The 55,777-nt window shown below is 66.5% G+C and carries 55 protein-coding genes (1 of these 55 running past the window's edge); 38 read left to right on the forward strand and 17 right to left on the reverse strand.

Translation table 11 applies throughout. The annotated features are described in order from the left end of the window. Positions 1-8 precede the first annotated feature (8 nt). Entirely contained in the window at positions 9-1,532 is a 1,524-nt protein-coding gene (locus QK287_RS04740; protein ID WP_226773507.1) for a SulP family inorganic anion transporter, read from the forward strand. A gap of 17 nt (positions 1,533-1,549) precedes the next feature. Here the strand turns inward: QK287_RS04740 and QK287_RS04745 are convergent, their stop codons facing one another. Further along, positions 1,550-1,843, reverse strand: a complete 294-nt coding sequence (locus QK287_RS04745; protein WP_226773508.1) for a DUF4287 domain-containing protein — start codon at positions 1,841-1,843, stop codon at positions 1,550-1,552. 202 nt (positions 1,844-2,045) lie between these two features. Here QK287_RS04745 and QK287_RS04750 point away from each other — a divergent pair, with 202 nt between their 5' ends. Beyond that, on the forward strand, positions 2,046-2,786 hold the full coding sequence (locus QK287_RS04750) for a peptidase E (RefSeq protein ID WP_282359473.1): 741 nt from the start codon (positions 2,046-2,048) through the stop codon (positions 2,784-2,786). Positions 2,787-2,792: 6 nt separating this feature from the next. Here QK287_RS04750 and QK287_RS04755 read toward each other — a convergent pair whose 3' ends face one another. Then, a complete protein-coding gene (locus tag QK287_RS04755; RefSeq protein ID WP_226773510.1) occupies positions 2,793-3,899 on the reverse strand; it encodes a RelA/SpoT domain-containing protein in 1,107 nt (368 codons plus the stop codon). 254 nt (positions 3,900-4,153) lie between these two features. Between QK287_RS04755 and QK287_RS04760 the strand changes: the two genes are divergently transcribed. From QK287_RS04760 to QK287_RS04785, 6 genes are all read left to right on the forward strand, one after another. After that, positions 4,154-4,948, forward strand: a complete 795-nt coding sequence (locus QK287_RS04760) for an alpha/beta hydrolase (RefSeq protein WP_226773517.1) — start codon at positions 4,154-4,156, stop codon at positions 4,946-4,948. A 42-nt stretch (positions 4,949-4,990) separates the two neighbouring features. Beyond that, the gene (locus tag QK287_RS04765) at positions 4,991-6,382 is read left to right on the forward strand and encodes a potassium transporter TrkG (RefSeq protein ID WP_226773511.1); all 1,392 of its coding nucleotides are present in this window, start codon (positions 4,991-4,993) and stop codon (positions 6,380-6,382) included. Then, complete coding sequence (locus tag QK287_RS04770) at positions 6,375-7,070, forward strand: TrkA family potassium uptake protein (RefSeq protein ID WP_226773512.1); 696 nt, start codon at positions 6,375-6,377, stop codon at positions 7,068-7,070. The genes QK287_RS04765 and QK287_RS04770 overlap by 8 nt, the downstream gene beginning before the upstream one ends. 77 nt (positions 7,071-7,147) lie before the next feature. Next, positions 7,148-8,497, forward strand: a complete 1,350-nt coding sequence (gene nhaA, locus QK287_RS04775) for a Na+/H+ antiporter NhaA (RefSeq protein ID WP_226773513.1) — start codon at positions 7,148-7,150, stop codon at positions 8,495-8,497. A gap of 50 nt (positions 8,498-8,547) precedes the next feature. Then, entirely contained in the window at positions 8,548-9,561 is a 1,014-nt protein-coding gene (locus tag QK287_RS04780) for a carbohydrate kinase (RefSeq protein ID WP_282359474.1), read from the forward strand. Next, positions 9,548-10,081, forward strand: a complete 534-nt coding sequence (locus QK287_RS04785; protein WP_282359475.1) for a YbhB/YbcL family Raf kinase inhibitor-like protein — start codon at positions 9,548-9,550, stop codon at positions 10,079-10,081. Before QK287_RS04780 ends, QK287_RS04785 begins: the two co-directional genes overlap by 14 nt. A 29-nt stretch (positions 10,082-10,110) precedes the next feature. On the opposite strand, the gene QK287_RS04790 is transcribed toward QK287_RS04785, so the two are convergent. Continuing rightward, complete coding sequence (locus tag QK287_RS04790; RefSeq protein ID WP_282359476.1) at positions 10,111-11,460, reverse strand: MFS transporter; 1,350 nt, start codon at positions 11,458-11,460, stop codon at positions 10,111-10,113. A 276-nt stretch (positions 11,461-11,736) separates the two neighbouring features. Between QK287_RS04790 and QK287_RS04795 the strand changes: the two genes are divergently transcribed. Then, complete coding sequence (locus tag QK287_RS04795; protein ID WP_226773112.1) at positions 11,737-12,318, forward strand: PadR family transcriptional regulator; 582 nt, start codon at positions 11,737-11,739, stop codon at positions 12,316-12,318. Positions 12,319-12,387: 69 nt separating this feature from the next. On the opposite strand, the gene QK287_RS04800 is transcribed toward QK287_RS04795, so the two are convergent. After that, a complete protein-coding gene (locus QK287_RS04800; RefSeq protein ID WP_348774697.1) occupies positions 12,388-13,842 on the reverse strand; it encodes an aldehyde dehydrogenase family protein in 1,455 nt (484 codons plus the stop codon). A gap of 159 nt (positions 13,843-14,001) precedes the next feature. Between QK287_RS04800 and QK287_RS04805 the strand changes: the two genes are divergently transcribed. From QK287_RS04805 to QK287_RS04830, 6 genes are all read left to right on the forward strand, one after another. After that, positions 14,002-15,105 carry an aromatic ring-hydroxylating dioxygenase subunit alpha gene (locus QK287_RS04805; RefSeq protein ID WP_253031520.1) on the forward strand — a complete coding sequence of 368 codons (1,104 nt, stop codon included), beginning with the start codon at positions 14,002-14,004 and terminating at the stop codon, positions 15,103-15,105. A 46-nt stretch (positions 15,106-15,151) separates the two neighbouring features. Next, a complete protein-coding gene (locus QK287_RS04810) occupies positions 15,152-16,156 on the forward strand; it encodes a PDR/VanB family oxidoreductase (RefSeq protein ID WP_282359478.1) in 1,005 nt (334 codons plus the stop codon). A gap of 51 nt (positions 16,157-16,207) precedes the next feature. Beyond that, positions 16,208-17,026 carry an HAD family hydrolase gene (locus tag QK287_RS04815; RefSeq protein WP_282359479.1) on the forward strand — a complete coding sequence of 273 codons (819 nt, stop codon included), beginning with the start codon at positions 16,208-16,210 and terminating at the stop codon, positions 17,024-17,026. A 101-nt stretch (positions 17,027-17,127) separates the two neighbouring features. Further along, positions 17,128-17,376, forward strand: coding sequence for a hypothetical protein (locus QK287_RS04820; protein ID WP_226773107.1), 249 nt, complete (start codon positions 17,128-17,130; stop codon positions 17,374-17,376). A 128-nt stretch (positions 17,377-17,504) separates the two neighbouring features. After that, the gene (locus QK287_RS04825) at positions 17,505-18,245 is read left to right on the forward strand and encodes a glycerophosphodiester phosphodiesterase (RefSeq protein ID WP_226773115.1); all 741 of its coding nucleotides are present in this window, start codon (positions 17,505-17,507) and stop codon (positions 18,243-18,245) included. 51 nt (positions 18,246-18,296) lie between these two features. Then, the gene (locus QK287_RS04830) at positions 18,297-19,421 is read left to right on the forward strand and encodes a glycerate kinase (protein WP_226773106.1); all 1,125 of its coding nucleotides are present in this window, start codon (positions 18,297-18,299) and stop codon (positions 19,419-19,421) included. A 64-nt stretch (positions 19,422-19,485) separates the two neighbouring features. Here QK287_RS04830 and QK287_RS04835 read toward each other — a convergent pair whose 3' ends face one another. Beyond that, positions 19,486-20,022, reverse strand: a complete 537-nt coding sequence (locus QK287_RS04835; protein WP_226773105.1) for a DUF6328 family protein — start codon at positions 20,020-20,022, stop codon at positions 19,486-19,488. A gap of 230 nt (positions 20,023-20,252) precedes the next feature. Between QK287_RS04835 and QK287_RS04840 the strand changes: the two genes are divergently transcribed. After that, positions 20,253-20,774 carry a hypothetical protein gene (locus tag QK287_RS04840; protein ID WP_226773104.1) on the forward strand — a complete coding sequence of 174 codons (522 nt, stop codon included), beginning with the start codon at positions 20,253-20,255 and terminating at the stop codon, positions 20,772-20,774. Between the two features lie 111 nt (positions 20,775-20,885). On the opposite strand, the gene QK287_RS04845 is transcribed toward QK287_RS04840, so the two are convergent. Then, complete coding sequence (locus QK287_RS04845; RefSeq protein ID WP_226773103.1) at positions 20,886-22,223, reverse strand: solute carrier family 23 protein; 1,338 nt, start codon at positions 22,221-22,223, stop codon at positions 20,886-20,888. A 216-nt stretch (positions 22,224-22,439) separates the two neighbouring features. Between QK287_RS04845 and QK287_RS04850 the strand changes: the two genes are divergently transcribed. Next, positions 22,440-23,045 (forward strand): malonic semialdehyde reductase, encoded by a 606-nt coding sequence (locus tag QK287_RS04850; RefSeq protein ID WP_226773102.1) that lies wholly within the window; start codon positions 22,440-22,442, stop codon positions 23,043-23,045. A 193-nt stretch (positions 23,046-23,238) separates the two neighbouring features. Here the strand turns inward: QK287_RS04850 and pgm are convergent, their stop codons facing one another. After that, positions 23,239-24,912: a phosphoglucomutase (alpha-D-glucose-1,6-bisphosphate-dependent) gene (gene pgm, locus QK287_RS04855; protein ID WP_226773101.1), complete on the reverse strand. Its 1,674-nt coding sequence runs from the start codon at positions 24,910-24,912 to the stop codon at positions 23,239-23,241. Between the two features lie 133 nt (positions 24,913-25,045). Between pgm and QK287_RS04860 the strand changes: the two genes are divergently transcribed. After that, entirely contained in the window at positions 25,046-25,609 is a 564-nt protein-coding gene (locus tag QK287_RS04860; protein WP_282359480.1) for a DUF4190 domain-containing protein, read from the forward strand. Positions 25,610-25,628: 19 nt separating this feature from the next. On the opposite strand, the gene QK287_RS04865 is transcribed toward QK287_RS04860, so the two are convergent. The 4 genes from QK287_RS04865 to QK287_RS04880 form a co-directional block, all read right to left on the reverse strand. Further along, positions 25,629-26,489 (reverse strand): phosphotransferase, encoded by an 861-nt coding sequence (locus QK287_RS04865; RefSeq protein ID WP_282359481.1) that lies wholly within the window; start codon positions 26,487-26,489, stop codon positions 25,629-25,631. A 4-nt stretch (positions 26,490-26,493) separates the two neighbouring features. Then, positions 26,494-27,963 (reverse strand): peptide MFS transporter, encoded by a 1,470-nt coding sequence (locus QK287_RS04870; protein ID WP_226773098.1) that lies wholly within the window; start codon positions 27,961-27,963, stop codon positions 26,494-26,496. Positions 27,964-28,114: 151 nt separating this feature from the next. After that, positions 28,115-29,227, reverse strand: a complete 1,113-nt coding sequence (locus QK287_RS04875) for an alcohol dehydrogenase catalytic domain-containing protein (protein WP_282359482.1) — start codon at positions 29,225-29,227, stop codon at positions 28,115-28,117. Between the two features lie 110 nt (positions 29,228-29,337). Next, positions 29,338-30,780 carry an amidase gene (locus QK287_RS04880; protein WP_282359483.1) on the reverse strand — a complete coding sequence of 481 codons (1,443 nt, stop codon included), beginning with the start codon at positions 30,778-30,780 and terminating at the stop codon, positions 29,338-29,340. Between the two features lie 273 nt (positions 30,781-31,053). On the opposite strand from QK287_RS04880, the gene QK287_RS04885 reads away from it, so the two are divergent. The 3 genes from QK287_RS04885 to QK287_RS04895 all read left to right on the forward strand — a co-directional run bounded on the left by QK287_RS04885 (position 31,054) and on the right by QK287_RS04895 (position 32,693). After that, on the forward strand, positions 31,054-31,380 hold the full coding sequence (locus QK287_RS04885; protein WP_226773821.1) for a rhodanese-like domain-containing protein: 327 nt from the start codon (positions 31,054-31,056) through the stop codon (positions 31,378-31,380). Positions 31,381-31,398: 18 nt separating this feature from the next. Then, positions 31,399-32,379 carry a prephenate dehydratase gene (pheA, locus tag QK287_RS04890; protein WP_282359484.1) on the forward strand — a complete coding sequence of 327 codons (981 nt, stop codon included), beginning with the start codon at positions 31,399-31,401 and terminating at the stop codon, positions 32,377-32,379. A gap of 92 nt (positions 32,380-32,471) precedes the next feature. Then, complete coding sequence (locus QK287_RS04895) at positions 32,472-32,693, forward strand: hypothetical protein (protein ID WP_226773823.1); 222 nt, start codon at positions 32,472-32,474, stop codon at positions 32,691-32,693. Here the strand turns inward: QK287_RS04895 and QK287_RS04900 are convergent. Then, positions 32,690-33,754, reverse strand: a complete 1,065-nt coding sequence (locus QK287_RS04900; RefSeq protein ID WP_226773824.1) for a diacylglycerol kinase family protein — start codon at positions 33,752-33,754, stop codon at positions 32,690-32,692. The two genes, QK287_RS04895 and QK287_RS04900, sit on opposite strands and share 4 nt — an antisense overlap. 78 nt (positions 33,755-33,832) lie before the next feature. On the opposite strand from QK287_RS04900, the gene serS reads away from it, so the two are divergent. Next, complete coding sequence (gene serS / locus QK287_RS04905) at positions 33,833-35,113, forward strand: serine--tRNA ligase (RefSeq protein WP_226773825.1); 1,281 nt, start codon at positions 33,833-33,835, stop codon at positions 35,111-35,113. A gap of 130 nt (positions 35,114-35,243) precedes the next feature. Further along, entirely contained in the window at positions 35,244-36,110 is an 867-nt protein-coding gene (locus QK287_RS04910) for an HAD family hydrolase (protein ID WP_226773826.1), read from the forward strand. Between the two features lie 17 nt (positions 36,111-36,127). On the opposite strand, the gene QK287_RS04915 is transcribed toward QK287_RS04910, so the two are convergent. From QK287_RS04915 to QK287_RS04925, 3 genes are all read right to left on the reverse strand, one after another. Next, positions 36,128-36,727: a helix-turn-helix domain-containing protein gene (locus QK287_RS04915; RefSeq protein ID WP_226773827.1), complete on the reverse strand. Its 600-nt coding sequence runs from the start codon at positions 36,725-36,727 to the stop codon at positions 36,128-36,130. A 195-nt stretch (positions 36,728-36,922) separates the two neighbouring features. After that, positions 36,923-38,248: a carboxylesterase family protein gene (locus QK287_RS04920; RefSeq protein ID WP_226773828.1), complete on the reverse strand. Its 1,326-nt coding sequence runs from the start codon at positions 38,246-38,248 to the stop codon at positions 36,923-36,925. Between the two features lie 158 nt (positions 38,249-38,406). Continuing rightward, positions 38,407-38,895: an inorganic diphosphatase gene (locus tag QK287_RS04925; protein ID WP_226773829.1), complete on the reverse strand. Its 489-nt coding sequence runs from the start codon at positions 38,893-38,895 to the stop codon at positions 38,407-38,409. 162 nt (positions 38,896-39,057) lie between these two features. Here QK287_RS04925 and dacB point away from each other — a divergent pair, with 162 nt between their 5' ends. The 15 genes from dacB to QK287_RS05000 all read left to right on the forward strand — a co-directional run bounded on the left by dacB (position 39,058) and on the right by QK287_RS05000 (position 54,249). Beyond that, positions 39,058-40,560: a D-alanyl-D-alanine carboxypeptidase/D-alanyl-D-alanine-endopeptidase gene (gene dacB, locus QK287_RS04930; protein ID WP_282359486.1), complete on the forward strand. Its 1,503-nt coding sequence runs from the start codon at positions 39,058-39,060 to the stop codon at positions 40,558-40,560. Between the two features lie 69 nt (positions 40,561-40,629). Continuing rightward, positions 40,630-41,748 carry a zinc-dependent metalloprotease gene (locus QK287_RS04935; protein WP_226773831.1) on the forward strand — a complete coding sequence of 373 codons (1,119 nt, stop codon included), beginning with the start codon at positions 40,630-40,632 and terminating at the stop codon, positions 41,746-41,748. 79 nt (positions 41,749-41,827) lie between these two features. Then, complete coding sequence (tilS, locus tag QK287_RS04940; RefSeq protein WP_226773897.1) at positions 41,828-42,865, forward strand: tRNA lysidine(34) synthetase TilS; 1,038 nt, start codon at positions 41,828-41,830, stop codon at positions 42,863-42,865. 29 nt (positions 42,866-42,894) lie between these two features. Then, positions 42,895-43,446, forward strand: a complete 552-nt coding sequence (gene hpt / locus QK287_RS04945) for a hypoxanthine phosphoribosyltransferase (RefSeq protein WP_226773832.1) — start codon at positions 42,895-42,897, stop codon at positions 43,444-43,446. A gap of 200 nt (positions 43,447-43,646) precedes the next feature. Next, positions 43,647-45,713: an ATP-dependent zinc metalloprotease FtsH gene (ftsH, locus tag QK287_RS04950; RefSeq protein ID WP_226773833.1), complete on the forward strand. Its 2,067-nt coding sequence runs from the start codon at positions 43,647-43,649 to the stop codon at positions 45,711-45,713. 90 nt (positions 45,714-45,803) lie between these two features. Continuing rightward, positions 45,804-46,364 (forward strand): GTP cyclohydrolase I FolE, encoded by a 561-nt coding sequence (gene folE, locus QK287_RS04955; RefSeq protein ID WP_309485676.1) that lies wholly within the window; start codon positions 45,804-45,806, stop codon positions 46,362-46,364. Positions 46,365-46,375: 11 nt separating this feature from the next. Continuing rightward, positions 46,376-47,317: a dihydropteroate synthase gene (folP, locus tag QK287_RS04960; RefSeq protein ID WP_226773834.1), complete on the forward strand. Its 942-nt coding sequence runs from the start codon at positions 46,376-46,378 to the stop codon at positions 47,315-47,317. Positions 47,318-47,331: 14 nt separating this feature from the next. Then, on the forward strand, positions 47,332-47,700 hold the full coding sequence (gene folB, locus QK287_RS04965) for a dihydroneopterin aldolase (RefSeq protein WP_226773835.1): 369 nt from the start codon (positions 47,332-47,334) through the stop codon (positions 47,698-47,700). Next, positions 47,697-48,224: a 2-amino-4-hydroxy-6-hydroxymethyldihydropteridine diphosphokinase gene (folK, locus tag QK287_RS04970; RefSeq protein ID WP_282359487.1), complete on the forward strand. Its 528-nt coding sequence runs from the start codon at positions 47,697-47,699 to the stop codon at positions 48,222-48,224. Before folB ends, folK begins: the two co-directional genes overlap by 4 nt. Beyond that, positions 48,224-48,745: a DUF3180 domain-containing protein gene (locus QK287_RS04975; RefSeq protein ID WP_226773899.1), complete on the forward strand. Its 522-nt coding sequence runs from the start codon at positions 48,224-48,226 to the stop codon at positions 48,743-48,745. Before folK ends, QK287_RS04975 begins: the two co-directional genes overlap by 1 nt. Next, positions 48,726-49,238, forward strand: a complete 513-nt coding sequence (locus tag QK287_RS04980; RefSeq protein WP_282359488.1) for a PH domain-containing protein — start codon at positions 48,726-48,728, stop codon at positions 49,236-49,238. The genes QK287_RS04975 and QK287_RS04980 overlap by 20 nt, the downstream gene beginning before the upstream one ends. A 22-nt stretch (positions 49,239-49,260) precedes the next feature. Beyond that, positions 49,261-50,811: a PH domain-containing protein gene (locus QK287_RS04985; protein WP_282359587.1), complete on the forward strand. Its 1,551-nt coding sequence runs from the start codon at positions 49,261-49,263 to the stop codon at positions 50,809-50,811. Then, positions 50,804-51,724, forward strand: a complete 921-nt coding sequence (locus QK287_RS04990) for a DUF2520 domain-containing protein (protein ID WP_226773838.1) — start codon at positions 50,804-50,806, stop codon at positions 51,722-51,724. Before QK287_RS04985 ends, QK287_RS04990 begins: the two co-directional genes overlap by 8 nt. A gap of 1 nt (position 51,725) precedes the next feature. After that, positions 51,726-52,625, forward strand: coding sequence for a pantoate--beta-alanine ligase (gene panC, locus QK287_RS04995; protein WP_282359588.1), 900 nt, complete (start codon positions 51,726-51,728; stop codon positions 52,623-52,625). A 151-nt stretch (positions 52,626-52,776) separates the two neighbouring features. Then, positions 52,777-54,249, forward strand: coding sequence for a DHA2 family efflux MFS transporter permease subunit (locus tag QK287_RS05000; protein ID WP_226773840.1), 1,473 nt, complete (start codon positions 52,777-52,779; stop codon positions 54,247-54,249). A gap of 34 nt (positions 54,250-54,283) precedes the next feature. On the opposite strand, the gene QK287_RS05005 is transcribed toward QK287_RS05000, so the two are convergent. Both QK287_RS05005 and QK287_RS05010 read right to left on the reverse strand, forming a co-directional pair. Then, a complete protein-coding gene (locus QK287_RS05005; RefSeq protein ID WP_226773841.1) occupies positions 54,284-55,117 on the reverse strand; it encodes an alpha/beta hydrolase in 834 nt (277 codons plus the stop codon). A gap of 25 nt (positions 55,118-55,142) precedes the next feature. Then, on the reverse strand, positions 55,143-55,777 hold the 3' portion of the coding sequence (locus tag QK287_RS05010) for a thymidine kinase (protein ID WP_282359489.1). It continues 40 nt past the right edge of the window; the window shows 635 of its 675 coding nt (coding positions 41-675); its start codon lies off the right edge, out of view; it ends in the stop codon at positions 55,143-55,145.

Raw genomic sequence — 55,777 nt, forward strand, 5'->3', positions numbered from 1 at the left:
AGCCAGAAATGGCCGTCAAACCAGCCATGAATGCCCCGGCATTCACGCCCGAGCAGTTGCAATCCGTCCGGGGGACCCTAATGTCCCCCCGCCGGCTCAAGACCGAGGTGCTCGCCGGACTCGTTGTCGCGCTGGCCCTGATTCCGGAAGCCATCGCCTTCTCGATCATCGCCGGCGTTGATCCGCGGATCGGCTTGTTCGCCTCCTTCACCATGGCCGTGACCATCGCTTTCGTCGGCGGCCGCCCCGCGATGATCTCCGCGGCCACCGGTGCGATCGCCCTGGTCATCGCCCCGCTGGTGAAATCCCACGGAGTGGACTACTTCGTCGCCGCCGTGATCCTCGCCGGCATCTTCCAGGTCATTCTCGGGCTCTCCGGGGTGGCGAAGCTCATGCGGTTCATCCCCCGCTCGGTTATGGTCGGGTTCGTCAACGCCTTGGCCATCTTGATCTTTATGTCCCAGGTTCCCGAACTCCTCGATGTCCCGTGGCTCGTTTACCCGCTCGTTGCTTTGGGCCTGGTCATTGTCTTCGGCCTGCCGAAGCTGACCAAAGCCGTTCCGGCACCACTGGTCGCCATAGTAGTTCTAACCCTCATCACCGTGTTCGCAGCCGTCGCGGTCCCCACCGTGGGCGACAAGGGGGAATTGCCCAGCTCGCTGCCGACACTGTTCATTCCCAACGTGCCGTTGAGCCTCGAGACCCTGCAGGTTATCTTCCCCTTCGCCCTCGCCATGGCCTTCGTCGGACTCCTCGAATCCCTGATGACCGCGAAGCTGGTCGACGACGTCACAGACACCCGCTCCCATAAGACCCGCGAAGCCTGGGGCCAGGGGGTGGCCAACATCGTCACCGGGTTCTTCGGCGGCATGGGCGGCTGCGCAATGATCGGCCAGACCATGATCAACGTGAAGGCCTCCGGCGCCCGGACAAGGATCTCGACCTTCCTCGCCGGTGTCTTCCTGCTGATCCTTGTTGTGGTCCTGGGCGGCATCGTCTCCATCATCCCGATGGCCGCGCTGGTCGCGGTGATGATCTTCGTTTCCGTCGCCACCTTCGACTGGCACAGCATTCGGCCCCGGACCGTGAAAATGATGCCCAAGAGCGAAACCGCAGTTATGGTCGCTACCGTCATCGTCACCGTCGCAACCCATAATCTGGCGATCGGCGTCGGCGTCGGCGTTCTTGTCGCCATGGTGATGTTCGCCCGCCGGGTTGCCCACTTTGTCACGGTTGAACGGTCCCTCGTGAACATCGACGGCCACGAAACCGCCAAATACGTTGTGGACGGCGAACTGTTCTTCGCGTCCTCCAACGACCTCTACACCCAGTTCGACTACGCCCTGGATCCCGGGCACGTCCTGATCGACATGCACGCCTCCCACCTTTGGGACGCCTCGACGATCGCCGCCCTGGACGCCATCACCGAGAAGTATCACCACCACGGTACGGACGTGAAGATCATCGGCCTCAACGACGCCAGCGCCCTCATGCGCGAACGCCTCGGCGGCAAGCTCGGCGCCGGTCACTAGGCTGGGCCCCTCCGCAGTCAGGGCTTTGGTTTGGTTGCTTTGCCGTCCAGCCAGAGCACGTCCGCCTCATCGCGGTGCACGCCGGAGGACCCGATGTGCCGGGCATCGATCCGCGGCCCGCTCTTGATGACGTGGACCAGGGCCATTCCATGACCCCGCCCGAGCCCGTAGTCCGCTTTGAGCCATTCAAGGATGGTCCCAGCCTGCACTGAAGGATCGGCGAATCCTTTTTCCTCGGCGATCTGAACGAGCCGGCGCGGGGTGAGGCCGGTTTTGTCTTCGATGGTGTCCAGATAGGCCTGGAACGACATGTCGGCGTCCTTTCATCGGGCTGCGGGTTCCTCCGTCACTCTAAGGACAGCCCGCCCGCCGCGCTAGAGCGTTTCATTCCGGACCGGGCGCGCTCCTGCCCAGTTGCCCCTGCCCGGAAAGGGAACGGTATCCGGCCGGTGCGTGCCGCCGGCTTCGGTAGGCTCAACTGCAATGATTGTCCCGTCCAAGGAGCAACCCGCTATGGCGTCCAAAAGTCCGACAATTCTTGCGACCTCCGGCGGCTACAAGCCGGGCGCACGGACCAGGCTGGAATTCAACAAACTCGTGCACTACGCGGTGGATTTGTCCGGTGTCACCGGGCGGGCACCCAGGATCGCCCACCTGGGCACCGCCAGCGGGGACCAGCGGTGGTTCAACTCCGAGATCAGCGAAGCGGGCAACGTCGCCGGATTCCAGCTCACGCACCTGAACCTGTTCAGCATGCCCAACGTCGGCAACATCGAGGAGTACCTGCTCGGCCAGGACGTTGTGTGGGTGAACGGCGGTTCAGTGGTTAACCTCCTGGCCGTCTGGCGCGCCCACGAACTGGACGCAATCTTCCGGCGCGTCTGGCAGGCCGGAGTGGTGTTGGCGGGCGTGTCGGCCGGATCGATCTGCTGGTTCCGCGGCGGGACAACCGACTCGTTTGGTCCTGAACTGCGCGCCGTGAGTAACGGCTTGGCCCTCCTCCCTTTCGACAACGGGGTCCATTATGATTCCGAAGCGGCACGCCGGCCCCTGGTGCACCGGCTGGTGGCGCAGGGAACATTGGGCGAGACCCACTGCACCGACGACGGTGTGGGCCTGCTCTACCGCGGGACCCAGCTGGTGGAGGCAGTGGCGGAAACACCAGGCAAGGCTGCCTACCGCGTGACGCTGGCCGCGTCAGGCGGCTCCACGGCCGAAGTAGTCGAGGAACGCCTCGATCCGACCGAGCTCTAGGAGTTCCTACCCCTGCGTCAGCCGATAGCGCTCGATCTGCTTGAGCCGCCGCTGGAGGCTGTCCCGCCGCGGGTGTGGGACGGCGTCGGCCGGTTCGGCGGTGAGGTCGACATGTTTGGTGCCGTACTGCCAGAGCAACAGGTCATCCAAGAGACGGTCCGGGCCGGGGGAGTAGCGGTGGTCCAGGGCCCTGCGGACCTCGGTGATCCGGTTGGCGCTCAGCAGCCCGGCCAGCTGCATGGTCTGGTTCAGGCCGTGGGCGGCCATCAGTTCGGCGGCCCAGCCCCAGTCGTCGTCGACCTTCCGGTCCACGTGCGGCAGCAGTGTACGCCAGACATCGCGGATCCGGTTAGGGGTGAGCTGGGCGGCTCCTTCGCCGTCGATGTCCCAGTAGCTGCGGACTTCCTCGTAGCGTTCGTGCAGGTCAGCGAACGCTCCCTCCACCGTTTCCAGCATCGCGGCCGTGGCGGTGAACTGGCGGTCGAAGTGCGGCGTCCACGCGCGCGGATCCTCGGCCTTGAACCGGATGTCGTGCTCGATCTCGCTCCAGGCGTGCGCGAACACGGTGCGGATCTGGCATTCGAAGAAGTAGCTGCCATTGGGCTGGGCTTCCGGGTTAAAGGCTTCCTGATACTCCTTGACGGCCTCGTTGTGGATCGTCCGCAGGATCAGGTGCCGGCTGGAATAGCCGTACGTCCCCGACTCGATCGAGCCGATGTCCTTCTCGCGGTCGCCGCGGCAGTCAAAGAGCTGACGCTGGCGCTTGATCAGGTTGGCCACGACGGCGTTTTCCGCGGGCAGCTTGGTGATCACCCGGATGCCCACCATGTCGTTCAGGGTCCGGAACGGGTCCGGGAACTTCAGCACCGGCGGACCGCCCGGCTCCAGCGGTTCCTCGGTCCGTGAAATCTTCTCCCGGAAGGATTCAACAGTCTTGGTCCGGCCGGTGACGAACAGCGGTGTCACCTCGGTGCCCTTGAGCATGGCCCGAAGTGTCAGCAGGACCTCGCGGGTGACCAGCTTCAGGGCAGGTCGCACCCGCTCGTAGAGTTCTACGTTTTCCTGCACGGATTCGCGCAGGTTCGGGTCCAGTCGATCCCAGTTGCTCGCCATGGTCCCAGCTTACGGCCGGGGTACGACGGCGGAGGGCTGACACCCCCGGGGTCGGCGGCGCGACCTGAAACTGCGGCTCGGCGGGAGTGCGGCCCTGCCACCGGCGCGGAGTCGCCTTGCGCCGTGCCGCGCGGCGGTCAGGGTAGGCTCGGCAGATGGCTGATGTGCGGCGTCGGGCTTTGATCGCGGCCGCAGCGACGGTGACTTTGGGGGCAGTCTTCGCCGACTGCTCGCCGGGCCCCAAGGAGGACAGTGTGAAGCGGCATAGGTACAGCTACGGCGATGACCCAAGCCAGTGGGGGGAGCTCTTCCTGCCGGAGACTGCCGCCGCCAAGGGTGTGGTGGTGGTCATCCACGGCGGCTACTGGCGCTCGCAGTACGGCGCGGAACTCGGTGAACCCCTGGCCAAGGACCTAGCGGCGCACGGCATGGCTGCGTGGAACCTGGAATACCGACGAGCCGGCAACGGCGGCGGCTGGCCACACACCTTCTCCGACGTACTCGCTGGAATCGACAAGCTCGGCGACATTGCCGGCGACCACCGACTCGAGTTGGGCAAGGTCGTGGCGCTGGGACACTCGGCCGGCGGTCATCTCGCGGTGTGGGCCGCCGGACGGTCCCGCCTCGCCCGGCTTGGGGCCCCGGACGCGGACCGCCAGCTGCTGCGCAGGGGCGACGACGGGGCGGTGCAGCTGACCGGTGTCGTCAGCCAATCGGGTGTGCTCAATCTCGCTGAGGCCGAGCGGTTGAACCTCAGTAACGGCGCCGTCAGCAACCTGTTGGGTGGTTCATCGGAGAAATACCCAAAGCGGCATAAATACGCTGATCCAATCAGCGCGGTCCCACTGACAGTACCCGTCTATGCCGTTCACGGCATGGACGACGACACCGTTCCCGTGAGCCAGTCCGACTCGTACGCTGCGGCGGCAAAGTCGGCCGCCGCCCCGGTTCAGCTGGTGAAAGTCCCGGGCGATCATTTCGCCCTGATAGACCCCAAGGCGGGCGCGTACCGGAAGTGCCGCGAACTGGTCCAGTTGCTGCTGGGCTGAGCCCTTCGGTGGCATGCGCCACCCGGTGATAGCGTGAGCCCTATGCACGTTGAAGCTCCCGCGGTCCTGCGCGCCCTGGCAGGGGGCTTCCCGAAGTTTATCCGTGCGTTCGCGCCCCGCCACCCGGCCCAGGTGATCGTGCTCGGCTTTGCCGCGGCCGTCGCCGCCGGTACCGGGCTGCTCCTGCTTCCCGTGGCCAAGGCAGGCGATGGCGGGGCGAGCGTGCTGGAAGCCTTGTTCACTGCGACCTCCGCCGTCTGTGTCACCGGCCTGATCACCGTGGACACGCCAGTTTTCTGGAGTGGATTCGGCCAGGTGGTCATCCTGGTCCTGATCCAGATCGGCGGCTTCGGGGTGATGTCCTTCGGCACGCTGCTCGGGGTCCTGACAGCCCGCCGGCTGGGCCTGCGGTCCCGGATTTCCGCAGCCGCTGAGACCAAGAGCAGCGGCTTCGGCGACGTGCGCCAAGTACTCGTCGGGGTCCTGGCCATCAGCCTGGCGGTGGAGGCGGTCCTGGCGCTGGTGCTGGCGATCCGCTTTATGGCCGGGTACGGCTATCCGCTTGGCGAAGCGCTTTGGCACGGAGTGTTCCACTCCATCTCCTCCTTCAACAACGCCGGATTTGCCCTGTATTCAGATAACCTCATGGGGTTTGTCGGCGATCCCTGGATCTGTCTGCCGATCGCTGCCGCAGTGATCATTGGTGGACTTGGCTTCCCGGTACTTTTTGAGCTCGGGCGCCAATACCGGCGGCCGATCCACTGGAGCATGAACACCAAACTCGTTCTCGTTGGCTCGGCCATCCTCCTGGTCGGCGGCGCCGCGTTCCTGACCGCCGTCGAATGGGCCAACCCGGCAACGCTGGGCGGGCTGCATCCGGCCGAGAAGGTGCTCGCAGGCTTTTTCCAGTCCGTCATTACCCGGACCGCCGGGTTCAACAGCATTGACATCGGGCAGATGAATCCAGTGTCCTGGCTGGGCATGGACATCCTGATGTTCATCGGCGGCGGCCCGGCCGGAACTGCGGGCGGCCTGAAAATCACCACGTTCGCTGTCCTATTCTTTATTCTCAGTACCGAACTCCAGGGCGGGACCGCCGTAAACATCTTCGGCAAACGCCTGTCCCGCGCAGTACACCGCCAAGCCATTACCGTCGTGCTGCTGGCAATCGCGCTAGTCACGGGCGCGACGATGTTTCTGATGCTGGTCACCGACTTCGGGCAGGAACGGATCCTGTTCGAGGTCATTTCGGCGTTCGCCACTGTAGGGCTCTCCACCGGCATCACAGCCGCTATTCCGCCGGTGGGTCAGCTCGTGCTGATCGTGCTGATGTTCGTCGGGAGGCTGGGCCCGGTGACGCTTGGCGCCGCCCTGGCCCTGCGCGAACGCCCCGTGCTCTACGAATTCCCCAAGGAAAGGCCACTCATTGGCTAGGAACATCTTCTCCTCCCATGCCGCTGCAGCCGTTGACAAGGCGTCGTCGGTGGTGGTTATTGGACTGGGCCGCTTCGGCGGCTCGCTGGCCCTGGAACTTGAGGCGCAGGGAACCGAAGTTCTCGGCATCGACTCCAGCGAAGAAATCGTCCAGTCCTTCAACGGCCGCCTGACCCATGTGGTCCGGGCGGACTCCACCAAGGAAGAGGTGCTTCGCCAGCTCTCGGTCCACGAATTCGACCGGGCGGTGGTCGGGATCGGCTCGGATATCGAAGCGAGCATCCTGACAACTTCCCGGATCCTCAAATTCCGCCGGCCCCAGATCTGGGCCAAGGCCATCAGCGAACCGCACGCCGAAATTCTTGGCCAGCTCGGCGTCGAACACGTCATCCGGCCCGAACATGACATGGGCAAGCGCGTCGCGCACCTGGTCCTCGGCTCGATTCTTGACTATGTCGAATTTGAGGACGACTTTGTTATGGTCCGGACCAGCCCGCCGTCGGGCATCCGAGACCGGCCGCTGGGTGTGCTCGGCCTCAGGGACAAGTACGGAGTCACGATCGTGGCGGTCAAACGGCCGGGCGGCAAATGGGGCCACACCACGGCGCAAACGGTGCTCTACGACGACGACCAGATCATCGTCCAGGGCAGCAAAGCCCAGGCCGAACGCTTCAGCACGATGTCCTGACCCCCTAGACTGGACTACAGGTGCGCCGGGAAGTCTGGTCGGCATAGTTCTGTCGACCCAACTTTTAGGACTCCCGCATGAGCCCCACACCATCCTCTCCCCGCCCTCGCCTGACGATCTTCGGCCGCGGCAGCTACGCCGAGTCCCTCCGGATCGGCGAGATCCTCCGGAAGGAAACAGTCGGCGGCGCCTTGCTGGTTGCCGCCGCCGTGATCGCGCTGATTTGGGCCAACTCCCCGGTGTCCGAGAGCTATTTTGCGCTACGGGACTTCAAGTTCGGCTACGAACCCTGGCACCTGGAGTTGAGCGTCGGGGCGTGGGCGGCCGACGGGCTGCTGGCGATCTTCTTTTTCCTGGTCGGTCTCGAACTCAAGCGTGAGTTCATCGCCGGGGACCTGCGGCAGCTGGACAAATCGATCGTTCCGGTGGCTGCGGCCGTCGGCGGCGTCGCCATCCCGGCGGTGATCTACGCCGTCGTAAACCTCGCGAGCCCGGAAACCCTGCGCGGCTGGGCAATCCCCACGGCCACCGACATCGCTTTTGCCGTTGCCGTGCTTGCCATCATCGGCTCGCATCTGCCCAGTGCACTGCGGATCTTTCTGCTGACCCTTGCCGTGGTGGACGACCTGATCGCCATCACCATCATCGCCGTCTTCTACACCAGCGATCTTATGCCGCTGCCGCTGCTGCTGGCGCTGATTCCACTGGCTCTTTATACCTTCCTGGCGCATAAATACCGGCGGTTCTTCGGGACCAAGCCCGCAGCCGCGTGGCTGATCCTCCTGCCGCTGGGCGCGGTAACTTGGGCGCTCGTCCATGCCTCCGGCATCCACGCGACCGTAGCCGGTGTCCTGCTTGGAGTCGCCATTCCGGTCATGCGCTCCCAAGCCAGCGGCGGCCCGCAGGCCGGACCGGGCCTGGCGGAGATCTTCGAACACCGGTTCCGGCCGATCTCGGCCGGCATCGCGGTCCCGATCTTCGCGTTCTTCTCCGCAGGCGTTGCCGTGGGTGGCTGGGACGGCCTGCTCTCGGCGCTGACCGACCCGGTGGCCGTCGGGATCATCACGGCGCTGGTTCTCGGCAAGCCGATCGGCATCATGGGCACAACCTGGCTGCTCACGAAGGTCACCAAGGCGCGGCTGGACAACAGCTTTAAGTGGGTTGACGTCTTTGGCGTGTCCCTGCTGGCCGGAATCGGCTTCACGGTATCGCTTCTGGTGGCCGAGCTGAGCTTCGGTCAGGGCAGCATTCACGATGACCATGCCAAGGTGGGGATCCTCGCGGCTTCCCTCCTGGCGGCCCTGCTGGCAACGGCGGTGCTCAAGACCCGGAACCGGCAATACCGGCAGGCCGAAGAGGCCGAGAAGGTCGACTCCGACCACGATGGCATTCCGGATGTTTACCAGCAGGACGGCCCCGCACGGTAGCCGCGGGGTACGGCAGCGCGCCGGCCCGCGTTCTCTGGCAGAGTATTGACATGCTCACTGTAATTGGCGAGGGCCTGGTAGATGTAGTCCAGCGTTCCTCCGGGATCCAGGCCCATGTCGGCGGAAGCCCCCTAAACGTCGCAGTCGGACTTGCGCGGCTGGATCATCCGGTGCAGTTCATTGGCCGCTACGGACGCGACGCGTACGGCGAGGCCGTGGCGGCACACCTGAAGTCCAGCTCGGTGATGCTCCCGGTGGGTCCCGACGAGCTGCCCACGTCCGTCGCCACCGCCCTGATCGACGACGACGGCGCCGCCAGCTACACGTTCGAGCTCGCCTGGGAGTTGCCCGGCCTCGCTGACCGCTTGCCGTTGATGCTGCAGTCAACGACGCTGCTGCATACCGGCTCGATAGCAACCATGCTGGCTCCAGGCGCCTCCGAGGTGCTTGCCGCCGTCGAACACGCCCACCCGCTGGCCACCGTCAGTTTCGACCCCAACTGCCGGCCCAGCATCATCACCGACGTGGACTATGCACGGGGGCAGGCGGAGAAATTCGTCCGCCTGGCGGATGTGGTGAAGGCCTCGGACGAGGACCTGGAGTGGCTCTACCCCGGCGAGGACCCGCTTGATTCCGCCCGCCGCTGGCTGGCACTTGGCGGCTCGGTGGGTCCGGCCATGGTGGTGGTGACCCGCGGCGCCCGGGGGCCCTGGGGTGTGAATGCCGCCGGCGAAGCCCACTTCGCCGCGCCGTCAGTGCAGGTCGCGGACACGGTTGGAGCCGGGGACTCGTTTATGGCGGCGCTGCTGTCGGGGGTTGTGGACCGGGGGCTGGACGGGGCGCAAAACCGCCAGGAGCTCCGCAGGCTTTCGGCCGAAAGCCTGCGGGATCTCCTCGCCCATGCCTCCCGGGCCGCCGCCGTCACCGTCTCCCGCGCCGGCGCCAACCCGCCCACCCGCGCGGAACTGGCCCGGCTGGAGGCTGGTAGCGTGGGTTCCGGCACCCCCTGGCAGGCCCTGCCGGACAGCAGGAAGAACGAGAAAGGCAGCCATGACGGCCCATAATCCTTACGCAGCACTTCCCAGCGTCGCCGCTTTCGAGGTCAGCAGCGAGTCCTTCGAGGACGGCGGAACCCTTCCCCCGGCACAGCGCAGCGGCCTTATGGGCGCCGGCGGCACGGACGAGTCCCCGCAGCTGAGCTGGAGTGGTGCACCGGCCGGGACGAAGAGCTTCGCGGTGACCGTCTATGACCCCGACGCCCCCACGGCGAGCGGGTTCTGGCACTGGGCCGTGCTGAACATTCGGGCTGATGTCAGCTCACTTCCGGCCGGTGCCGGTTCCCGCGACGGCGCGGCCCTTCCGGCCGGGGCCCTGCAGTTGAGGAACGACGCCGGATTCGCCGGCTACATCGGGGCGGCGCCGCCAAAGGGGCACGGGCCGCACCGCTACCTGATCGTGGTCCACGCCGTCGACGTCGACCAGCTAGGGGTCGACATCGACGGCAGTCCTGCCAGCCTGGGCTTTGCGCTCTTTAGCCACACGCTTGGCCGGGCGCAGCTGACGGGGCTCTTCGAACAGCACTAGGCTCTGGTGGCCGCCTGCCGCGGACGGCGTCAGGGCGCCGACGCCAGGCTTTCCTCGGCCGCGGCTTTAGCTGCTGTTGTGGTCTCGGCGGGGTCCGGGCGCATCGCGGCCACGGCGCCGCCGGCCACCAGCACCACAACGCCGACTCCCATGTAGAGCATGGACGCGGTCCAGTGTGCGTCCAGCAGGGCGCCGGTGATCAGCGGCGCGACGATCGCGCCCACCCGGCCGACTCCGATGGCCCAGCCGACGCCGGTGCTCCGGATGGAGGCACCGTACAAGGCGGGGGTGATGGTGTACATCCCGGCAATGCAGCCGTTGATCAGCATGCCCACGACTCCGCCGGCGACAAAGGCGAGGGCCAGGATTCCCGCAGTGGAAATGAACATCACCATGGTGGCCGCGGAGAGGACGGCGAAGACGACCATCACCTTGCGGCTGTTCCAGCGAATGGTCAGCAAACCGTAGAGCAGCGACCCGAAAGTACCGCCCAGGGTGAGCATAAGCCCGCCGATCACGCCTTGGCTCTCGGTCATTCCGGCCGTGACCAGAAGTCGCGGAGTCCAGCTGTTGACGAAGTAGAAGCCGAACATGGCGGCGAAGAAGGCCAGCCAGACAAGCCAGGTGGAGCGTCGGGTTCCGGCGGTGAAGAGCTCGGACACCTTATTCCTGCGCCCGGCAGCTGCGGCTGCGGGTGGCAGTTCAGTCACTGCCGGTTGCCCGATTCTGCGGGCGATCCGGTTCAGCCTGGCCACAACATTGCGGGGCCTTCTGGTGGCCAGGAAGTCCACCGACTCCGGCAGGAGCAAGGCGAGCAGTACAAAGACGGCGGCGGTGCAGATGCCGCCGAAGAGAAACACCGAGCGCCAGCCGAAACTGGCCTGCAGGGTAACGGCAGCTGCCCCGCCCAGTGTTGCCCCCACGCCGTATCCGGCGGTGTAGATGCTGATAGCCAGACCGCGCCAGCGCTTGGATGAGTACTCACTGGCGATCACGTTGGTGCAGGCGAGGATGCCGCCGATGCCCAGGCCGGTCACGATCCGCCAGATCCCGAGTTCGACGGCCGAATGGGAAAGGGAGGCGAGCAGCATTCCTGCGGCGGCAAGGGCGACGGAGACAAGGACCATTGGCCGGCGTCCGATGACGTCAGCGAAGGGAGCCAGGCCCAAGGAACCGATGGCCATGCCGACCAGCCCGGCACTGAGCAGGACACCAAGTTCTGCGCCGCTGAGGCCAAAATCGCGGGTGACGCTATTCGCGGTGAAGGCCATGGCCAGGACGTCGAAGCCGTCCAAGGCGTTCAGCACAATGCACAAACCGACAATGAGCCATTGGTACAACGACATGCGTGACGCGTCAATGCGTTCCTGCAATTGCATGGGTGACTACTTTCTGGAATCCGCGGACTGGCCGGCGGTGGCGGGTGGGCCCTGGCGTGAAACGAGCGGGTGCTCCGTGCCGGGCCGTCGGCGTCGAGGCCTGCCCTTCGTCGTCGAAGGAGGACCTACTGCCGCATATCTATAGTGATAGGTATGTGGCGTGACACACATCATAACTATCTCCATAGATAGTTGACAAGGGGTTTAATGGGATGAGCCCCGGCGGGCGGGCGAAAAACACCCGACCGGGTTCTTGACGAAGAAGATCGGCGGCAGATGAGCCTGCGGTACGCACTATTGGCATTGCTGACGTCCCAGCCCCTCACCGGGTATGACGTCTACAAGCACTTTGAGCGCTCGGTCGGCTACGTATGGCACGCTCCGGATTCGCAGATCTACCCGGAACTCCGGCGGATGGAAAAGGACGGCCTGCTCGGCGGGGTGGAAGAAGCCTGGGGCCAAAAGGGCAAGAAGAAGCGCTATCACATTACCCCCGACGGGGTGGAGGCATTCCGGGCCTGGATGAATACCACGCTCGACTATGCGCGGGAGCGCGACCCGATCCACCTCAAGGCCGCCTACCTCGAATGGGCTGAACCAGATGCGGCCAGGGCCCAGATGCGCGCCCATATTGACTACCACTCGTCACGGGCACAGCAATGGCGGGAGATGATCGCCAGCCTCGAGGACCGCAGCAATCCCACCTTGGCCCGGCGCCTGGAATCCGCGCCGGAAGAGGACCGGGCAAAAATCGCAGGCTACAAGATTTTCACCTATGAAGGCATGATCGACCGGGCCGAAGCTGAAGTCGCATGGGCCCGCCGCGGGCTGGAGTTGATTGACAAGCTCGAAGCCTGAGCCCGCGCGCCGGCGGACCCCGGGTCCGGGGCCCGCTGGCATGCTGATTCCAGTCGCGCGGGTTTCGGCTTAGAAGGGGTACCGGGCAGGCTTGGCCTGCATGGTGACCCACTGGTTTTCGGTGAACGATTCCAGGTTGGCCTCGGCGCCGCCGATCCGACCGCCGGTCCCGGAATTGCGGACACCGCCGAAGGGAATGTGGGCTTCATCGCCAACGGTCTGGTCGTTGATGTGGACCAGCCCGGACGGGATGTGCCGTGCGATGCTCCAAGCACTCATCGCGTCGGAAGTTATGATGCTGACCGAGAGCCCGTATTCGGAATCCTTGGCCAACTCCACGGCTTCCTCAACCGTGCTGAAGCGAATCACGGGCGCCACCGGTCCGAAGACTTCCGAGCAGAACGCGGGCGTATCCGGACGCACCCCGTCCAGCACGGTGGGCGCATAGAACAACCCGTCGAAGGTGCCGCCCGCAAGCAGCGTGGCGCCGCCGGCCACGCTGTCGGTGACCAGCCGATGGATGTTGTCCCGCTGTTTCACGTCAATGATCGGGCCCAGAGCCACCTGTTCGGTGAAGGGATCGCCTACAGTGAGTTGCCTGGCTTTCTCGGCAAGCAGCGCCACATACTCGTCCGCGATGGATTCGTGCACGATATGGCGTCCGGCCGTCATGCAGATCTGGCCTTGGTGGAGGAAAGAGCCCCAGGCGCCGTTGGAGGCCGCCAGTTCCACATCGGCATCGGCTAGGACGATCATCGCGTTGTTGCCGCCGAGTTCGAGGTGCGCCCGCTTGAGATGCTCGGCAGCCGAGGCCCCGACGCGGCGGCCCGCGGCCGTTGAACCGGTGAATGCGATGACGCGGGTTTCCCGATTGGCCACCAGCGAAGCGCCGGCCTCCGCTCCTCCCGGCAGCATCTGCAGGACTCCGGCCGGCAAGCCCGCCTCCTCGAAGACCCGGGCGATCGATACGCCGCCGGCCACGGCAGTCCGCATGTCCGGTTTTAGCACCACGGCGTTTCCGAGGGCCAGCGCGGGGGCCACGGCCCGGATGGCCAGGATCAGCGGAACGTTGAACGGTGCGATCACCCCGACGACGCCGACCGGAACCCGCCGGCTGAAGCTGAGCCGCTCGGGATCTGCGGCCGCAAGCAGCTCGCCCTGGCCCCTGGAGGGAAGGGCTGAGGCCTCAAAGCACTCCTGCGCCGCGGTATGGGTTTCCAGCTGGGCCTTCGGCAGGATCGAGCCTGCCTCACGGATAATCCACTCGTGGATCTCGTCGGCGTGTTGTTCGAACAACATGCCTGCACGCCGCAGGACCGCTGCGCGCTCTTCGAAGCTGGTTTCAGCCCATGCTGGCTGGGCGGCGGCAGCCGCCTTGCAGGCTGCGTCGACGTCGTCGGCCGACGCGGTGCCGATGCGCCCCAGCTCCTTGCCCGTGGCCGGTTCAACAACGGCAGTGTCGCCGCTGTCCGAAAGCGTCCAGCTTCCGGTAAAGATTTTGCCGTCCCAGATTGTGGGGTCCATCAGTTTCACGGGGCTGCCTCTCGGTGGATGGTCCGGCCCTCGCGTCGTCGCGGAGGTCAGGGTCAGGTGTTGGCGGCTCTTGTCACTATCTATCTTCATAGATATGCTGTGATTCAGAACACTACCTATGAAGGTAGATAGTAGCCGGAACCGGAAGGAATGACCATGACGGCAATGATGCAGTCTGTGAGCTCGACGACGAACAAGGTGCTGGGCTATCCGCTGAACGCCTGGTACGTGGCCGCGTGGGACCACGAGGTCACCAGGAAGCCAATGCCGCGCCGGATCGCCGACCGGCCGCTGGCCCTGTACCGCACCGAGGATGGCAAGGCGGTGGCCCTCGCGGACGCGTGCTGGCACCGTCTGGCCCCGCTGTCAATGGGCAAGACCCTGGCGAAGGACCAGATCCAGTGCCCCTACCACGGCATCATCTACGACTCCGCGGGCCGCTGCGTGTCGATGCCGGCCCAGGAAACCATTAACCCGAGTGCGACAGTGCCCTCGTTTCCGGTGATTGAACGGTACCGCTACGTCTGGGTTTGGCTGGGTGACCCCACCCGGGCCGATCCGGGTCTTATCCCCGACATGCACCAGATGAGTTCCGACGGCTGGGCCGGCGACGGCGAGACGATCTTCGCCCCCTGCAACTACCAGTTGGTGCTTGATAACCTGATGGACCTCACCCACGAGGAGTTCGTCCATTCCTCGTCCATCGGCCAGGACGAATTAAGCGAATCTGACTTCGTCGTCACGCAGGACGGCAACACGGTCACGGTCTCCCGCTGGATGCTCGATATTGACGCCCCGCCGTTTTGGCTCAAGAACATGCGGGACAAGTTCCCGGGCTTCGAAGGCCGGGTGGACCGCTGGCAGATCATTACCTTCCAGTCGCCGTCGACAATCAACATCGACGTGGGCGTCGCCAAGGCGGGTACCGGGGCGCCCGAAGGTGACCGCAGCCAGGGCGTAAACGGCTTCGTGATGAATACCATCTCGCCGGAAAGTGCCAAGACCTGCCACTACTTTTGGGCCTTTATGCGCAACTACCGGCTGGAAAGCCAGCTCATCACCACCCAGCTGCGCGACGGCGTCCACGGCGTCTTTGGCGAGGACGAAGCCATGCTCAAGGCACAGCAGGAAGCAATCGATGCAAATCCGGATTACGAGTTCTACAACCTGAACATCGACGCCGGCGGGATGTGGGTCCGTCGCCTGATCGAGCGCCAGCTGGCCGCCGAGGGCCGGCTCATCCCGACCACCTGATTGCCTTCCCGCTGTTCCGGATCCGCTGAAAAGTTAGAAGAACGACATGGCAGCAACAAACACAGAAGTCTGGCAGGCGGGCACCGTCGTCGAGGCGGAGTCCCTTACCGCGCAGACCAGGCGCCTGGTCATCGCGCCGGCCCTGCCCAGGAGGGCGGAGCCCGGCACGCACATTGACGTGATGGTGACAATAAACGGTGAACGCCAGAAGCGCTCATACTCCGTCGTGGATTCCAGCGAGGACGGGCAGCAGTTGGCCATCAGCGTCTTCCTGTCCCCGCAATCCCGGGGCGGGGCGGTCTTTATGCAGGAACTCCAGGTCGGGGACCGGCTGGAGATCACGCAGCCGCTGCAGAATTTTCCGCTCCGGGTCGGTGCGCCGCGGTATGTCCTGCTGGCCGGCGGCATCGGTATTACCGCGATGGTCAATATGGCCCGGGTCCTGAGGAACATCAAGGCCGAGTACGTCCTGGTCTATGCAGGACGCAGCCGCGCTGCCATGGCCTACCTGCCGCAGCTCGAGGAGCTCCACGGTGGGGCCCTTCGCGTGCACGTGGACGATGAGGGCACGGCGCTGAACGTCGATGAGCTGTTGGCCGGGGTGGACCCGGAGTCGGAGCTTTATATGTGCGGGCCGATTCGGCTGATGGATGCCGTGAAACGCGGCTGGCAAGCGCTCGGACTCAGCCTGCCGAACCTGCGGTACGAGACCTTCGGCAACAGCGGCTGGTTTGACCCGGAGGAATTTGTGGTCCGGGTCCCCCGCCTGGGGGTGGAGGCAACCGTCGGCGCCGGCAAGTCCATGCTGGAAGCCCTTGAGGATGCCGGCGTCGACGTGATGTTCGACTGCCGCAAAGGCGAATGCGGGCTCTGTGAAGTCCGGCTTCTTGGTGTCCAGGGCACCATCGACCACCGGGACGTCTTCTACAGTGAGCGCCAGCAGCACGCCGCGGCGCAGATGTGCTGCTGCGTCTCACGGGCAGTCAGCTCCGACACCGGAGCCCGTTCTGCGGCCGCCACCGAACGCGCCGTGATTTCCATCGACCTCTAGGCGGGGCTGTCCGGCCACATCCCGGTCCCGCGGCCCACGTAGACTGGCAGTATGCGGCTGGTAGCAAGTGACATTGACGGAACGATCCTTGGCCATGACGGGAAAATCAGTGACCGGACCGTCCGTGCGTTCCATGCCTGCCGGGAAGCAGGCATCGAACTGGTCTTCGTTACGGGACGTCCGCCGCGCTGGCTGCACCCCCTCGAGGAACAGCTGGGCCACACCGGCACGGTGATCTGTTCCAACGGAGCTGTGGTCTGGGATCTCGAAGCAAACCGGTTGCTCTCGGCCCGGGCCCTCCAGCTGGACGCCGTGTTCGAGACCCGCCGCATCATCCGGCGGCTGCGCCCTTCGGCATTTTTTGCCGCCGAAACCCTGACCGGTTTCCATCTGGAACCGGGATTCCTCGACGACGGCGCCAGCCGGCTGCTGGCCGAGGTCACCCCCGCACCGTTGCACAGCACGCTGACCGCCGGGGACTCCGTCGTGAAGTTCCTGGCCATTGTCCGGGAGGGCAGCGCCGATGATTTCCTGGCCGAGGTGACTCCCGCCGTCGCCCATCTCGCAGCCGCGACGCACTCCGCGCCGAACATGGCGTTGCTGGAACTATCGCTTCCCGGCGTCAACAAAGCCGTGACGCTCGCCGAATACGCGGCTTCCCTCGGCGTCGGCGCCGCCGACGTGGTGGCGTTCGGTGACATGCCCAATGACATCGAAATGCTTCGCTGGGCCGGGGACGGCTACGCGATGGCCAGCGGCCACCCCGAGGCCATCCGCGCCGCCGGACAGCAGGCGCCGCACTTCGACGACGACGGCGTCGCGCAGATTCTCGAGGGTAAGCTCGCCGGGCTCGGCCTCCTGCGCCCTTGACCGCACTGACACCGGACTCCCAGCCTCCGGACAACTGACGTTCACCTTGGCGTTTTACCGTGGAGTTTCACGACGGATCAGTTGAGTGACGGTGGGAAATCATGGCCAGATACCGCATGGACAACTCGGACGACACGCCCCTGCGCCGGGTGGTGCCGGACGAGCACTGGAACAGCCTGCAGCAGGGTGACCGTGTTAGTGTCCGGCTGGCGCCCGGCTACGAGACCGGAGGCCGGGTAGACGCCATCACGGCGGACCACACAGCTGTGTGGGTGCACCTCGACGGCGGCCGCGGGCGCACGCTGCTGCACTGCAGTGACGGCGTGCAGATCCTTCCGCCCGCCAACTGACCGGGCACCTGGCGGTTGCAGCCGTCCGGTGCGGTCCGGGGCTCCGATAGGCTTCAGGAGTGAGCACCCCGCACCCGTTTTTCGCCTCCGGACCTGCCTCCGGCGTCGGCCCGTGCCTTCCCGTGGCCATGGCGCACCGCGGTTTCTCCCGGGACGGCCTGGAAAACTCCATGGCCGCGTTCCGCGCCGCCGTCGACCTCGGGTTCCGCTATCTGGAGACGGATGTGCACACCACCGCCGACGGTGTCCTGCTGTTGTTCCACGACGAAACCCTGGACCGGGTCACGGATGGCCGCGGCCGGATCTCGGAACTCCCGGCGGCTACCGTCGCGCTCGCCAGAATCGGCGGCGCGGAGCCTATTCCGTTGTTTGAGGAGCTCGCCACCGCCTTCCCGGAGGTCCGGTTCAACCTGGACGTCAAAGACTGGACCTCGGTGGACCCCCTCGTGGCGGTGATCGAACGGTTCGGCCTGCACGAGCGTGTACTGATCGCCAGTTTCTCGGACCGCCGGCGCCGCGCCGTGCTCAGGCAGCTGAGCCGTCCTGCGGCTGGTTCGGCCGGCATGGTATCCAACGCCCTCTTTGTCCTGCTGGGACCTGTGCTCCCGGCCGCGGTCATGGCCGCTGTAACGCGCCGGACGCTGCAGGGGGTCCACGCGCTGCAGGTTCCGGCCAGTTACGGTGCCGTGACCGTCGTGACCCCTGGCTTCGTCCGGCGCGCCCACCGTCACGGCTTGCAGGTCCATGTCTGGACCATCAACGACCCCGCGGAAATGCACCGGCTGCTGGACCTGGGGGTGGACGGGATTGTCACCGACCGTGCTGACCTGCTCAAGGAAGTCCTGCAGGAACGTGGGTGCTGGGCTTAGACACTGCGTCGGGGCGACCGGCCCGGACCGCCGGACTGGCAGGATAGAGCCATGCGCATCCTGATCGCCCCGGACAAGTTCAAAGGCTCCCTGACGGCCGCCGAAGCCGCCTCTGCCATCGCCGAAGGTGCTTTGCGCGTCTATCCGGACGCCGAAGCCGTCCAGTTCCCGGTCGCTGACGGCGGCGAAGGAACCCTTGAGGCGGCCGTCGCCGCGGGGTACGAGGAACGGCTGAACGCCGTCGTCGGGCCGATCCTGGCACCCGTTGGAGCAGCCTGGGCACTCCGAAAGGACGCTTTCGGCGGTGCCGCAGCCGTGATCGAAACCGCGCAGGCCTCCGGCCTGGCACACATGGCGCCGACCCCGTCCAACGCGCTGCGCGCGCACAGCTACGGCTGCGGCCAGCTAATAGCCGCAGCCCTCGACGCCGGCGCCACCGAGATAGTGCTGGGCCTGGGCGGTTCGGCGATGACCGACGGCGGCAGCGGTGCGCTGCGCGCGCTGGGCCTCAAACCGCTGGACGACGCCGGAAATGTGGTGCCGCTCGGCGGCGGCTCGCTCGCGGACGTGACAGTGCTCGATGTCAGCGGCCTGGATCCCAGGCTGGCCGCTGTGACGTTCCGGATCGCCGTCGACGTGCAGAATCCGCTGTTCGGCAACGACGGGGCAGCCCACGTGTTCGGTCCGCAGAAGGGCGCGGATGCCGACGCCGTGGAGTTGCTCGACGCCGGGCTGCGCAATTGGGCCTCGATCCTGCGCCAGGCCACCGGACGGGACGTCAATGTTCCCGGGGCCGGGGCCGCGGGGGGCTTCCCCGCGTCATTCCTGGCCTTTGGCAACGCCGCATTGGAAGGCGGGTTCGCCCTGGTCGCCGGGCTCACCGGACTCGCCGGAAAGCTCGCCGACGCGGACCTGGTGATCACCGGCGAGGGCTCACTCGATTCGCAGTCGCTGACCGGCAAGGCGCCGATTGCGCTCGCCGACGCCGCACAGCGCCTCGGCATCCCGGTGATTGTGGTCGCGGGGCGGATCCTGGTCACACCCGAGGACCTGGCCCGGCACGGTGTTGTGGCGGCTGCTCAGCTGCTCGATATCGCCGCCAGCCCGGAGGACGCCGTCGCAAACGCCGCGAAGTACCTTGCCTGGGCCACCAGCCAGGTGCTTGAAGGGGCCTAAAGCGCCGGGGGATTGTCCGAAAGTGCGTTCCGCGAGCTGTTTGATGACGGGTTCTCCTCGCGGGCTATCTCATTCTGCCTTCTTCGGCGTGCCGGCGGAGCCTCCTGGGCACGATGACCAAGAGGATAAACAACACTGCAAGCAGCACCGCCCCGGCAGTGAGCCCCGCCGCCCGGCCCGCCGTGACATCGAAAATCAGGGCGGTGGTGCCGACGCTGAGCAGTCCGATGCCGGAGAGGGCAACTTTGGCGATCTTGTCCGCATTGGACACGAGGGCGGCCCGGAGATGCTGCCGAAACAGGCGCCGGTGCACGCTCACGGGCAAGAGGATCAGGGCTGTGGTGAGGGCGGCCAGCGACACGTTGGCAAGATAGAGGGACGTCTGGAACCTGTCCAATGTCTCAAACCTGGCCTGAAATGGCAGGGTCAGCAGAAAACCGGCGAGGAGCTGCACGCCGGTCTGCAGCACCCGCAATTCCTGGAGCAACTCCAACCAGTTGCGGTCGAGCTTCTCGATGGCGGATTCGGTCCGGTGCACCTGCGCGGCCAGGCCTGACGACGGCTCCGGCCCCGGCGCACGCATGGACGGTCGATCGGTCACGGCTGGGCCTCCGGGGGTATGCGAATCCGGCTGCGGCGGCAGCCATCACTCAACTTAGGCTTGAAGTGAAAGAAGTTCAAGCGAATGCTAAGGCTACTGATGAATTCCGGGTAGGGTGGAATTGGTGACTTCACGGTGCGATCCTCGCGGGTCCGGCGCCACGTCCTGGCCACGTGCCGTTGTCGAATAAGAATCCACGCAGTTCACATTTCCAGCACGGGAGGAACAGCATGACTCAGGAGAAACAGCAGGAACCGATTGAGGAAGCAGGCGGCTACGGCACGCCGACCGCGGAACAGGAACTGCCCGGCGGCGACACCACCAAGTTCGCCCAGCCGCGTGATGAAGAAGCGTTCGACGCCGCAGGACTCAGCCAGGACAGCCCGGACGGGGAGACCTACCCGGCCGGGGCCCCGAACCTGAGCCAGTTAGGTGCCGCAGACCAAGACAGTGCAGGAGAACCCGGGGCAGGACGCTTCGGAGGAACGGAGGAACAAATGAGTGCAGAAAACGCCAGCACCACACCTGGCTACGACGCCGACGCCGACGAGAATTCCGAGGCGGCGATGCCGTCCTCGGAGGCGGAAATGGACGAGACCAATACCGAACGGCCCGACGCCGGCCGGCCGTTCTCCTCGGAGCCCGGGCAGGACGCGGCGGGTCTGCCCGACGGATCGGGAACGGACCTGCCCGAGGACAAGGCACCGAAGGACCGCGACGGGGACAGCACGGAAGCGTTCGACGCCGGCTAAAGCCGCCGCCCGCAGACAGCGGGACCCTGGACAGCGAAGGCCGGGATCCGCGCACCTTGGGTGGTGTTCGGCTCCCGGCCTTTCGGCTGCAGGCGGCGGGCGAAGCGGCCGTTAGCGGCGCTTCTTCGGCGCGCGCCTGCCCGGCGTCGCCGCGGCGGGGGCCACAGTCTCGGTTTCGGGCTCGGCAACGGTACCCCGGGCCGTTGCGATGGCCTTCATGCCGTGGTAGATCACGAGGGCCGCGGCGGAGCCGAGGGCGATGCCGGTGAATTTCAGGTCGCCAATGGTCCAGGTGTAGTCGGCGATCCCGACGATGAGCGCGACGGCGGCCGTGGTCAGGTTTACCGGGTTGGCGAAGTTAACCTTGTTCTGCACCCAGATCTTGACCCCGAGGACGCCGATCATGCCATAGAGCATCGTCGCCGCCCCGCCCAGCACGCCCGCCGGGACGGTGGCGATGAGTTCGCCGAACTTCGGTGAGAAGCTCAACACGACTGCGAAAAGGCCCGCCACCCAGTAGGCCGCCGTCGAATAGACCTTGGTGGCGGCCATCACGCCGATGTTTTCCGCGTAGGTGGTGGTTCCGGAGCCGCCGCCGAAGCCAGCAAGCACAGTGGCAGCGCCGTCGGCCATCAGCGCACGCCCGGAGACGCCGTCGAGGTTCTGGCCGGTCATCGCGGACACGGACTTCACGTGGCCGATGTTCTCCGCTACGAGCACCAGGACCACCGGCACGAACAAGCCCACCACACCGAGGTGGAATTCCGGGGTCTGGAAGTACGGCAGCCCCACCCAGGCAGCGGAGTCCATCTTGGCGAAGTCCACTTCGCCGCGGATCATCGCCACGAAGTAGCCGAGCACTACGCCGACCAGGATGCTCAGCCGGCCCAGGATGCCGCGGAAAAAGACGCTGACGACGATGATCGTGGCCAGCGTGATGAGGGCGGTGATGGGGGCCGCATCGAAGTTGTTCTTCGCTGCGGGCGCGAGGTTGAGGCCGATCAGACCCACGATGGCGCCCGTCACGATGGGCGGCATCAGCCGGTTGATCCAGCCGGCACCGAACTTCTGCACCACGGCGCCGATGATGGCCAGCCCGGCTCCGGCCAGCACCACGCCGCCGAGGGCGCCGGCAACGCCGTACTGCTGCTGGGAGGCCATGATCGGCGCGATAAAGGCGAAACTGGACCCGAGGTAGCTCGGCACCTGGCCCCTGGTAATAACCAGGAACAGCAGGGTGCCGATACCGGAGAAGAACAGGGTGGTGGCCGGCGGCATGCCCGTGATGATCGGGACGAGGAAGGTGGCACCGAACATGGCGACGACGTGCTGCATCCCGATCCCGATGGTCAGCGGCCAGGCCAGGCGCTCATCGGGCTTCACAACCTCACCGGGGCGGACCGACCTGCCGTTGCCGTGGAGCTTCCATTTGGTACCGAGCATGCTCATTGCCGGGCCTTTCAGAGAATATGTGGCGTGGGGCGGGAAGGAATCTTCCGGAGCAACTTTACCGCGCCCCTGATTCCGGCCCGTGTCACCGCCGGCAGGTCCGTGCCGGAGGTCACAGGGCATTGCGGGAAGGAACGGCAAGAAGTTGAAGTTGCAACTAAAGACAGCACTCAGTGGCCGCCGACCCGGCGGGTACGCCAAGCGAAAAGGATGCCCATGACCATCGCCCATGACGAAGCAGTAATCGGCGCCGCAGCAGTGGACGCCATCTTTGCCGAGGCCCGCACCGCGAGCACGTTTACCGGTGAGGTCACTGACGAACAGGCCCGGGCCATCTACGAGCTGACCAAGTTTGGTCCCACCGCGTTCAACTCGCAGCCGCTCCGGGTGACGTACATCCGGTCTGAGCAAGCACGCGCGGCACTTGTCGAAACCCTTGCCCACGGCAACCGCGCCAAAACAGCCTCCGCGCCCCTTGTCGCCGTTCTGGGCTACGACACGTCTTGGCAGGAACAGTGGGAAAACTTCCTTCCCGGCTACAACGCGCCCAAAGCCATGTACGACGCCGCCCCGGACCTCGCCGCGGCCACCGGGAACAACAACGCCCACCTGCAGGCCGGCTACTTTATCCTCGCCGTCCGGTCCCTTGGCTTCTCCGCCGGACCCATGACAGGTGCAGACTTCACCGCTATCGATGCGGCGTTTTTCCCCGACGGCAGCCAAAGGAGCTTCCTGGTGGTTAATATCGGGCAGCCGGCCGCGGATGCCTGGGGTGCCCCGAAGCCGAAGTTCGCCTACGAGGACGTTGTCCGCACGCTCTGACGGGAAGCCGCCGGCGAGGGGGTGGTCCCGGCGGTGTCCAGGCGCGGAGGTGCCTCCGGCACCATGGGGGACAGGCCGGAGGCACTCGGGACGCAATTCTGCGGTTGAGCGCACGGCCGCATCCGGGGCCGCACCTGAGTTTATCCCTCCTGGGGGCCCTAAAACAGGGCCCAACGGCCGCAGGTGTGCCCGGTCAGGAAATGACGCCGTCCACCAGCGCCTTTGCCTCGGCTTGGACCTGCTTGAGGTGCTCCGCGCCCTTGAAGGACTCGGCATAGATTTTGTAAACGTCCTCGGTACCGGACGGACGGGCCGCGAACCAGGCGTTCTCCGTGACGACCTTAAGCCCGCCGATCGCCGCCCCGTTGCCCGGCGCCTCGGTCAGCTTGGCCGTGATTGTTTCACCTGCCAGTTCCGTGGCGGTAACGTCCGACGGCGACAGCTTGCCGAGTGCGGCCTTCTGCTCCCGGGTGGCCGCTGCGTCGATCCGTGCGTAGACCGGGTCGCCGAATTGTTCGGTGAGGCCCTGGTAGAGCTGCGACGGCGACTTGCCTGTCACCGCTGTGATCTCCGAGGCCAGCAGGGCCAGCAGGATGCCGTCCTTGTCCGTGGTCCACACGCTGCCGTCTTTTTTGTTGAACGATGCGCCGGCAGATTCCTCGCCGCCGAAGGCCCCCTCCCCGGACAGGAGCCCGGGGACGAACCATTTGAAACCGACCGGCACCTCAACCAGCTTGCGTCCCAGGCTTTCAGCCACCCGGTCGATGATGGATGAGGACACCAGCGTCTTGCCGATCACGGACTGCGGGTTCCAGCCGGTCCGGTGCCGGTACAGGTAGTCAATCGCAACGGCGAGATAGTGGTTCGGGTTCATCAGCCCGCCCTGTCCATCAACAGAGGGCGTCACGATGCCGTGCCGGTCGGCGTCGGCGTCATTTCCGGTGGCGACGTCGAAGGCGGCGGACCCGTCCGCACCAGCAGCCATCCTGTTGATCAGTGAGGCCATCGCCGACGGCGAGGAGCAGTCCATCCGGATCTTTTCATCCCAGTCGAGTGTCATAAAGGCCCACTGCGGGTCGACGGTGGGATTGACCACTGTGAGGTTCAGGTGGTGGCGTTCGCCGATCTCGCCCCAGTAGTCCACCGATGCGCCGCCCATCGGGTCGGCGCCGATCCGGACGCCCGCCTCCCGGATTGCATTGAGGTCCAGGACGGAGGGGAGATCGTCCACATAGCTGGACAGGAAGTCGAACTTGCCCGTGGTGCCGGCGCTCAGCGCCTCGGCGAGGGGAATCCGTTTAACGCCGCGCAGCCCGTTTTCCAGCAGTTCGTTGGCGCGGTTGGCGATCCAGCCGGTCGCGTCGGTGTCGGCAGGCCCGCCGTGCGGGGGGTTGTACTTAAACCCGCCGTCGCCGGGCGGGTTGTGGCTGGGGGTCACCACGATGCCATCAGCCTGGGGGGCGCCGGCGGCAGAGTTGTTGTTGTGCGTGAGGATCGCGTGGCTCAGCGCCGGGGTGGGTGTGTAGCCGTGCCGGGCGTCGATCAGCACGTGCACGCCGTTAGCCGCGAGCACCTCGAGGGCCGAATTCTGGGCTGGTTCGCTGAGCGCGTGGGTGTCCTTGGCCAGGTACAGGGGTCCGGTGATGCCCTGGCCTGCCCGGTACTCCACGATTGCCTGGGTGATGGCAAGGATGTGGGGTTCGTTGAAGGAGGCCTTCAGACTGGAGCCACGATGGCCGGAGGTGCCGAAGGCCACCCGTTGGCCCGGGTCCGTCAGATCGGGGGATACGTCGTAGTACGCATCCAGTAGCGCAGTGATGTCAACAAGGTCTTGGGGTTGGGCAACAGTGCCCGCGCGGCTAGCCATGGCACCAGCATGCCAGACCGAAGGGGCAGTCAACACGATTTCGGCGGATTGCGGCTCCTATGACGAAGAAATGGCCTGCCCGCGGAACAGCCCGGCGGTACTCTGGGTCTAGAGGCTTTAAGAGGGGAAATCCATGACCGAGCAGCCAAAACACGGCAACGGCGACACACCGGAGGGCTACGGTCCGGCGGCCACAGGGCAGGGACCGGGAGGGGGGCAGCACGGCTGGCCCGCCCCGGGCTACGGCCAGCCCGCCGCACCCTACGGCGCGCCCTATACTGCGGCACCGCAACAGCCGGACGGGCAGCCTCCCTACGGGCAGCCTCCCTACGGTCCGCCCGCCCCGTACGGTCCGCCCGCCCCGTATGGGCAGGCCGGCCCGTATGGGCAGGCCCGCGGCACGTTTAACGCCTACGGCCAGCCGGCATATTACGGGCTCCCCGCCGAACCCAAGGGCCTGAGCATTGCCAGCTTATGCTGCGGCATCGCCGCCCTTGTTGGGTTGGGATTTTTTATCCTGCCCCAGATTGCGGCCGTCATCCTGGGGCATCTGGCGCTGAGGCGCGAGCCCGGCGGAAAAGGCATGGCCATCGCCGGGCTTGTCCTGGGCTATGTGGGCATCGCCCTGACAGTCCTGGTGATCGTGATCATCTCGATCGTGGCCGGTAGTGTCCGCTACACCGGCGTTGCGGTCTGAAGTCCGGGCCAGCGGCCAACTAGGCCGTCAGCGCCGCCACCAGCGCGTCGGCGTTGGCTTCGAGCCACGCCGCGCGGCGGCCGATCAGCTCACCCACGCCGTCGTTCCACATCCGGGCCCAGCCGCCGCCGAGTGCCGCGGCGTTGTGCCGCATCCGTTCACGGCTCAGTGCCATGGCCTCGATGCCGACGGCCGGCAACCGCCGTCGTTCGCCGTCATCCCAGCCGTAGGCGTCGGCGAAGAGCCGGAGTCGACGGAACGGGTCTGTGCACTCCCAACCTGGCCAGAGGTCGGCCGGGTCGTGGAGCGGTGTCCAGTGCATCGCCGTATTAAAGGAATCCTTAAAGGCCGTTGAGGGCCCGGCAAGGTCGAAGTCCACCAGGCCCACCGCCACCCCGCCGCGGACCACAACATTTTGCGGCGTCACATCCAGGTGGCACACCAATGTGCGCCCGGCGCTGTCCGGACTGTCCGGCCGGACGGCTTTGGGCGGGAACGGGTGTTCCCTCGGGATGTAGCCGGACGAGGCCGTATGCAGTCGGCGCAGCATCCGGGCCACGGACACCAGCAGTTCCTCGGACTGCACCCATAACTCCGGAACGGACCCCGCGCACTGCCCGGGCACAAAGGTCAGGACGTCCCTGCCGGCCGCATCCCGGCCCAGGAACCGCGGCGAGGCGTCGAATTCCGCGTCTTCGAGCCAATCGAGGTATGCCGCGACGGCCAGTGACTGCGGCTGGTGCGGGCGGCGGATGGTTCCGCCCACCCGCACCACGCCGTCGGTGACATCGCCCGCCGGCATCAGTTCGACGTCGGACGCCTCGCCGGGGGCGGGGATGTAGACGCGGGACTCAATTGGCGGGCGATGCCTGGAGCTCATCGGCTCAGCGTACGCCGCCCATTAGCTTCTTGATCGCCGGCGAGGCAGCTGCCATGCCAACGGCCAGCAGCATGGCGGTCCCGCCGATGCCGATGAAGTACGGAAGTTCATCCTCCGGGTTGTACAAGCCGGCCAAAATGCCCGCCAGGGTGGTGCCCAGGGACACCGAGAGGAAGAACAGCGCCACCATCTGCGTGTGGAAGGCCTTGGGCGCCAGTTTTGTGGTTACCGACAGGCCGATGGGCGAAAGGAACAGTTCCGCGAGGGTAAAGAGGAACAGGATTCCCACAAGTGCCAGGAGCGGAGTTTTGCCTTCCCCAGCCAACGGAATAAAGGCCAGGAAGGCCAGCCCCATCACAAAGAGGCCGATCGAGAACTTCAGTGCCGAGCCGGGCTGCCTGCGGCCCAGCCGAGTCCAGAGTGCGGCCATAATACCGGCGAAGATGATGATAAACACCGGGTTGATGGACTGCACCCAGGCGGCCGGCATTTCCCAGCCGAACAGGTTGCGGTCCAGCTTCTCCTCCGAGTACACGGCGATGAAGGTGAACTGCTGCTGGAAGAGGGCCCAGAACGCGGCCGAGGCGATGTACAGCGGGATGAATGCCGCCACGCGCCGGCGTTCGGTGCCGTCCACCTTTTTGCTGCTGAAGATCAGGATGAAGTACAGCACCGAGGCGCCGATTGCGGCGTAGGCCATGGACATGGCAAGGTTTTGCGCGTTCACAGCGCCGGTGGCGAGCAGCGCAGCTATGACGGCGGCAATGCCGGCGAAGACTATGCCGTACTTGGTGCGCTCCGCAGCGGGCAGCGGGTTGGCCACACGCTGGGATTCCTCGGGCAGCTTCTTGCGGCCCAGGGCGTAGACGCCGAGGCCCAATGCCATCCCGACGGCGGCGGCGCCGAAGCCCCAATGGAATCCCTGGCTTTCCTGCAGCCAGCCTGTGACCAGCGGGCCGATCAGGGCGCCGGCGTTGATGCCCATGTAGAAGATAGAGAAGCCGGCGTCGCGGCGTTCGTCCTTCTCCCGGTAGAGACTGCCAACCAGCGCGGTGGCATTGGCCTTCAGGCCGCCGGAACCGACACCCACCAGCACGAGGCCGGCGATGAGGCCGGGAATGCCGGGGACCAGGGCCAGGGCGATGTGCCCGGCCATAATCATCACGGCGGAGCCGAACAGTACCCGCTCCGAACCGAAGAGCCGGTCCGCGAGCCAGGCGCCGAGGATGGTGGAGAGGTACACCCCGCCGCCGTAGGCGCCGACGAGGCTGGCGGCGAGGCCCTGTTCAATCTCCAGGCCGCCCTGGGCAGCCGTGAAGTACATGTAGTAGAGGAGGATGCCTTGCATTCCGTAGAAGGAGAAGCGCTCCCACATTTCTACGGAGAAGAGGCTGGCCAGCATCTTTGGGTGGCCAAAAAAGGAGGTATCGCCCGGCGTTGTAGCGGGGGGATCAGTTAAATGAGTTGTGCTCATTTACTTAATGCTGACAGTGTGTCGCGGGATTGTCACATTCGCGGCGCCCCGGGGCAAGTCATTTCGGGGTGCGCTGTCACTGGATGACGTTTCCGATGCGGCGTTTGGGACCCGGTAGCCTCACCCGGTGGGAACGGCGGGTGGGGGCAGGCTACCCGGCGTCGAACATGATGACTTGGCGGACCGCTTTTCCGTCGGCCAGCTGGTCCATGGCCTGGTTGATGTCCGCCAGTGCGATGCGGGACGAAATCAGCTCCTCGACCGGCAGTTTTCCTTCCCGCCAGAGCTGGGCGTACTTCGGAATATCCCGGGACGGCACTGCTGAGCCAAGGTAGCTGCCGACGATGGTCCGGGCCTCCGCCGTGATGGTCAGGGGCGAGATCTGGGCGCGCGCGTCCGGGTGCGGCAGGCCCGCGGTGATGGTGGTGCCGCCCACAGCGGTGGCGGCGAAGGCGGTCTCGAAGGCGCGCGGGTTACCGGCGCATTCGATCACGTACCGGGCCTTGATGCCCTCCGCCAGGACCTGCTGCGGGGTGTAGGTCTCGTGGGCGCCCAGACGGCGGGCGTGTTCGAGCTTTTCCTCGAGCGTGTCCACGGCGACGATCCGCGAGACCCCCTGCGAAACCGCGGTGATCAGCGCGGCCATACCAACGCCTCCGAGCCCCACGATCATCACACTGTCCTGCGGCCGGGGCCGGGCCGCGTTCAGCACCGCACCGCCGCCGGTCAGCACGGCGCAGCCGAGGACGGCGGCGACGTCCGCCGGGATGTCATCATCGACCGGGACGGCCGAGGCGCGGTCCACAACGGCGTGGGTGGCGAAGCCGGAGACGCCCAGGTGGTGGTAGATCTTTTCGCCGCCGCGGCCCAACCGCATCGATCCGTGCAGGAGGGTACCTTCGCCGTTGCTCCTGGAACCAGCGGTGCAGGGGAGCCGCCCATCTTCCCCGCAATTCGGGCACCGTTCGCAGCGGGGCAGGAAGGACATCACAACACGCTGGCCGGGCGCCAGGTCCTTGACCTCCGAGCCGACCTCGACGACGCGTCCCGCAGCCTCATGCCCCAGCAGCATCGGCACCGGGCGCACCCGGTTCCCGTCCACAACGCTCAGATCCGAGTGGCAGATGCCGGCGGCTTCGATCTTCACCAGGACCTCGGTGGGCCCCGGACCGTCCAGCTCCAGCTCGGAGATGGTGATGGGCTTGGAGTCAGCGAAAGGGCGGGGGCGCCCGATTTCCTCGAGTACAGCACCGGTGATCTTCATTGTTCCCTTTCAGTTGGGAGCCTTCAGAGAGTGGACATGTCCTGGCGTTGACCAGCTCCACCGTATCGGCCGCGTCCGCGGAAATCATCCCGGCTCATCCCGGCGGGAGGCTAGAAGCCCAGCTGTGTGGCAAGTTGCAGCAGCAGGGCCTCGGAGCCCATCGGCCCGATCAGCTGGATTCCCATCGGCAGCCCCGAGCCGGCCGCGCCGCCGGTCCAGTGCACCGGAAGGGTGATCGCGGGCAGCCCGCATACGTTTACCATCGAGGACCACGGTGCATACTCGCACTGCTTGCGGTAGTCGCCGTCAGCGTCTCCGGCCCATTCGGCCGCTGGCCAGTAGCCGTTGCCGTGGGCAGTTCCGGTGAACCAGCCAACCGGACGGGGGGTCTGGGCCAACGCCGGCGTCAGGATAAGGTCCCAGCCGGTGTATTGGGCGATCGTGTCCCGCTGGAACCGGCGCAGGAACGCGAGGGATTCGGCGAGTTTCGCGGGACTCCGCTGCTGGGCCCGGCGCCGGAAGGTCCGGGTGAGGGGCGTCAGGAGCGCCTCGCGCTGGGGCAGGATCCGGGCGCTGCCGACGGCGGCGGTCCAGGCCGTGGTGAACGCATCCGGGTAGCGGTTGTCGTAGCGGATGGAGGCATCGGAGGTCTCGTGGCCCGCTGCTTCGAGCAACCGGACGCCTTCAGCAAGTGCGTCGAGGGCCTCGGGGTCCGGGGTGAAGGGGAAAAACGTCTGCCACGGACTGTCCAGGCTGACGCCAACGCGCAGTGTCCGTGGTTTTCGCGCTGAGTCTTCCAGGTAGCCCGGTGCGCCCTCCCATCGGACCCGCTGCGGACCGGCGGGCTTGAGCGCGTCCAGCAGCAGGGCAGCGTCGGCGGCCGAGCGGGCCAGCGGACCGGAGACGACGAGCCCCGCGGCGTCCCCCGTGCTTTCCCCCGCGGGAACCAGCCCCCGCCCCGGTTTGAGTCCCACGAGTCCGCAGGCGGCAGCCGGAATGCGGACCGAGCCGCCGCCGTCGGATCCCGGCGCGAACGGCACCAGGCCGGCGGCCACCGCAGCTGCACTTCCACCGGAGGATCCGCCCGAGCTGCGGCTGAACGCATGCGGGTTGCGGGAGGGCGGCGCGATCCGGTTCTCGCTGTAGGCCGTCAGCCCGAACTCCGGCACCTGCGTTTTCCCCAGCGAGACCACGCCCGTGCCTTTGAGCTTGGCAGCTAGGGCGCCGTCGAGCAGGGCGGGTTTATGCTCCAGCGCTGCGCTGCCGTGGGTGGTGATAACTCCGGCGACGTCTGTCAGGTCCTTAAACGCCACCGGCACCCCGTGCAGCAGCGGCAGCCCGGCACCGTCCCGGGCGGACCGGGCGTAGCGGTCATCGGCCGCCGCCGCGTCGACCATCCCCTGCTCGGCCGTGACGGTGATAAACGCGCCAAGGTGAGGGTTTATCGCCGAAATGCGGTCCAGGAAGTGGCCGGCGGCCTGCCGCGCCGACAGTTCGCCCCCGCGAAGGGCATCGCGCAGCTCGACGGCGGTCAGTTCATGGATTTCAGCCAAGGAAACGCGGCTCCAGCGCTCGCCCGGCCGCCCTGGCCCTCGGCTTCGGTGCACCTGCCCACTCCCCGGGCCCACGGGCGGACACGTTGGGCGTATGCCCAGGCCCCGCATCCGGGGGAGGACATGCGCGCGGGTGGGAACTGGACATGTCCCCTGTGCCAGTGGGTCTCCGGTGCGCCATCCCAGAAGCGTAACCTGCCGCCGGGTAGGGGTGCGGCGCTGGCCGGTGGCGATACGCTGAAGGTTGACCATTCATTCTGCGGAAGGACGACCATGAGCGACTTTGACACAGTGACCGTGTCCGACATCCCGGAAGGGGCCCGGATCCTCGACGTCCGCGAAGACTACGAGTGGGTGGCGGGCCACGCGGCCGGCGCCCTCCACATCCCGCTGGACCAGCTCCCGGCGCGGCTTGAGGACCTCGACCCGGACGAGGACGTTTTTGTTATCTGCCGCACCGGTGGCCGTTCCTTGCGCGCCGCCCAGTGGCTATCCGGACAGGGGTATTCCGCCCTGAATGTGGCCGGCGGCATGGACCAGTGGCTGGAAACCGGAATGCCGCTGGTGTCCGACAACGGACTCAAGCCCGTCATCCTGTAGCTGAAGAAAGAAGCGCCGATGCCCGCATCACCTGTGACGTATACCTTCCTCGGACCCGCGGGCACCTTCACCGAGGCTGCCCTGATGCAGGTTCCCGATGCTGCGGAAGCAATCCGTATTCCGTCCTCGAACGTCAACTCGGCGCTGGATAAGGTCCGCGACGGCTCTGCCGACGCCGCCATGGTGCCGATCGAGAACTCCGTGGAAGGCGGCGTCACGGCAACCCTGGACGCAATCGCCACCGGACAGGAACTCCGGATCCTGCGCGAAGCCCTGGTATCGATCAGCTTTGTGCTGGTGGCCCGGCCCGGCACCCGGATTGAAGATATCCGCCGGATCTCCACCCACGGCCACGCCTGGGCGCAGTGCCGGCTGTGGGCAGAAAAATATATTCCTAATGCTGAATATATCCCGGGTTCCTCCACCGCTGCAGCGGCGATGGGCTTGCTCGAAGGCGATATCCACTACGACGCCGCCATCTGCGCCCCGATTGTGGCCGCGAAGCAGCCACGACTCCACGTCCTGGCGGAGAATATCGGGGACAACCCGGGTGCGGTGACACGCTTTGTGCTGGTCGGCCGGCCCGGCCGGCTGACCGAACCCACCGGCGCGGACAAGACCACGGTCGTGGTTCCGCTGCCCGAAGACCGCCCCGGTGCATTGATGGAAATCCTTGACCAGTTCGCGACCCGCGGCGTGAACCTGAGCCGGATCGAATCACGGCCTACCGGCCAATACCTTGGCCACTACTTCTTCAGCATTGACGCCGACGGACACGTGGCGGATGCCCGGGTTGCAGATGCCCTCGCCGGCCTGCACCGGATCAGCCCGGCAACCCGTTTCCTCGGGTCTTACGGACGCGCGGACGGCCAGCGCACCACAGTGGAGCCACACACCTCGGACCAGGCCTTCCGTGCCGCCCATGCCTGGGTAAAAGACATACTCTCGGGAGCATCAGTGGTGCCGGTATATACGTCGGGCGCTTCGCCCACAGCGTAGACAAATGCCGCATGCCGCACTTCCGCCCCTCTGCAACTGTGCGTATGCTTGCCTGATCCATATTGGGGAAGTCCTCTACGAGGGAGCAGGTTATGGCAGATACCAGCCTTGAAAATGACGGCCAGGGAATGATCGTGAACCCGAAGCCGACCGCTGACAATCAGGACTGGGACGGCGACGACGCCGACCGTGCAGACCGGCTGCGCTTCGAAGAGGAGCAGGCAATGATCCGGGAGCAGTCCGAGGCGCGCGCGGCCAAGGCTGCCGCGGAGGCGAAAAAGTCCGCAGCGGCGGCGACGGAAACCAGCGCCTAGCCTTGCTCGGTGCCGTTCTTGACGCGGACGAGCAGCGAGCCCGGGGCAACCTGTACGGTGACCTTCGTGGCCTCTCCGGACGGATCGCCGTCGACCTGTGTGGGCATTGGTTCCGGACAGCGGATGATGATCTTTCCGGAGCGGTAAAACGCCATCACCGGCAGGTTTCTCTTGTGTTTGAGCACAATCTTCCAGTACATCGCCAGCCAGCCGATCGCACTGCGCGGGCTCATCACCACCACGTCGAGCATCCCGTCATCAATCATCGCCTGCGGGATGAAATCAATCCCGCCGGGGATCAACCCGCAGTTCGCGAACAGTACGCTGCGGATCTTCCGGCTCTGCTCCGGCTGGTCGTCCAGTGAGATGGTCACCTTCTTGCGGCGGCCCGGGAGATGCCGGACCCCCGCTTCGGTGTAAGCCAGCCAGCCCACAGCCTTCTTGAGCCCGTCATTGGTGTCGCCGATGACCTCTGCGTCCATGCCGATGCCGGCGATGACCAGGAAGGTGTGTTCCGCCGATTCGTTGGTGCGGGCGTTCTCCACCGTCATCCGCGCCGTATCAATAAAGCGTTGCTGACCGAACAGGGCAGTCTGGACGCTCGCGCGCAGGTCGCCCACGTCCAGGTGGATGTTGCGGGCCAGCAGGTTGCCGGTGCCGAGCGGGATCAGGCCCATGGCGGTTTCCGTGCCGGCCAGAATGTCCGCCACCACCCGGACCGTGCCGTCGCCGCCGCCCACCAGTACGACGTCGGCGCCGGACTGGACAGCGGCCCGCGCCTGCGAGAAGCCCGGGTCCGCGGCAGTAGTTTCGTAAAACTGCGGCGGCGCCCAGCCCGCTGCTGCGCACGCATTCGCTATCAGTGTCCGGGCTTCGCCTGATCGGGCCTTGATCGGGTTCATCACCACTGCGACCTTCTGCTGGCCCAGGCCTGGGCTGTGCGTTTCCTCCGACACGGTGCTGCGGCTGTGCCTGGCTTTGAGCTTGCGCACTCCCCACCAGCTGGAGGCGGCAAACGCCAGAACTCCAGCGATGACGAGATAGAGCAGCCAGTCACGCATTGTGCTCCAACACTATCCCGCCGGTGGGCGGTGATTTGGTTGCCCGGTGCAGGCGCCCGGATTGGATACTCTTATCAGGTGATCGACGTAAAAGACCTCAGCGAAAATCCGGACACGTTCCGGGCCAGCCAGCGCGCCCGCGGTGCCGATGAATCCGTGGTGGACGCGATCATCGCAGCGGACTCGACCCGGCGTGCGGCCCTGATCCGCTTCGAGAACCTCAGGGCCGAGCAGAATGTCTTCGGAAAGAGGGTGGCGCAGGCCAAGGGCGAGGAGAAGCAGGCCCTGCTGGCCGAGGTCAAGGTCCTCGCCGGTGAGGTCAAAGCAGCATCGGTTGAGGCCGACGTCGCACAGTCCGCTCACGAGGAACTGCTGCGCGGCATTCCCAACCTCATCGAGGACGGTGTCCCAGCGGGCGGGGAAGACGACTACATCGTCCTCAAGGCCGTCGGCACCCCCCGCGAATTTAACGACTTCGAGCCGAAGGACCACCTGGAAATCGGTGAGCTGATCGGCGCCATTGACATGGAGCGCGGTGCCAAAGTATCCGGTTCGCGCTTCTACTTCCTGCGCGGGGCCGGGGCGCGGCTGGAAATGGCGCTGCTGCAGATGGCCATGGAGCAGGCCATCGACGCAGGCTTTGTGCCGATGATCACCCCGACGCTGGTGCGCCCGGAGACCATGCAGGGCACCGGATTCGACGTTAAGCACGACGCCGAGATTTACCGGCTCGCGGAGGACGATCTGTACCTCGTGGGCACCTCCGAAGTGGCCCTTGCCGGCTACCACGCCGATGAAATCCTGGACCTCTCCAAGGGTCCGATCCGCTTCGCCGGGCAGAGTTCGTGCTACCGGCGTGAGGCTGGCTCGCACGGCAAAGACACCCGCGGCATCATCCGGGTCCACCAGTTCAACAAGGTGGAGATGTTCGTCTACACCACGGTCGAGGAAGCTGCGGCCGAGCACGCCCGGCTCCTAGCTTGGGAAGAGGAGATGCTGGCCAAGTGCGAGCTGCCCTACCGGGTGATTGACACCGCAGCCGGTGACCTCGGCAACTCCGCGGCGCGCAAGTTCGACTGCGAGGCCTGGGTTCCGACGCAGGGGGCGTACCGCGAGCTGACCTCGACTTCCAATTGCACCACGTACCAGGCGCGCCGGCTCAACATCCGCGAACGTGTGCTGAACGGGGACGGCGCCCCCAAGGGCACCCGTGCGGTCGCCACGCTCAACGGCACCCTGGCCACCACCCGCTGGATCGTGGCCATCCTGGAGCACCACCAGAACCCGGACGGCTCCGTTAACATCCCGCAGGCACTGCAGAAGTATCTCGGCGGCATGACGGTCTTCCCGGTCATCTGAGCCGACTGCGCCCGGCCCGGGTTCCGCCGCGTGCGGCGGAACCCGGGGTCAACAGCTGTTCACCCCGGGTTTACCACCCGTTGTGGCCTGCGTCCTAGCGGGTGTCAGGGGTGTCTGCTCTACTTGTTAGATGACAACAATGACTGAAACTTCAGTCGCCGGCAACGATGACCGGCGAGACACTAACCAGAACAACACCGCAGGCCACAAGCTGATGGTTGCGCTCGACGTCGACGGCACCCTCGTGGACCACGACGGCCATATGTCCGTTCCCGTCCGCGAAGCCGCCCGGGACGTTGTGGCGGCGGGCCACCACGTGACCATCGCGACGGGGCGGTCGCTGAATGCGACCCTGCCCATCATTGAACATATCGGCATTGAAAACGGCTATGCGGTCTGCTCCAACGGCGGCGTCACGTTGCGTCTGGATTCCGGCCTGTCCGAGGGCTACGAGATCATGCACAAGGCAACCTTCGACCCCGGGCCCGCGCTCAGAGCACTGCGCAAGCGGCTGCCCTCGGCAAAGTATGCGCTGGAGGATGCGGACGGCAACTTCCTCTCCACCGAGCGCTTCCAGGACGCCAGTTTCGGCGTTGAGGCCATTGGCGTGGACTTCCAGACCTTGCTGGAAGCCACTGCCGTGCGCGTTGTTGTCTTCAGCACCGAAAACACGCCCGAAGAGTTCAACACCGCCATCCGCCACATCGGCCTCGCCGGGGTGACCTACTCGGTGGGCTGGACGGCGTGGCTGGACATCGCCGCCGCCGGAGTCACCAAGGCGAGTGCGCTCGAGCAGCTCCGCGGACGGTTGAGCGTCGAGCCGCACCACACCGTTGCCGTCGGCGACGGCCGCAATGACATCGAGATGCTCGGCTGGGCCGCGCGCGGCGTCGCCATGGGCCAGGCGCCCGAGGAGGTCATCGCCGCCGCAAACGAGGTCACCCACTCCGTGTATAACGACGGTGCCGCCCACGTGCTGCGCAGCCTGCTGCCCTAGCCGGGCCGGGCGGGGTGTCAGCGCGCTTCGAGGATGAGGCCCAGGAGCCTGGCCGCGGCGGGACGCGCCGCGTGTTCCTCATTCCACTGCGCGCGCGCCACTGCCTTGCTGACAGCCTGGGTGGTAATCCCGAGTTCCTCAGCCACCGCCTTTTGCTGTCCGCGAACCCCGGGGGTCAGCAGGTCCAGCACCCGCCACTCGGCCAGGCTGCGGTCGTGCACGATCTGACCGAGCAGCCGCAGGACGGCTTCCGACTCCGCGGCGAGGTCTGCAAGCGGGCCTTCGACGGCCACCGGGATCCGGTCCTTGCCGTTGCGCAGCCGGTCCACGGCCCGGCGGGCATAAATGAGGCCGTGACCGGAGGCGTCCTTGATCTGGTTCGGCAGGGGTTCATTGACCGGGCCGACACCGATGCCGACGTACCAGCTGCCTGTCCGCAGGGAGATCATCGCCGCTTCGACGGCCTGCAGGGGACAGTCCACAATGCCCTGGACCTCATCCTCGACCGAGCGGTCGAAGTCCAGGCGCGCCGGGATGTGCCGCAGGTCCTTGAGGAGCTGGGGCACGCAATCGCCGTCGCGCCGGCTGTCGGTTTGGTTGATCGTCAGCGTGAACATTCTGGATCCACACTACCCGGTGGAATGCGTCAGGCAAGAGCGCCAAAGCGGTGCCGGCGGGACGGCGCGCCGGCACAAAAGGAGACTGGTTCCAGTGCCGGCTGCGGCGGCTGCGGCGGCCCGGAAAGCAGCTGATCCTGACCGTTGGTTTCGGCCGGATCAGCTTTAGGACCCCGGCCGCAGTTCTCCGGCGTCTCAGACGGCGCGGTAGCGCAGGGCGCCAGGAATCCCGCCGCGGCGCCCGAGGCCCTCCCCGGCGGCAAAACGGGCCCACACGGCGCGGAGCTCCCTGCCCTGGGCGTTAATTTCCGCCCAGTCGGCACCTGCGAGCAGCCCCGCCCCTTCCCAGGTCTTTTGGTCTCCGAACAGCAGGGGCAGGTCTACTGTGTGCGCGGCACCATAGACGTTTCCGGGCGCGGCCCAGGACAGCACATAACTGTAGGCCGTGCCGCCGGCCCGGGCGTGCCGCCTGGCGAACTTCCTGGCGGACCGGCCATACACGGCCTCGGTGACGGCCCAGTTGATGCCCCGCACGATAGCGGCCCCGAGCAGCGGGACCTTGGCCACGGCGCTGACGGTGCGGTTGCGCGGCAGGAACATCCGGGCTTCCTCGGAGGTGTGTCCGATCAAAACCTCAATCCCGGCAGCAGTGTTGTTCCATGCGTCCTCGATCGCGGATTCCCGCGGCAGCGGGGCGTGCCCGTACTGGGTGCCGAACGGCATGGCCGCTTTCAGCCCGAACTTCCGGGCCACCTGCGAAACGTGCCCCTCGATCTCGACAACTTCCATCGCCGGTGTGTCCTTGGTGACGGTTTGCGCCGCGATGCCCATCGCGTGGCTCATCTTTTCCCGACCCCGGGTAATGCCGAGGGGTGCGCTCTGAATAATGGCCCGCCGGAACAGGGCGGGGGCTTCCGCCGTTGCCATCAGATGGGCGACGGCGTCCCCGCCGGCGGACTGTCCGAAGGCCGTGACATTTGCCGGGTCGCCGCCGAAGGCGCTGATGTTGCGCTGGACCCAGCGGAACGCCTCAAGCTGGTCCAGGAGGCCCAGGTTCGCGGGCCGTCCGGTGCCGCTTGCCAGGTAACCAAACAGGCCCAGCCGGTAGGTCACGGACACCACGATCACGCGGTTTTCGGCCACAAGGGACTTGGGGTCGAAGATCGCCAAGTCCCCGGAGCCGGACGTGTAGGACCCGCCATGGAGCCACACCATCACCGGCACACGCTCGTGCGCAGTGAGCCCGGCCGGCATGGTGATAGAGAGCCGCTGGCAGTCCTCGCTGCCGGGAAGCTCCCCGTAGCGGGTGCCGAGGATCTCATCCAGGAAAGGGACCGGAGCCTGCGGGCACGCCGGCGAAAGGGACGTCGCCGCGAGGACAGCGGTCCGGTCAGGTACAGGCACCGGCGGCTGGAACCGTCCGGCGCTGGCATAGGGAATTCCGCTGGCACGCAGCACCTCGCCGTCCCGCCATCCGGTGACCGGACCGCTGGGTGGGCTAAAGGCAGGATCGTCGTTCATGAGCCAACAATTTCACACATTCCTGACCCGCCACTGACAGGCCAACGTAGTTTGCGCTGCGCTTGGCTCTGCGCTGAAACGGCAAACGCGGGGCCGGTGACAGCCACATCCGGAAGCCGGATGGGCGGTCAACGACCCCGCGTTGGAGTTCCGGAACGTTAGTGCGTGTGGGGAACGTAACGCTTGATCGACGCCTCAAGCTCGGCTTCGGCGGCAGCACGGTCGCCCCAGCCCTCAGCCTTGACCCACTTGCCCGGCTCCAGGTCCTTGTAGCGGGTGAAGAAGTGCTCGATTTCCCGGATCAGGAATTCACTGACGTCGGTGATCTCGTTGATGTGATCGAAGCGGGCGTCGGTGGGCACGCAGAGCACCTTCGCGTCGCCGCCGCCGTCGTCGGTCATGTTGAACACGCCGATGGGGCGTGACTCGACGATAACGCCGGGGTGCAGGTCGAAGTCCTGCAGCAGCACAAGGGCGTCCAGCGGGTCGCCGTCTTCGCCCAGGGTGTTCTCGAAAAACCCGTAGTGCGTGGGGTACTGCATGGAGGTGAACAGGACGCGGTCCAGGCGGACGCGGCCGGTCTTATGGTCGACTTCGTACTTGACGCGTGATCCCTTGGGGATCTCGATTGTCACGTCATGCTTCATGGAATACTCCTTGACGAATTCAGGGGTGCGCGGTTTTCAGGGGTGCGCGGCACACACTCACAGGAGGTTGCCGGTGCCGCCGACTACTATTGAGGATATAGCGAGAGGCGCTGGTTTCAGGAACTAGTGGGGACATTTCGGGACTAAAGGACCAGTAGCAGGATGAAACGCAGAACGAGCCGCCCGGGCGCGCGGCCGGCGACCGGGCCGCTTCGGCGGAACCTTCCGCTGCTGCTCCAGACCCTATTGGTGGCGGCGCTCGCCCTCCCTGCCGGCGTCGCGCTGGCACCGGCGTTCCGCGGCCCCGCGTCTTCCGCGGCCACGGGCGAAAATACCCCGACCTGGCAGCAGGTCCCCGGTACGCTGGCCCCCCGCGGCGGCACCGCCGCCGGCAGCGGCGGCATCGAACCGCTCACTGCCGCCGCCCCTCGCCCGGCACCGGGTGACCTCGCTGCGCAACTGAACGAAACCCTCAAGACCGACGGTGCCGGGGACTTTACCGGTATGGTGCAGGATGCCCTCACCGGGGACGTATTATTCGACCGTTCCGGCGACGCGGTCCGCGTTCCCGCCTCCAACATGAAGCTGCTCACGGCCGCCGCTGCCCTGCGCACCCTCGGACCGGAGCGCCGCTTCAGCACCAGGGCAGTGGCGGGCAATGCCCCCGGAACTGTGGTGCTCACCGGCGGCGGGGACGTGCTGCTCGGCGCCGGGGAATCGGTGCCCGACGCCGTGCTGGGCCACGCCGGACTCGCTACCTTGGCACAGTCCACGGTCCGGGCGCTGGAGGCCGGGAACGTCACCGGTCCCTTGACGGTGCAACTTGACGACTCCCTGTTCACCGGCCCCGCTCTGAACCCGGCCTGGAGCCCGGAGGATGTTGCCGCGGGTGAGGTAGCGCCGCTGTTTCCGCTGGCACTGAACTCCGCCCGGTTCGACCCGGCCAGCACCACCGGGCCCCGCCCGCAGGACGCCGCGATGACCGCCGCCGAAGCCTTTTACGCCCAGCTTTCGACGGCGGCTGCAGCGGCCGGGCTCTCGGTGGCGCCCGGCGTTGGACGGGTCCCCGCGGGAACTGCCGAAGGCGATGCTGAAGCCCGGGTCCTGGCCGAGGTCCAGTCAGCGACTGTCGGCCAGCAGGTGGACCTGCTGCTGCGCACCTCGGACAACTACCTCGCCGAGACGATGGGCCGGATGGCGGCAACCGCGGCCGGTAAACCCGGCAGTAACGACGGCGCCGTCGCGGCCGTTCTGGAGCAGCTCGACGACCTGGAGATCCCTGCCGGCACACTGCGCGCAGCTGACGTCTCCGGCCTGGCCCTGGACAACCAGGTGTCCGCCCGCCAGCTTGCCGGGGTGGTTCGGGCCATCACGTCGGGCACTGACACCCGGCTGCGGTCCGCTCTGGCCGGATTTCCGGTCGCCGGGCTCACCGGAACGCTGGGGGACCGGTACATGGATGCGGCCACGGCGCGCGGCGCGGGCCTGGTCCGGGCCAAAACCGGCACGCTGAACACCGTCCTTGCGCTAAGCGGCTACGTGGTGGACGCCGACGGCAGGCTCCTGGTGTTTTCCTTCATTGGCAACGGACTGACGCCGGGGGCGGCGAATAAGGCCGTGCTGGACCGCGCCGCGTCCGTCCTGGCCGGGTGCGGCTGCCGCTGACGCGCGCGGCCGTTCGCCGGCCGACGAATTTAAGGCGCATTGTCAGTCCGCTGTGATCTGATGGAGCCTATGGAGTCCTCTGCCGGCGCGACGTCACCCCAAGTCCAAGCCCTCATCAACTGGGAGCTGGCCGCTTCCACTGCCGCCCGGCTCACACCCGCCGGACCTATCCTGGCAGCGGCGGACATCGAAGCCGCCGTGGACAACCTGCGCCTGATGGCGGACATTTCGGTCCCGCACGTCCATAGCATCACCGGTCTCGATGCCGCCCGCGACCTCCGTGACTCCTCGGTCCTGGTGGTGGACCGCGCCTCTTGGGCCAAGGCCAATACCCAGAGTTTCGCCGTAATGCTGCAACCGGCGATGGAAAAGATGCTGGAGGGCCGCCGCGGGACCCTCAACCCCGGCGCGGCCAGTGTCAGCGGGGCCATTACGGGCGGCCAGCTGGGGGCGATCCTCGCGTTCCTCTCCAGCAAGGTCCTGGGCCAATATGACCCCTTCTCGGCCCTGGCCGAGAACTCCACCGCGCCCGCCGCCGGGCGGCTGCTCCTCGTCGCCCCGAACATCATCTCCGTCGAACGCGAAATTAACGTCGAACCCGAGGATTTCCGGCTGTGGGTCTGCCTGCACGAACAAACCCACCGGGTGCAGTTCGCCGCCGCGCCCTGGCTTCGGCATCACATGCTGGACGAGATCGAAAGCCTCAGCGGCCAGCTGCTTGGCAACGTCGACTCCCTGATGGAACGGGCCTCCGCCGCAGCGAAGTCGCTCAAGGACCGCACCGCGTCCGGCGCCGCGCCCAGCCGGGGGGCCATCCTTGACCTGCTGCAGAACCCCGAGGAAAAGGCCGCGATCTCACGCCTGACCGCCCTGATGAGCTTGCTGGAAGGGCACGCCAACGTGGTGATGGATGCTGTCGACGCCAGCATTGTGCCCTCCGTGAAGACCATCCGGCAGCGCTTTAATACCCGGTCGAAGGACCGCGGCGTGATTGAGAAGTTCATCCGCAACCTGCTCGGGCTGGACGCGAAGATGCGCCAGTACAGCGACGGTTCGAAGTTCGTGCGCGAAGTAGTGGACGTGGCCGGCATGGAGGGGTTCAACAAGGTCTGGGAGTCCGCGGAACACCTGCCCAGCGAGACAGAAATTCACAACTCCAGGCTCTGGCTCGAACGGATGGGGCATTAGTTCCGTGACGCCCAGTCCTGCCTCCAGCGAACGACGCCGGCCGGGCCGGCTGGCGCCAGTCGTCGGCACGGCACGGAAAATGCTGCAGGAGTCGCTGGGTGCAGCAGGATACCCCGAGCGGATCCTGGTCGCCTGCAGCGGCGGACCCGACTCACTGGCCCTCGCGGCGGCCGCTGCCCACTTCGGCCGCCGCGGCCACGTGGACGGACATCCCGTTTCCGTGGGCGCCGTGGTGGTGGACCACCAGCTGCAGCCCGGCTCCGCCGGTGTTGCCGCCGCCGCCGCCGCGACCCTGCGGGATCTGGGCCTCTCGCCGGTACACGTCAAGGCCGTCGAGGTCGCTTCCACCGGGGTGGGCCCGGAGGCAGCCGCCCGGGACGCCAGGCACGCAGCTTTGAACGCCGCTGCAGCTGAGGACGGCGCCGGCGCCATCCTCCTCGGCCATACCCTCGATGACCAGGCCGAACAGGTACTGCTTGGGCTCGCCCGCGGTTCCGGGACGCGCTCCCTGGCGGGGATGCGGCCCGCCCGCGACAAGCTGTTACGGCCCTTCCTGGGGCTGCGCCGCGCCGACACCCTCGCAATCTGCGCGGCTGAGGGGCTTGAGCCATGGCACGATCCGAGCAACGTGGATCCCGCGTTTGCACGGTCACGGACCCGGGTCGAGGTGCTTCCGCTGCTTGAGCAGAAGCTTGGTCCGGGCGTTGCCGAGTCGCTCGCACGGACCGCGGCGATCCTGCAGCTGGACGCCGACTACCTAGAGGACGTGGCGAATGACACCTTCCTCAGCCTCCGGGAACAATCCGGAACAACCATCAGCCTCCCGGAGGAAGCCCTGCGCGGGCTCGCGCCGGCCATCAGGTTCCGGGTCATCGCCAAGGCCGCGGCCGCCGTCGGAGGCCAGCAGCCCAGCTACCAGCGGCTGCTCGCCGCAGAAGCCCTCCTCCGGCGGCGGGGATCGGCCGGTCCCGTGGAGCTTGCCGGCGGGGTCAACGTCTACCGGCTCCCGCTCGTCCAACTGCTCGCCGAAGGGCCGTCCGGGCCCGGAAGTGTTCCCCGCGGGGCGGCCCGCTGTGGGAAGCTTGTATTCCGGCCTCAAAAACCGCCCCAGATATAGTCGCCCCCGCATCTACACAGGAGTTATTGGTGGATTCAAACGACGTCCAGGCAGATCTTAAGCACGTTCTGTACTCCAAGGAGCAGATCCAGACCCGGATCACCGAACTGGCTGCCCAGATCGACAAGGACTATGAAGGCCGCGATCTGCTGATCGTCGGCGTGCTCAAGGGCGCAGTGATGGTCATGGCCGACCTCGCCCGCGCACTCCACAGCCACGTTTCGATGGACTGGATGGCCGTCTCGTCCTACGGCTCCGGCACGCAGTCCTCCGGTGTGGTCCGCATCCTCAAAGACCTGGACACGGACCTCATGGGCAAGGACGTCCTGATCGTCGAGGACATCATCGACTCCGGCCTGACCCTGTCCTGGCTCAAAACCAACCTGGAATCCCGTGGCACGGCCTCCGTGGAAATCTGCACCGCATTCCGCAAGCCCACGGCTTTGAAGGTCCAGATCGACGTCAAGTACGTCGGCTATGACATCCCCAACGAGTTCGTGGTCGGTTACGGCCTGGACTACGCCGAGAAGTACCGGAACCTGGACTTCGTCGGAACGCTCGCGCCGCACGTCTACGAGTAGCACACCGACGCTGGGGACACCGCAAAGCTCCGCCCCGGGCCCGGCCATCCCCGGCCCCGCTACGCCCTCAGGGAACTTTTGCACTTCACCGTGCGTGAGCTACAGCGACGGTGTATAGCTAGAAGCTGACGCAGCACCACACGCGCGCAGATCGGTCGCCGTGCAGCACTACCAGGAGGGACGGGGCCTGCCCCGCACAGATGAAAGCTAAGAGTTTCTTCAAGGGCCCCGGCATCTGGATTGTCGTTGTAGTTGGCATGCTCCTGCTGGCCTTTGCCACCCTTTCACCGGGCGGCGCGGCCCGGATCGACACCGACAAGGGCCTCGCGCTGCTGACCGACGGTGGCAAGGTTGAACAGGCGAAGATCTTCGACGCGGAAAACCGCGTGGACCTGATCCTGAAGGACAACCTGCAGGTTGACGGGCAGGACAAGGGCAAGAACATCCAGTTCTACTACGTCAATGCCCGCGCCGCCGACGTCGTTAAAGCCGTCACGGACTCCCGCCCGCCCAGCGGCTACACCGACCAGCCGGTCGAGAACAACTGGTTCGCCGGACTGTTCTCCCTCCTGATCCCGGTTATCCTGCTCGGCGTCCTGTTCTGGTTCCTGCTCTCCCGCATGCAGGGCGGCGGTTCCAAGGTGATGCAGTTTGGCAAGTCCAAGGCCAAGCTGGTGAACAAGGACATGCCGCAGGTCACCTTCGGCGACGTCGCCGGAGCTGACGAGGCCGTCGAGGAACTCGAAGAAATCAAGGAGTTCCTCCAGGAGCCGGCGAAGTTCCAGGCCGTTGGCGCCAAGATCCCCAAAGGCGTGCTGCTCTACGGTCCGCCCGGAACCGGCAAGACCCTGTTGGCCCGCGCCGTTGCCGGCGAGGCCGGGGTGCCGTTCTTCTCGATCTCCGGTTCCGATTTTGTTGAGATGTTCGTCGGCGTCGGCGCTTCCCGCGTCCGTGACCTGTTCGAGCAGGCCAAGGCAAATGCGCCGGCCATCATTTTCGTGGACGAGATCGACGCCGTCGGACGCCACCGCGGTGCCGGCATCGGCGGCGGCAACGACGAACGCGAGCAAACCCTCAACCAGCTGCTGGTCGAGATGGACGGCTTTGACGTTAAGACCAATGTCATTCTGATCGCCGCCACCAACCGGCCCGACGTCCTGGACCCGGCACTGCTGCGGCCGGGACGCTTTGACCGCCAGATCTCCGTCGAGGCCCCGGACCTGATCGGCCGTGACCAGATCCTGCAGGTCCATGCCAAGGGCAAGCCGATGGCTCCCGGCGTCGACCTGAGGGCCGTGGCCAAAAAGACCCCCGGCTACACCGGCGCTGACCTGGCCAACGTCCTTAACGAGGCCGCCCTGCTGACGGCCCGCTCGAATGCCAACCTCATTGACGACCGCGCCCTGGACGAAGCCATTGACCGTGTAATGGCCGGTCCGCAGAAGCGCAGCCGCGTGATGAAGGAACACGAACGCAAGGTCACGGCCTACCACGAAGGCGGCCACGCCCTGGTGGCGGCGGCGCTGCGGAATTCCGCTCCGGTCACCAAGATCACCATTTTGCCCCGCGGCCGTGCCCTGGGCTACACCATGGTGGTTCCGGAGAATGACAAGTACTCCGTGACCCGCAACGAACTGCTCGACCAGATGGCTTATGCCATGGGCGGCCGCGTCGCGGAGGAACTCGTCTTCCACGACCCGTCCACCGGGGCGTCCAATGACATCGAAAAGGCCACCGGCATCGCCCGCAAAATGGTCACCGAGTTCGGCATGAGCGAACGGGTCGGAGCAGTGCGCCTGGGCCAGGGCGGCGGCGAACCGTTTCTGGGCCGCGACGCCGGACACGAGCGCAACTACTCGGACCAGATCGCCTACATCGTCGACGAGGAAGTCCGCCGCCTGATCGAGGGCGCGCACGACGAGGCTTACGCCATCCTGATCGAGAACCGCGACGTCCTGGACCAGTTGGCCCTTGAACTGCTGGAACGCGAAACGTTGAACCAGGCGGAAATCGCACAGGTCTTCACCAACATCCGCAAGCGTGATTTCCGTGAGATCTGGCTCTCCAAGGAAACCCGCCCGATCCAGGACGTCGGCCCGGTGGAGTCCCGCCGGGAGAAGGCAGAACGCGAAGCGCAGGAAGAGGCCAAGGAAGCCCGGCTCGAGGAACCGCTGGACACCTTCCCGCCGCACGCCCAAGGCGTCCCCGGACAGGAGCCGTTCCAGGGCGGTGTAACGGATCTCGGGCCTGACGGCCATCCCGGCTAGGCTTCTTCAGTGACTTCTTTCTTCAATGACGACGACGCTCCCGCCACCGGCTCTTTGGTGGCGGGAGCCTCAGCCGCTGTCCCCGCCGTTGTGGACCAAGCCCGGATTGAGGCGGCCGTCCGCGAAATCCTGCTGGCCATCGGCGAGGACCCGGACCGCAGCGGCCTCATTGACACGCCGAAACGGGTCGCCAAGGCGTACACCGAGATTTTCGCCGGACTTCACCATGACCCGGCAGAGATTCTCGCCACAACCTTCGACCTGGACCACGAGGAACTGGTCCTGGTCAAGGACATCCCGTTCTACTCCACCTGCGAGCACCATCTGGTGCCGTTCCACGGGGTGGCCCATGTGGGCTACATCCCCTCCCACGACGGGAAGGTGACCGGGCTGAGCAAATTGGCGCGGCTGGTGGACATGTTCGCCCGCCGCCCCCAGGTCCAGGAACGCCTCACCACCCAGATCGTCGAGGCCCTCGTCACCCACCTCAAGCCGCGCGGCGCAATCGTCGTCGTCGAATGCGAACACCTCTGCATGTCCATGCGCGGCATCCGCAAGCCCGGTGCCAGGACCGTCACCAGTGCGGTACGCGGGCAACTCCATGACCCGGCCACCCGCGCCGAAGCCATGAGCCTCATTATCGGAAGGTAACACCACAGACAATGGACTCCCTAGCTGCAGCCCCCGGAACCGGACCGGCGACGTCGCCCCTGCCAGTAGTGCGCAAGGCACGCCGCGCGGCAACATTCGAAGCCCTGCCCACTGACCGGACACTGCTGATGGCCATCCTGAATGTCACCCCGGACTCCTTCAGCGACGGCGGCCAGCACGCCACCGCCGACACCGCCATCGCCGCCGGGCTGCGGATGTTCTACGCCGGCGCGGACATCATCGATGTCGGCGGCGAGTCCACCCGCCCGGGAGCCACCGAAGTGGAGCCCGACGAGGAGCAGCGGCGGGTGCTCCCAGTCATCGCCGCCCTGGCGAAGGCCGGGGCGCTGGTCAGCATCGATACCACCCACGCCGCCACCGCTGCCGCGGCGCTGCAGGCAGGCGCCGTCATCATCAACGACGTCTCCGGCCTGAGCATTGAACCCGAAATGGCCGAACTCGTGGCACGCAGCAAGGCTCCCTACGTCCTCACACACCGCCGGGGCACAGCGGGCACAATGGACACGCTGACGGACTACGGAAACGTGGCTGCGGACGTCGCCGCGGAACTGGCGGGCGTCCGGGACAAGCTCTACGCCGCAGGTGTCAGCCCGGAGCAGATCATCGTTGATCCGGGCCTGGGCTTCTCCAAGACCGACGCGCAGAACTGGGAGCTGCTGCAGAACCTCGACGTGCTGCAGGCCATGGGTCATAAGGTCCTTGTCGCCGCCTCCCGCAAACGCTTCCTGGGCAGCCTCCTGTCCGTCGCCGGCAAGTCCGCCCCGCCGGCCGAACGCGACGCGGCCACCGCTGCGGTCACCGCCATCAGCGCCTCCCGCGGCGCCTGGGCTGTCCGCGTGCACGACGTCGGGCCCAGCCTCGATGCTGTCAAGGTCGCCGCCGGGATGAGCCCGGCAGATGGCCGCGCAGTACCCGCCGCCGGCGATAACTGAACCGGAAAGCCACCATGGACCAGATCACGCTGAGCGGCGTCACCGCCGTCGGCCACCACGGAGTGTTTGATTTCGAGCGGCGCGACGGCCAGCCGTTCGTCGTCGATGCCGTGCTGCACCTGGATTTCAGCCGCGCGGCACGTTCCGACGACGTGCTGGACACGGCGCACTACGGTGAAGTGGCGGAGTGCATCCGGACCTGGATCGCGGGGGAGCCGCTGAACCTGATCGAGGCACTCGCCGTCCGGATCGCCGAGGACGTGCTGCAGAAGTTCCCCGTGGCAGCAGTGGAAATCACTGTGCACAAACCCGAGGCGCCCATCGAGGTCGCATTCGGTGATGTCTCCGTCAGCGTGCGCCGGAGCCGGCAGGACCAACAATGAGCTACACGCGGTCTGTGCTTGCGCTCGGCAGCAACCTGGGGGCGCGCAGCGACACCCTTTCGGCAGCCGTCGCGGACATCGTCGACCCGCCGGAGGTCCGCCTCCTGGCCATTTCGCCGATCGTCCAGACCAAAGCAGTCGGCGGTCCGCCGGACCAGCCGGATTTCCTCAATATGGTGATGACGGTGGAGACCACATTGACACCCGGTGAGCTGCTGCGGCACTGCCACGCTGTGGAACAAAAGCACCTCCGGGTCCGCGACGTGCGCTGGGGCCCCCGCACCCTCGACGTGGACATCATCACGTACGGGGAGCTGGCCAGTTCCGACCCGGAGCTCACCCTTCCGCACCCGCGTGCCGCCCAGCGGGCCTTTGTACTCTTCCCGTGGTCGCTTATCGACCCTGCCGCCGAGTTGGACGGCCAACGCGTCGGCGAGCTAGCGGCCAAAGCCCCCGATTTCCCCGACCTCATTCCCTTCGACGGCTTCGACACCCTCCACCCCGCGGCCGGAGCAAGCGAATGATGAAGCTGACCAGCCCCCTGGTGCTGTCCCTCATCGGCGTGGCCGTAGGGGTCCTGGGCTGGCTGGCCGCCCTGCTGACGACCCGTTACAGCCTGAACACCCCCGTCCTGCCGCTCACCGGGCTCATCACGATGGCCGTGATCGTGGTGCTCACCATCGTGCTGGGCGTCCGGGTGCTGCGCTGGCGCAACGGCAACAAAAAGAGAATGCTTAATCCCATCCTGGCGGCGTGGACCCTCGTCCTCGCGCAGGCCTGCGCGTATACCGGCAGCGTCCTGCTGGGCTGGCACGCAGGGATCTTCATTGACCAGTTGCGCCTTTGGAACCTCCGCAGCGACCAGACGCTCGCGTGGCAGGCCGTGGCCATGGCCGGCGGCGGCCTGGCGATGATCGTCGTTGGCCTGGTCGTGGAACGGTTCTGCCGGATACCGCCCGAGGACGGCGACGGCGGATCAGCCCCGGGCGTCCGGGAAAAGCGCAAGCCGACGGCGGAAGGCGAATATGCCTACCGAGGCGATTGACCCGCCGGGCATCACCTGGTTACGGGTCTCCCCGAAATATGTGACCGTGCGGCGCGCCGGCTGGGCCGCGGCGAACCTACTTGTTGTCGCTCTGCTGTGCCTCCCCCTCGTTCTCATCCGCAATGGCTGGTGGCCGTCCTTCCCGCTCTGGCTTGCCATCGCCGTCCCGGCCGTGATCCTGGTCCTGGCCCTGTGCAGGTTCCTGCTCATTCCCCGCCAGGTCCAGGCCATCGGCTACGCCGAGCGTGACGATGACCTGCTCATCCGCCGCGGCATCTTCTTCCAGCGCACCCTCGTGGTTCCTTACGGCCGGATGCAATACGTGGACATCGGCGCCGGACCGTTGGAACGCGGGCTGGGACTGTGCACGCTGAAACTCCACACCGCCTCCCCGGGTACCCGCGCGGAGATCCCGGGGCTGCCCGCCGCCGAGGGCGCCCGGCTGCGCGAGCAGCTTTCCGCGCGCGGTGAAGCCCGGCTGGCCGGGCTGTGACGGTATCGCGGTGAAATCCGGTGTGCCCGCGGGAACGTCCGCCGGCGCCGATACCGAAACGCCCGGGCCCCGGTGGCTGCGTGTGCACCCGGCGTCGCCGTTCGTGCGGGGCTGGGTGGCGCTGGCCGCCATCGGGTTCTTCTTTTTCCGGGACACCTTCGAACGGCTGCTCCAGGGCGGACCCCTGATCGATGACAGGTTCACCGGCCGGGCTCCGTGGCTGCTGCTCGGCGGCGGCGTGCTGGTGCTTCTGACCGTGCTCGGATACGTCCTGAGCTGGTACTTCACCCGCTATCAGGTGGCCGAAGGCTACGTCCGGCTCAACACGGGATTCCTCTTCAAACAGCAGCGGCAGGCGCGCCTGGACCGGGTCCAGGCAATCGATATTGTGCAGCCGTTGCTGGCCAGGTTGTTCGGGCTGGCCGAGCTAAAGTTCGACGTGGCCGACGCCGGCGAGTCGGCGGTGCGCCTGGCTTTCCTGCGCGTGGACGAGGCGCGGCAGCTGCGGGCCACTATCCTGGCCAGTGCCTCCGCCCCGGCGCGAAACCCCGCTGACCTTGCCGGCCCGGAGGCCGTGGCCGCCGAAGCGCCGGAACACGCCGTACTCACGGTCCCGCCGGGGCGCCTGGTGGGGTCCCTGATCCTGAGCGAGCAGACCGTCTTTGTGCTGGCCGGCGGCGCGGGGTCCGTGGTGCTCTCGGCGCTCACGGAGAACCGCAGCTTCTACCTCTTCCTGATTCCGGCCGCGCTGGGCATGGCGGCAGCGTACTGGAACTCCGTCAACCGCGGCTACAACTTCACCGCAGCCATTTCCCCGGACGGGATCCGGTTGCGCTACGGCCTGCTGGATACGCAGGCCCAGACCCTTCCGCCGGGCCGGATCCAGGCACTGCGGGTCAGCCAGCCGCCGCTCTGGCGCTTCTTCGGCTGGTACCGGATCCACGTCAACGTCGCCGGTTACGGCGCCGCGGCGGACAACGGCGAGGGCTCTTCACGGAGCACGCTCCTGCCGGTGGGGACCTTTCCGGAGGTGCTCACCATCCTCTCCCTGGTCCTTCCCGACCCGGGCACCCCGGACCCGGCGGGCATATTCACCGCCGGAGCCAACGGCCGCTCCGGCCCGGCCGCGGCCGGGCCGGCTCCCGGCACCGACGACGGCGGCTTTGTCACCACCCCGCGGCGCGCCCGGCTGCTGGCCCCCCTGGGCTGGCGGCGCAACGGTTTCGCCGCCACCGACACGGCCCTGCTGATCCGTTCGGGCCGCTGGTGGCGGCACCTTGTTATCGTTCCGCACCAGCGCACCCAATCGATGGCGCTTGAGCAGGGCCCCCTGGCCAGGCGCTTCCGGGTGGCGGACCTGGTCCTGCATACCACCGCCGGACCCGTCTCGCCGCGGCTGATCCAGGCCGGCCTGGACGAGGCGCGTGCCCTCCTCGACGCCCAGGCGGCACGGGCCCGGGCCGCCCGCCGGCGTCAGACCAGCGAGCACTGGCTGGAGCAGGTCCGCCCGCCCGCCGCTGAACGCCCCCACACCGAAGAACCCAACAGGCAGGAAGACCGGAAGCATGGCTAAACCAGGACGTCTCGGCATCGGAATCATCGGCGCCGGCAAAGTTGGCGCTGTCCTCGGGGCGGCTCTGCGCGGCGCCGAGCACGCCGTCATCGGAGTCTCGGCGGTCTCCGACGCCAGCCGCGAACGCGCCGAAGCCCTGCTTCCCGGTGTCCCCGTCCTGGAAGTGCGGGACATCGTCGAACGCGCCGAACTGGTGCTCCTGGCCGTCCCCGACGATGCCCTGGGCCCGCTTGTGGAAGGCCTGGCGAAGCTCGGCGCCTGGCAGCCCGGGCAGCTCGTGGCACACACCTCCGGCCGGTTCGGCGTCGGGATCCTGCATCCTGTCCGCGCCGTTGGCGCCATCCCGTTGGCATTGCACCCTGCCATGACCTTCACCGGCATGAGCCTGGACCTGACCCGGCTGCTGGACTGCACCTTCGGTGTTACCGCGGATGCTGCCATGCTGCCCATTGCTCAGGCCCTTGTAGTGGAGATGGGCGCGGAGCCCGTTGCCATCGCCGAGGCGGACCGCACGCTCTACCACGCTGCCCTGGCGCACGGCTCAAACCACCTCGTCACCTTGGTGGCACAGTCCTCGCAACTGCTCCGGGAGGTCGGCGTCGAGGCCCCCGAACGAATGCTGGGGCCACTGCTGCGGGCAACCCTGGAGAACGCGCTCGCCTCAGGCGAATCGGCACTGACCGGGCCGGTGGTCCGCGGTGATGTGGGCACCGTGGCGGCACACGCCGAGTCCTTGCGGGAGCACGACGGCGGCGCGGGCGGAGATATTCTGGAGGCGTACCTGGCCATGGCCCGGGCGACGGCCCGCCGGGCAGGACGCCGGGGACTGCTGAAGCCGGAGCAACTCGGCGGCATCGCACACGCACTTGAAGGTTCCGGCGGCGATGACGAAAACCCTACGGAAGGTCCATAATTTGGCGATTCAACTCGTGACTACGGCTGCGCAGCTCCGGGCCGAGAGCGCCCGCCTGCTCCGCGCGAAAGGCGGCTCCTCACAGGGCCTGGTGCCCACCATGGGTGCACTGCATGAGGGCCATGCCGAGCTGGCGCGCACCGCCGTCGAACAAAACGACGTGGCGGTGGTGAGTATTTTCGTGAACCCGCTGCAGTTCGGCGAAGCCGTGGACCTTGAGCGGTACCCCCGCACCCTGGACGCGGACCTGGCGCTCCTGGATGCCGTCGGCGTGGACCTGGTCTTCGCTCCGGAGGTGCAGGAGGTCTATCCCGGCGGGGAACCGCTGGTAAGGATCAGCGCCGGGCCAATAGCCGGCAAGTGGGAGGGCGCCTCCCGCCCGGGGCACTTCGACGGCGCCCTGACGGTTGTGGCCAAGCTGCTGCACTTCGGACTGCCGGGTGCCTCCGGCGGAATGGAGCTGCCGGCGTACCGGGCGTACTTTGGTCAAAAAGATGCCCAGCAACTGGCCCTGGTCCAGCGCATGGTGGCGGACTTGAACTTCCCGGTGCAGATCGTAGCGGTGCCGATTGTGCGCTCGGCGGACGGGTTGGCGCTCTCGAGCCGCAACCGTTTCCTCTCTGCTGCGGAACGCGAGGCGGCCCTGGTGCTCTCGCGGGCCCTGCGGCTGATCGAGGACCGGGCCAACGCCAACCAGCCGCTGGACCTTGAGTCCGCAAGGGCGCTGGTGGAGTCCCAGCCGCTTGTCGAACTGGACTACTTCGAAGTGGTGGATCCGCTCACACTCGAACCGCTGGCCGAAAACTGCCGGGACACCCCGTTCCGCGGCGAGGCCTTGGCGATCATCGCGGCCACAGCCGGCCCGGTCCGGCTGATCGACAATGTTCCGCTGAACTCCTGACCCGCACCCCGCCGCCCCCCTGCGTTGTATGACCGGTCCCAGGAGTTAACCCCACGGCCGGGAATTACCGGGGCGGATCGCGGGTTGGCAACTAAGGCAGCGGCCACAAGCCGCAGCAGCACCCCCGTCAAAAACTCCCCGAGGGAACACCATGCGCTCCGACGTCACTTCCAAGCCGCACGGCGATCCCGCGCCGGCCCGCGTTGCGGTCGCCGCCGCCGCCGCGCCGCCGGCAAAGATGTCCCGGGAATCGGTCACAGTCATCGCCACCCTGCTGGTGGCTACCTTTGTGGTGATCCTTAACGAAACCATCATGAACGTCGCGCTCCAGCGGCTGATGGTGGATCTTGGGATCACGGCACCCACCGTGCAGTGGCTGTCCACTGGCTTTATGCTCACCATGGCCGTAGTGATTCCCACGACGGGTTTTATCCTGCAACGGCTCTCCACCCGCGCGGTGTTTATGCTGGCGATGGGGCTGTTCTCCGGCGGCACGCTGCTCGCGGCGCTGGCCCCGGGATTCGAAATCCTCCTGCTTGCCCGGATCGTCCAGGCCGGCGGTACAGCCATTATGGTGCCGCTGCTGATGACCACCATCCTCACCCTGGTTCCGGTGGCCCGCCGCGGCTTTGTGATGGGCAATGTGAGCATCGCCATCTCGGTGGCACCGGCCATGGGCCCCACGGTGTCCGGACTGATCCTTGAGCACTTCTCCTGGCGCTTTATGTTCGTTTTTGTCCTGCCGATCGCGCTGGCCGCCTTCGCCATCGGCGCCAAGTACCTGACCAACATTGGCGAGAATAAAAAGACCAGGCTTGACGCGGCGTCGGTGCTGCTGACCGTTCCGGCTTTCGGTGGCCTCGTCTACGGACTGAGCCAGATCGGCGGCGGCCAGGGCGGTCCTGGCGCGCCTGCCGTTATCGCGCTGGCCGTGGGCATCCTTGCCCTCACGGCGTTTGTGTTCCGGCAGTTGCGGCTGCAGAAGGCCGGGGCGCCGCTGCTGGACCTGCGTGCCTTTCGCCTGCGGATGTTCACCGTCTCCGTGCTGCTCCTCGTGGTTGCCATGATCGCCCTGTTCGGCGCCGTGATCCTCCTGCCGTTGTACCTGCAGGAGGTTCGCGGCCTGTCGTCACTGGAGACGGGGCTCTCGCTGCTCCCCGGCGGGCTCGCGATGGGCCTGCTGGGCCCGTTCATTGGGCGGACTTTCGACCAGGTGGGACCGCTGCCGCTGACCGTGACCGGTTCCATCATGCTGGTGGTGGCCCTGTTCCAGTTCTCCTTGCTGGATGCTGGCACTCCGGTCGGTTGGATCATCACCCTGCACGTGGGCCTCAGCCTGGGCCTGGCGCTGATCTTCACCCCGGCCTTCACCACCGGGCTGAACCCGTTGCCGCCGCACCTTTACTCGCATGGTTCGGCCATCATGAACACCTTGCAGCAGGTGGCGGGTGCCGCCGGAACGGCGTTGCTCGTTTCGATCTACGCTGTGGTGTCAGCCGGCTCGGGCGTTGTCGCGGGAATGCACGCGGCGTTCCTCACGGCCTCGGCCATCGCCGTTGCCGCCGTTGTGCTGGCCGCCATGATGCGCAAGACGGCAGCGGTGGAACACCCCGCCGCCGGCTAACGCGGCATGTTGTTCGCCAGCCGGCTGTATACAGCTAGCTGGCGAAAAAGGCGCTGAGTTCGGAGATGAGCTTGTCCGGTGCCTTGTTCACGCCGTCGTGCCCCATGCCCGGAAGAATGGTGTAGCTGGACCCGGAGAGGACCTCGTGGATCTGGGCGCAGGCCACGCCGAAGTATGCCGGGCTTTTTTCGCCAACAACTATCAGTGTCTCCAGGGGCAGTTCCAGGAAGGGTTCGGCCGGCATGTCGGCGGCGATGATGGCCTTGATTTCCCGGACGCCGGTCTTCATCAGCTCGCGCATCTGCTTGCCGAGCGGGGTGCCGGCGGCCAGCTTGTTGGCCAAGGTCAGCATGGACAGCGGCATCCTGGACAGGGCGCTGCCGGTCTCCAGGCCCCGGAGCAGGACGGCCAAGGCGCGGTCGTCGTCACCTGCTTCGGTCGCCTTCTCGTATTCGGTAGTCCAGTCAGCGGTGACGCTGTGGTTTACGGAGACGGCGGGATCGTAGACCGCGAGCCGTTCCACCGGCAGGGTGCGGGCAGCGTGCAACGCCACCGCGCCGCCGAAGCTGTGCCCAAAAACGTCGGTACTGGACGTGTGCTTCATAACCACATCCAGGTCGCGGATGTCAACGTCGAGGGTGTAGTCCTCCGGCTGCGGTGAGGAGGAACCCCGCCCGCGCCGGTTAAAGGTGTGCACCGGGCGGCCCAGGGACGTACTGAGTTTTTGCGCAAAGCGGGTGTAGTCGGCGGCCGTCACCATGGAGGCCGGAACAACAACGACGCCGGAACCCGCCGAGGCCAGCTCGGCGCCCGTACTGAAAAGCTCGATCGTTCCACCGTCGGGGGTCCTGATGTTCTCGCGGGTCATGCTTCGAGCCTAGCCGAGGCTGTAGCTACGGCGTAGTAGGTTCCCGCGGGGCGGACGGGGAACCAACGGCGGTCTGGGTGCCGAGCCGCCCGCCGGAGGCCTCAAGGTAGCAGGAGCCGCACAGCGATTCGTACCAGACGTCCTGGCCGTCGATCGCTACCTGTTCGCCGTCGAAGACCACCGCATCTCCCACCCGGCGGGTATTAAAGATGGCCTTGCGGCCGCAGCGGCAGATGGTTTTGAGTTCCTCGAGGGTATGTGCGATCTCCAGCAGGCGCAGCGATCCCGGGAACGCCCGGGTGCGAAAGTCGGTGCGGATGCCGTAGGCCAGCACGGGAACGTTATCCAGGACGGCGATCCGGAAGAGGTCGTCCACCTGGTCCGGTTCGAGGAATTGGGCCTCATCCACCAGCAGGCACGCGACCGGCTGCGTGTCGACGTGCTTAAGCAGGGCGTCGGGGTCATCGCCATGGGCGCGGGCGGTGAACAGCGCCCGCGCGGACCCCCCGGCCGGGATCTGGAAATCCACCGAACGGGTCATGCCCAGCCGGGACACAACGTCGGAGTCGCCCTTGGTGTCCACACCCGGCTTCGCCAGCAGCACCCGCTGGCCGCGTTCCTCGTAGTTGAAGGCGGCCTGAAGCAGCCCCGTTGACTTGC

The sequence above is a fragment of the Arthrobacter sp. AL05 genome, from assembly GCF_029960715.1.
Classification (GTDB): Bacteria; Actinomycetota; Actinomycetes; order Actinomycetales; family Micrococcaceae; genus Arthrobacter.

Excerpts from the sequence above, each read along its gene's own strand:
- QK287_RS04740 (WP_226773507.1), top strand. The coding sequence starts at position 9 with ATGGCCGTCAAACCAGCCATGAATGCCCCGGCATTCACGCCCGAGCAG.
- QK287_RS04745 (WP_226773508.1), bottom strand. The coding sequence starts at position 1,843 with ATGTCGTTCCAGGCCTATCTGGACACCATCGAAGACAAAACCGGCCTC.
- QK287_RS04750 (WP_282359473.1), top strand. The coding sequence starts at position 2,046 with ATGGCGTCCAAAAGTCCGACAATTCTTGCGACCTCCGGCGGCTACAAG.
- QK287_RS04755 (WP_226773510.1), bottom strand. The coding sequence starts at position 3,899 with ATGGCGAGCAACTGGGATCGACTGGACCCGAACCTGCGCGAATCCGTG.
- QK287_RS04765 (WP_226773511.1), top strand. The coding sequence starts at position 4,991 with ATGCACGTTGAAGCTCCCGCGGTCCTGCGCGCCCTGGCAGGGGGCTTC.
- nhaA (WP_226773513.1), top strand. The coding sequence starts at position 7,148 with ATGAGCCCCACACCATCCTCTCCCCGCCCTCGCCTGACGATCTTCGGC.
- QK287_RS04780 (WP_282359474.1), top strand. The coding sequence starts at position 8,548 with ATGCTCACTGTAATTGGCGAGGGCCTGGTAGATGTAGTCCAGCGTTCC.
- QK287_RS04785 (WP_282359475.1), top strand. The coding sequence starts at position 9,548 with ATGACGGCCCATAATCCTTACGCAGCACTTCCCAGCGTCGCCGCTTTC.
- QK287_RS04790 (WP_282359476.1), bottom strand. The coding sequence starts at position 11,460 with ATGCAATTGCAGGAACGCATTGACGCGTCACGCATGTCGTTGTACCAA.
- QK287_RS04795 (WP_226773112.1), top strand. The coding sequence starts at position 11,737 with ATGAGCCTGCGGTACGCACTATTGGCATTGCTGACGTCCCAGCCCCTC.
- QK287_RS04800 (WP_348774697.1), bottom strand. The coding sequence starts at position 13,842 with ATGGACCCCACAATCTGGGACGGCAAAATCTTTACCGGAAGCTGGACG.
- QK287_RS04805 (WP_253031520.1), top strand. The coding sequence starts at position 14,002 with ATGACCATGACGGCAATGATGCAGTCTGTGAGCTCGACGACGAACAAG.
- QK287_RS04810 (WP_282359478.1), top strand. The coding sequence starts at position 15,152 with ATGGCAGCAACAAACACAGAAGTCTGGCAGGCGGGCACCGTCGTCGAG.
- QK287_RS04815 (WP_282359479.1), top strand. The coding sequence starts at position 16,208 with ATGCGGCTGGTAGCAAGTGACATTGACGGAACGATCCTTGGCCATGAC.
- QK287_RS04820 (WP_226773107.1), top strand. The coding sequence starts at position 17,128 with ATGGCCAGATACCGCATGGACAACTCGGACGACACGCCCCTGCGCCGG.
- QK287_RS04825 (WP_226773115.1), top strand. The coding sequence starts at position 17,505 with ATGGCGCACCGCGGTTTCTCCCGGGACGGCCTGGAAAACTCCATGGCC.
- QK287_RS04830 (WP_226773106.1), top strand. The coding sequence starts at position 18,297 with ATGCGCATCCTGATCGCCCCGGACAAGTTCAAAGGCTCCCTGACGGCC.
- QK287_RS04840 (WP_226773104.1), top strand. The coding sequence starts at position 20,253 with ATGACTCAGGAGAAACAGCAGGAACCGATTGAGGAAGCAGGCGGCTAC.
- QK287_RS04845 (WP_226773103.1), bottom strand. The coding sequence starts at position 22,223 with ATGAGCATGCTCGGTACCAAATGGAAGCTCCACGGCAACGGCAGGTCG.
- QK287_RS04850 (WP_226773102.1), top strand. The coding sequence starts at position 22,440 with ATGACCATCGCCCATGACGAAGCAGTAATCGGCGCCGCAGCAGTGGAC.
- pgm (WP_226773101.1), bottom strand. The coding sequence starts at position 24,912 with ATGGCTAGCCGCGCGGGCACTGTTGCCCAACCCCAAGACCTTGTTGAC.
- QK287_RS04860 (WP_282359480.1), top strand. The coding sequence starts at position 25,046 with ATGACCGAGCAGCCAAAACACGGCAACGGCGACACACCGGAGGGCTAC.
- QK287_RS04865 (WP_282359481.1), bottom strand. The coding sequence starts at position 26,489 with ATGAGCTCCAGGCATCGCCCGCCAATTGAGTCCCGCGTCTACATCCCC.
- QK287_RS04870 (WP_226773098.1), bottom strand. The coding sequence starts at position 27,963 with ATGAGCACAACTCATTTAACTGATCCCCCCGCTACAACGCCGGGCGAT.
- QK287_RS04875 (WP_282359482.1), bottom strand. The coding sequence starts at position 29,227 with ATGAAGATCACCGGTGCTGTACTCGAGGAAATCGGGCGCCCCCGCCCT.
- QK287_RS04885 (WP_226773821.1), top strand. The coding sequence starts at position 31,054 with ATGAGCGACTTTGACACAGTGACCGTGTCCGACATCCCGGAAGGGGCC.
- pheA (WP_282359484.1), top strand. The coding sequence starts at position 31,399 with ATGCCCGCATCACCTGTGACGTATACCTTCCTCGGACCCGCGGGCACC.
- QK287_RS04895 (WP_226773823.1), top strand. The coding sequence starts at position 32,472 with ATGGCAGATACCAGCCTTGAAAATGACGGCCAGGGAATGATCGTGAAC.
- QK287_RS04900 (WP_226773824.1), bottom strand. The coding sequence starts at position 33,754 with ATGCGTGACTGGCTGCTCTATCTCGTCATCGCTGGAGTTCTGGCGTTT.
- QK287_RS04910 (WP_226773826.1), top strand. The coding sequence starts at position 35,244 with ATGACAACAATGACTGAAACTTCAGTCGCCGGCAACGATGACCGGCGA.
- QK287_RS04915 (WP_226773827.1), bottom strand. The coding sequence starts at position 36,727 with ATGTTCACGCTGACGATCAACCAAACCGACAGCCGGCGCGACGGCGAT.
- QK287_RS04920 (WP_226773828.1), bottom strand. The coding sequence starts at position 38,248 with ATGAACGACGATCCTGCCTTTAGCCCACCCAGCGGTCCGGTCACCGGA.
- QK287_RS04925 (WP_226773829.1), bottom strand. The coding sequence starts at position 38,895 with ATGAAGCATGACGTGACAATCGAGATCCCCAAGGGATCACGCGTCAAG.
- dacB (WP_282359486.1), top strand. The coding sequence starts at position 39,058 with ATGAAACGCAGAACGAGCCGCCCGGGCGCGCGGCCGGCGACCGGGCCG.
- QK287_RS04935 (WP_226773831.1), top strand. The coding sequence starts at position 40,630 with ATGGAGTCCTCTGCCGGCGCGACGTCACCCCAAGTCCAAGCCCTCATC.
- tilS (WP_226773897.1), top strand. The coding sequence starts at position 41,828 with ATGCTGCAGGAGTCGCTGGGTGCAGCAGGATACCCCGAGCGGATCCTG.
- ftsH (WP_226773833.1), top strand. The coding sequence starts at position 43,647 with ATGAAAGCTAAGAGTTTCTTCAAGGGCCCCGGCATCTGGATTGTCGTT.
- folP (WP_226773834.1), top strand. The coding sequence starts at position 46,376 with ATGGACTCCCTAGCTGCAGCCCCCGGAACCGGACCGGCGACGTCGCCC.
- folB (WP_226773835.1), top strand. The coding sequence starts at position 47,332 with ATGGACCAGATCACGCTGAGCGGCGTCACCGCCGTCGGCCACCACGGA.
- folK (WP_282359487.1), top strand. The coding sequence starts at position 47,697 with ATGAGCTACACGCGGTCTGTGCTTGCGCTCGGCAGCAACCTGGGGGCG.
- QK287_RS04975 (WP_226773899.1), top strand. The coding sequence starts at position 48,224 with ATGAAGCTGACCAGCCCCCTGGTGCTGTCCCTCATCGGCGTGGCCGTA.
- QK287_RS04980 (WP_282359488.1), top strand. The coding sequence starts at position 48,726 with ATGCCTACCGAGGCGATTGACCCGCCGGGCATCACCTGGTTACGGGTC.
- QK287_RS04990 (WP_226773838.1), top strand. The coding sequence starts at position 50,804 with ATGGCTAAACCAGGACGTCTCGGCATCGGAATCATCGGCGCCGGCAAA.
- QK287_RS05000 (WP_226773840.1), top strand. The coding sequence starts at position 52,777 with ATGCGCTCCGACGTCACTTCCAAGCCGCACGGCGATCCCGCGCCGGCC.
- QK287_RS05005 (WP_226773841.1), bottom strand. The coding sequence starts at position 55,117 with ATGACCCGCGAGAACATCAGGACCCCCGACGGTGGAACGATCGAGCTT.